43 protein-coding genes, 1 rRNA gene and 1 riboswitch (1 of these 45 running past the window's edge) are annotated in these 57,671 nt (G+C 56.2%); of the genes, 26 read left to right on the top strand and 18 right to left on the bottom strand.

Annotation, left to right across the window (positions count from 1 at the left end; genetic code table 11):
- Both M2407_RS13105 and M2407_RS13100 read left to right on the top strand, forming a co-directional pair.
- Positions 1-174: the final stretch of a LacI family DNA-binding transcriptional regulator gene (locus M2407_RS13105; RefSeq protein ID WP_122080339.1), read on the top strand. Its footprint begins 828 nt before the window's first position; only the last 174 of its 1,002 coding nucleotides appear in the window; the start codon falls outside the window, past its left edge; its stop codon occupies positions 172-174.
- Positions 175-196: 22 nt separating this feature from the next.
- Entirely contained in the window at positions 197-1,180 is a 984-nt protein-coding gene (locus tag M2407_RS13100) for a nucleoside hydrolase (RefSeq protein WP_048759951.1), read from the top strand.
- Between the two features lie 55 nt (positions 1,181-1,235).
- Here the strand turns inward: M2407_RS13100 and malM are convergent, their stop codons facing one another.
- The 4 genes from malM to M2407_RS26255 form a co-directional block, all read right to left on the bottom strand.
- Complete coding sequence (gene malM / locus M2407_RS13095) at positions 1,236-2,138, bottom strand: maltose operon protein MalM (protein WP_116691095.1); 903 nt, start codon at positions 2,136-2,138, stop codon at positions 1,236-1,238.
- Positions 2,139-2,233: 95 nt separating this feature from the next.
- Entirely contained in the window at positions 2,234-3,526 is a 1,293-nt protein-coding gene (locus M2407_RS13090; RefSeq protein ID WP_046372520.1) for a maltoporin, read from the bottom strand.
- Positions 3,527-3,558: 32 nt separating this feature from the next.
- On the bottom strand, positions 3,559-4,668 hold the full coding sequence (gene malK / locus M2407_RS13085) for a maltose/maltodextrin ABC transporter ATP-binding protein MalK (RefSeq protein ID WP_128864496.1): 1,110 nt from the start codon (positions 4,666-4,668) through the stop codon (positions 3,559-3,561).
- The gene (locus M2407_RS26255; protein WP_128864495.1) at positions 4,661-5,632 is read right to left on the bottom strand and encodes an alpha-amylase family glycosyl hydrolase; all 972 of its coding nucleotides are present in this window, start codon (positions 5,630-5,632) and stop codon (positions 4,661-4,663) included. Before M2407_RS26255 ends, malK begins: the two co-directional genes overlap by 8 nt.
- A gap of 358 nt (positions 5,633-5,990) precedes the next feature.
- Here M2407_RS26255 and malE point away from each other — a divergent pair, with 358 nt between their 5' ends.
- The 3 genes from malE to malG all read left to right on the top strand — a co-directional run bounded on the left by malE (position 5,991) and on the right by malG (position 9,850).
- Positions 5,991-7,184 (top strand): maltose/maltodextrin ABC transporter substrate-binding protein MalE, encoded by a 1,194-nt coding sequence (gene malE / locus M2407_RS13070; protein WP_128864494.1) that lies wholly within the window; start codon positions 5,991-5,993, stop codon positions 7,182-7,184.
- Between the two features lie 186 nt (positions 7,185-7,370).
- The gene (gene malF / locus M2407_RS13065) at positions 7,371-8,948 is read left to right on the top strand and encodes a maltose ABC transporter permease MalF (RefSeq protein ID WP_128864493.1); all 1,578 of its coding nucleotides are present in this window, start codon (positions 7,371-7,373) and stop codon (positions 8,946-8,948) included.
- A gap of 11 nt (positions 8,949-8,959) precedes the next feature.
- Complete coding sequence (malG, locus tag M2407_RS13060) at positions 8,960-9,850, top strand: maltose ABC transporter permease MalG (protein WP_020837182.1); 891 nt, start codon at positions 8,960-8,962, stop codon at positions 9,848-9,850.
- A 114-nt stretch (positions 9,851-9,964) separates the two neighbouring features.
- On the opposite strand, the gene psiE is transcribed toward malG, so the two are convergent.
- Entirely contained in the window at positions 9,965-10,372 is a 408-nt protein-coding gene (gene psiE / locus M2407_RS13055) for a phosphate-starvation-inducible protein PsiE (protein WP_020837183.1), read from the bottom strand.
- Positions 10,373-10,593: 221 nt separating this feature from the next.
- Between psiE and M2407_RS13050 the strand changes: the two genes are divergently transcribed.
- Positions 10,594-12,030: a capsule assembly Wzi family protein gene (locus tag M2407_RS13050; RefSeq protein WP_128864492.1), complete on the top strand. Its 1,437-nt coding sequence runs from the start codon at positions 10,594-10,596 to the stop codon at positions 12,028-12,030.
- Between the two features lie 62 nt (positions 12,031-12,092).
- Here the strand turns inward: M2407_RS13050 and pgi are convergent, their stop codons facing one another.
- Positions 12,093-13,739, bottom strand: coding sequence for a glucose-6-phosphate isomerase (gene pgi, locus M2407_RS13045; RefSeq protein WP_122080346.1), 1,647 nt, complete (start codon positions 13,737-13,739; stop codon positions 12,093-12,095).
- A 273-nt stretch (positions 13,740-14,012) separates the two neighbouring features.
- Between pgi and M2407_RS13040 the strand changes: the two genes are divergently transcribed.
- The 5 genes from M2407_RS13040 (at position 14,013) to M2407_RS13020 (ending at position 25,589) form a co-directional block, all read left to right on the top strand.
- The gene (locus tag M2407_RS13040; RefSeq protein ID WP_020837186.1) at positions 14,013-15,821 is read left to right on the top strand and encodes a sodium:proton antiporter; all 1,809 of its coding nucleotides are present in this window, start codon (positions 14,013-14,015) and stop codon (positions 15,819-15,821) included.
- Between the two features lie 52 nt (positions 15,822-15,873).
- Positions 15,874-16,066, top strand: a riboswitch (Lysine riboswitch).
- Positions 16,067-16,174: 108 nt separating this feature from the next.
- A complete protein-coding gene (gene lysC / locus M2407_RS13035; protein ID WP_020837187.1) occupies positions 16,175-17,542 on the top strand; it encodes a lysine-sensitive aspartokinase 3 in 1,368 nt (455 codons plus the stop codon).
- 143 nt (positions 17,543-17,685) lie between these two features.
- On the top strand, positions 17,686-18,603 hold the full coding sequence (gene panS / locus M2407_RS13030) for a ketopantoate/pantoate/pantothenate transporter PanS (protein WP_259218383.1): 918 nt from the start codon (positions 17,686-17,688) through the stop codon (positions 18,601-18,603).
- A gap of 416 nt (positions 18,604-19,019) precedes the next feature.
- Positions 19,020-20,696 (top strand): ShlB/FhaC/HecB family hemolysin secretion/activation protein, encoded by a 1,677-nt coding sequence (locus M2407_RS13025; protein WP_259218382.1) that lies wholly within the window; start codon positions 19,020-19,022, stop codon positions 20,694-20,696.
- 45 nt (positions 20,697-20,741) lie between these two features.
- Entirely contained in the window at positions 20,742-25,589 is a 4,848-nt protein-coding gene (locus tag M2407_RS13020; protein WP_259218381.1) for a hemagglutinin repeat-containing protein, read from the top strand.
- A 36-nt stretch (positions 25,590-25,625) separates the two neighbouring features.
- On the opposite strand, the gene M2407_RS13015 is transcribed toward M2407_RS13020, so the two are convergent.
- The 6 genes from M2407_RS13015 to M2407_RS12990 form a co-directional block, all read right to left on the bottom strand.
- On the bottom strand, positions 25,626-27,275 hold the full coding sequence (locus M2407_RS13015) for a Na/Pi cotransporter family protein (protein ID WP_041415041.1): 1,650 nt from the start codon (positions 27,273-27,275) through the stop codon (positions 25,626-25,628).
- A 161-nt stretch (positions 27,276-27,436) separates the two neighbouring features.
- Positions 27,437-28,429, bottom strand: coding sequence for an ABC transporter ATP-binding protein (locus M2407_RS13010; RefSeq protein WP_020837192.1), 993 nt, complete (start codon positions 28,427-28,429; stop codon positions 27,437-27,439).
- A gap of 4 nt (positions 28,430-28,433) precedes the next feature.
- Positions 28,434-29,219 carry an ABC transporter permease gene (locus M2407_RS13005; protein WP_020837193.1) on the bottom strand — a complete coding sequence of 262 codons (786 nt, stop codon included), beginning with the start codon at positions 29,217-29,219 and terminating at the stop codon, positions 28,434-28,436.
- A gap of 17 nt (positions 29,220-29,236) precedes the next feature.
- The gene (locus tag M2407_RS13000) at positions 29,237-30,076 is read right to left on the bottom strand and encodes an ABC transporter permease subunit (RefSeq protein ID WP_020837194.1); all 840 of its coding nucleotides are present in this window, start codon (positions 30,074-30,076) and stop codon (positions 29,237-29,239) included.
- Positions 30,077-30,085: 9 nt separating this feature from the next.
- A complete protein-coding gene (locus M2407_RS12995; protein WP_044553841.1) occupies positions 30,086-30,883 on the bottom strand; it encodes an alkaline phosphatase family protein in 798 nt (265 codons plus the stop codon).
- Between the two features lie 11 nt (positions 30,884-30,894).
- The gene (locus M2407_RS12990; protein ID WP_020837196.1) at positions 30,895-31,956 is read right to left on the bottom strand and encodes an ABC transporter substrate-binding protein; all 1,062 of its coding nucleotides are present in this window, start codon (positions 31,954-31,956) and stop codon (positions 30,895-30,897) included.
- Positions 31,957-32,149: 193 nt separating this feature from the next.
- Here M2407_RS12990 and M2407_RS12985 point away from each other — a divergent pair, with 193 nt between their 5' ends.
- Complete coding sequence (locus tag M2407_RS12985) at positions 32,150-32,860, top strand: UTRA domain-containing protein (RefSeq protein WP_259218380.1); 711 nt, start codon at positions 32,150-32,152, stop codon at positions 32,858-32,860.
- 36 nt (positions 32,861-32,896) lie between these two features.
- Here the strand turns inward: M2407_RS12985 and metH are convergent, their stop codons facing one another.
- Positions 32,897-36,577 (bottom strand): methionine synthase, encoded by a 3,681-nt coding sequence (gene metH / locus M2407_RS12980; protein WP_130015876.1) that lies wholly within the window; start codon positions 36,575-36,577, stop codon positions 32,897-32,899.
- 363 nt (positions 36,578-36,940) lie between these two features.
- Between metH and iclR the strand changes: the two genes are divergently transcribed.
- The 14 genes from iclR to M2407_RS12910 all read left to right on the top strand — a co-directional run bounded on the left by iclR (position 36,941) and on the right by M2407_RS12910 (position 51,074).
- Complete coding sequence (gene iclR, locus M2407_RS12975) at positions 36,941-37,771, top strand: glyoxylate bypass operon transcriptional repressor IclR (RefSeq protein ID WP_020837199.1); 831 nt, start codon at positions 36,941-36,943, stop codon at positions 37,769-37,771.
- A 75-nt stretch (positions 37,772-37,846) separates the two neighbouring features.
- A complete protein-coding gene (yhfZ, locus tag M2407_RS12970) occupies positions 37,847-38,746 on the top strand; it encodes a GntR family transcriptional regulator YhfZ (protein WP_142816277.1) in 900 nt (299 codons plus the stop codon).
- A gap of 160 nt (positions 38,747-38,906) precedes the next feature.
- On the top strand, positions 38,907-39,791 hold the full coding sequence (locus tag M2407_RS12965) for a hypothetical protein (RefSeq protein WP_259218379.1): 885 nt from the start codon (positions 38,907-38,909) through the stop codon (positions 39,789-39,791).
- A gap of 144 nt (positions 39,792-39,935) precedes the next feature.
- The gene (locus tag M2407_RS12960) at positions 39,936-40,286 is read left to right on the top strand and encodes a hypothetical protein (protein WP_020837202.1); all 351 of its coding nucleotides are present in this window, start codon (positions 39,936-39,938) and stop codon (positions 40,284-40,286) included.
- An 80-nt stretch (positions 40,287-40,366) separates the two neighbouring features.
- Complete coding sequence (locus M2407_RS12955) at positions 40,367-41,542, top strand: YhfX family PLP-dependent enzyme (RefSeq protein ID WP_130015878.1); 1,176 nt, start codon at positions 40,367-40,369, stop codon at positions 41,540-41,542.
- Positions 41,539-42,768, top strand: coding sequence for a phosphopentomutase (locus M2407_RS12950; RefSeq protein WP_020837204.1), 1,230 nt, complete (start codon positions 41,539-41,541; stop codon positions 42,766-42,768). The genes M2407_RS12955 and M2407_RS12950 overlap by 4 nt, the downstream gene beginning before the upstream one ends.
- The gene (locus M2407_RS12945) at positions 42,765-43,664 is read left to right on the top strand and encodes a phosphotriesterase-related protein (protein WP_259218377.1); all 900 of its coding nucleotides are present in this window, start codon (positions 42,765-42,767) and stop codon (positions 43,662-43,664) included. The genes M2407_RS12950 and M2407_RS12945 overlap by 4 nt, the downstream gene beginning before the upstream one ends.
- Positions 43,664-44,017: a DUF2620 domain-containing protein gene (locus M2407_RS12940; RefSeq protein WP_020837206.1), complete on the top strand. Its 354-nt coding sequence runs from the start codon at positions 43,664-43,666 to the stop codon at positions 44,015-44,017. Before M2407_RS12945 ends, M2407_RS12940 begins: the two co-directional genes overlap by 1 nt.
- A 10-nt stretch (positions 44,018-44,027) precedes the next feature.
- The gene (locus M2407_RS12935; protein WP_020837207.1) at positions 44,028-45,329 is read left to right on the top strand and encodes a YhfT family protein; all 1,302 of its coding nucleotides are present in this window, start codon (positions 44,028-44,030) and stop codon (positions 45,327-45,329) included.
- Positions 45,330-45,388: 59 nt separating this feature from the next.
- The gene (locus M2407_RS12930) at positions 45,389-46,261 is read left to right on the top strand and encodes a phosphatase PAP2 family protein (RefSeq protein WP_020837208.1); all 873 of its coding nucleotides are present in this window, start codon (positions 45,389-45,391) and stop codon (positions 46,259-46,261) included.
- 315 nt (positions 46,262-46,576) lie between these two features.
- Complete coding sequence (gene gntK / locus M2407_RS12925) at positions 46,577-47,116, top strand: gluconokinase (protein ID WP_020837209.1); 540 nt, start codon at positions 46,577-46,579, stop codon at positions 47,114-47,116.
- Positions 47,113-48,450, top strand: coding sequence for a gluconate transporter (gntU, locus tag M2407_RS12920; protein WP_020837210.1), 1,338 nt, complete (start codon positions 47,113-47,115; stop codon positions 48,448-48,450). The genes gntK and gntU overlap by 4 nt, the downstream gene beginning before the upstream one ends.
- A 111-nt stretch (positions 48,451-48,561) precedes the next feature.
- Positions 48,562-50,376, top strand: a complete 1,815-nt coding sequence (edd, locus tag M2407_RS12915; RefSeq protein ID WP_259218375.1) for a phosphogluconate dehydratase — start codon at positions 48,562-48,564, stop codon at positions 50,374-50,376.
- Positions 50,377-50,432: 56 nt separating this feature from the next.
- Entirely contained in the window at positions 50,433-51,074 is a 642-nt protein-coding gene (locus M2407_RS12910) for a bifunctional 4-hydroxy-2-oxoglutarate aldolase/2-dehydro-3-deoxy-phosphogluconate aldolase (RefSeq protein WP_259218374.1), read from the top strand.
- A 27-nt stretch (positions 51,075-51,101) separates the two neighbouring features.
- Here the strand turns inward: M2407_RS12910 and aceK are convergent, their stop codons facing one another.
- The 5 genes from aceK to rrf all read right to left on the bottom strand — a co-directional run.
- Entirely contained in the window at positions 51,102-52,856 is a 1,755-nt protein-coding gene (gene aceK / locus M2407_RS12905; RefSeq protein WP_259218373.1) for a bifunctional isocitrate dehydrogenase kinase/phosphatase, read from the bottom strand.
- A 70-nt stretch (positions 52,857-52,926) separates the two neighbouring features.
- The gene (gene aceA, locus M2407_RS12900; protein WP_020837214.1) at positions 52,927-54,234 is read right to left on the bottom strand and encodes an isocitrate lyase; all 1,308 of its coding nucleotides are present in this window, start codon (positions 54,232-54,234) and stop codon (positions 52,927-52,929) included.
- A 47-nt stretch (positions 54,235-54,281) separates the two neighbouring features.
- Positions 54,282-55,880 carry a malate synthase A gene (gene aceB, locus M2407_RS12895; RefSeq protein WP_259218371.1) on the bottom strand — a complete coding sequence of 533 codons (1,599 nt, stop codon included), beginning with the start codon at positions 55,878-55,880 and terminating at the stop codon, positions 54,282-54,284.
- A gap of 387 nt (positions 55,881-56,267) precedes the next feature.
- Positions 56,268-57,197, bottom strand: a complete 930-nt coding sequence (metA, locus tag M2407_RS12890; RefSeq protein ID WP_041415044.1) for a homoserine O-succinyltransferase — start codon at positions 57,195-57,197, stop codon at positions 56,268-56,270.
- A 376-nt stretch (positions 57,198-57,573) separates the two neighbouring features.
- Positions 57,574-57,671: ribosomal RNA gene (gene rrf / locus M2407_RS12885) — 5S ribosomal RNA — on the bottom strand; the annotation flags it as partial.

Below are 57,671 nucleotides of genomic sequence, written 5' to 3'. Positions count from 1 at the left end.
TGTTTTAACGGCACCCAGCAGTCCGAGTTCAGCGTGCCACCGCTCAGTGCGGTCGAACAACCTATTGACGCCATGGCCAAGCGAGCCATCGCCATGCTGGCTGCCGGTGCTGCACAGCCAGAGCTGCACGAATTCGCTTTCCAACTGCATATCCGCCGATCGTGCGGCTGTTAGTTTATTGATTCAGGTAACCGCTATGCGTTTGATTATTGATTGCGATCCCGGCAACGGCATTCCCGGCGCCAACGTCGATGACGGGCTGGCGCTGGCATTGGCACTGGCGGCCCGCCCGCGACTCTCACTGGAGTTGATCAGCATTGTTGCGGGCAATACGCCACGTGACGTTGGCTTTGCCGTGGCACAACATTTGCTGCAACAAACCGGCTATCAGGTGCCGATTGCCGTCGGCGCGGCGCGCGCGCTGAGCGAACCGCCAGAACCCTGGCGCGCCCACCTCGACCGAGCGATTGCCGATCCGGATCTGGCGGCACTGTGGCGCAATACGCCTTACCCACAGGCCGCAACCACGCCAACGCCGAACGCCGCCGTGGCGATCGGCGAGCTGATTTGCAATAACCCCGGCGAGATCACCCTGGCGGCAATCGGCCCCCTGACCAACGTCGCCCATGCTCTGCAGCTGTACCCGCAGATGGCACAGGCGGTGAAGGAAATTGTTATCATGGGCGGAGTCTTCAACCTGGAAGGCTACATCAAGGACACCAATTTTGGTCTGGATCCGGAAGCCGCACGGCTGGTGCTGACCAGCGGTGCCAATATTACGCTCGCCCCACTGGACGTTACTACGCAAACCATGTTGACTCAGGAAAGCCTGGCGCAGATGACCCAACCGGACACGCCGCTGTGTCGCTATCTGCGAACCACCACTCAACCCTGGATCGACTATTCCCGCCATACCCGCCATCTGCCGGGTTGCTGGATCCACGATGCGCTGGTGATTGCCTGGTTGCTTGAGCCACAGTTGGTGACCACGGAGGAATATTATGTGGATGTCGCACTGGAAGGCGCTATGACGCGCGGCAGTTCTCGACGCTGGCGTCCCGGAGGCCTGCGTCTGACGGTCGGCATGCCGGAGCCCGAAGGCAAGCCGTTGCGGGTGATGCAGCAGGTGGATAATGCCCGCCTGCTGGCGTTGATCGGCACCACCCTGGCCCGCGGATGAAAAAAGGTGCGCCGGGGCGCACCAATCATCGAGCCAGCATCGACAGCGTCGGGTACTACCCCTTGCCTTTCACGCTACCAATAAAGGTTTCACGTGCTGTGGTGGAACCCAGTTTTTCAGCCTCATTCATCAGTTTCAGCGCTTTATCGATATCGCCCGCCTTCACCGCCTGTTTGATGCCGTTGTTAAAGTAAGCTTCGGTGTCATTCAACATGGGTTCCGCCGGTTGAGTCGGCGCCGGAGCCGGTGCTGCTGCGACGGCGGCCGTTGATCCCACCACCACTGGTGTCGCCGCCGGTGCCGGCTGCAGCATGCCGATCATGATATTGCCGCTGCCCTGCTCTGCCGTGACCTTCAGTTTGATAGTGCCGCTGGTGCTATGCCGGGCGATCGGATCCGGAATATCCGGCACCGCGTTGCCCACGCCCTGCGCATAAGCCTTGGCCGGGTTGGTCAGTTGCGTGGTTTTCGCCAGATCCTGACGGGTGGTGTACACCAGCAGATAAATTTGTTTCTGACCCAGCGCCGGGGTCAGTTTCAGCGTGCCCTCCAGCCGATCGGATGACATCGCACCCGGTGGTTGATACGGGAAGTAGCTGCTCGGGTAATAGGCCGCAGGGCGCAGGTGCTCATCCAGCACCAACACGCTCGGCGCGTAAAGTGAGTTGTTCTTGCTGATGCTGCTCAGCGTGACTTCCAGCGAACCGCGATCGGCTGGCAGCGTATAAGCGGCGATAGCCCCCTGAATGTCACCCTGGTTGATTTGCGGGCTGACATTATCCAGTTTGATGTCCTGGCTGACCGGCGGCATCAGCGGTTGCCACGGCAGGCTTTGTAGCGTGCTGGCGCTAATGGCCGGCGCGATGGAAACATTGGCCGGCGTATCGGCATTGGCCACCAGCGGGGCGCCAAGGGTCAGAGCCAGTGACAGGCAAAGTGACAGCAGATTCTTTTTCATTGTTATACCCCATGATATCCGGCGCGGCTCAGGCAAGAGAGACGACGCCGGCGAATACAGGCTGGGGAGAGCACCTGGCCCTCCCCGTTATCTCATTACCACCAGATTTCCATCTGGGCGCCGAAGGTGACTTCGTCGTCATTGCCGCGGCTGAAGGTATGTAAGCTGGTGTCGTTGTACGCGGTGCCCGAGGTGTAACCGGCGCCGGAGTCGTTATTGGCGTAGCCCCACTTCTCATCCCACTTGGCGTAGGTCGCGAATACGCGGATAGCCGGACGTGACCAGATGCTGTTGCCCGCTTGCCACTGTTGCGCCAGGGTCACTTTGTACTGACCGTTGCGATCGCCAGTGCGCTGGGATTTCACGTTGTCGTAACCGGCTTCCAGCAGGGTGCTCATGATTGGCGTCCATTTGTACATTGGACGCACGCCCACGGTGTACCAGGTGGTGCCGTTATTGTTGTCACGATCGACATCCTGGAACATACCGACGTACATCAGCGCCCATTGATCGTTGAAGTCGATGGCACCATGGTCCAGCACGCGGATCATCTTGCCGTTGTTGTCGATGGTTGAGCCCTGGTTGCGGCCGTTGTTCTGCGAAGTCATGGAGTCGGTGGCGTACTGCACCACAAACTTGTTGTAGCCGGTCAGGATGCTCTGGGTATGTTCCGCGGTGAACATCCAGCCGTCTTTGCTGGCGCCGTCAGCTAAATGGTATCCGTCCTGAGTATTGGCGCGACCGTAGTCCACACCCAACTCCAGGGTACCGCCCGGGTTCAGCTCCAGGCCGGCCAAACGCACGTCGAAGGTGTCGTTGACGGTAGGACGTTGATCCCACTCGTTATCCAGGTAACCGTAAGAGCCGCCGGATTCTGAGTTGCGGGTCACGGCAGCAGACAACTTGCCGAAGCCCAGATCGATATTTTCCAGACCGGCGCCCGGACCGGAGATATCCCAGTAGTAGAAGTCAATCATGTGAACATCATGACGCTGATAGAAACGCTTACCGGCCCACATGTTGGCACCCGGCAACCATTCAATCAGGTTTTTACCCTGCACATTCACTTCACGGAAGCCTGGCGTCACGTCTTCCCAGTCGGAACGTTGTGAAACGGAATAAGCCAGGTTGGTATCGAAGTAGAAGCTTTTATCGCCTTCTTTCCACACTTCCTGTCCCAGTTTCAGCTCGGCGTAGGTCTCGCATTCGTTGCCGAGACGGTACTTGCTGCCGGCACCGGTAGCCTGGAAGCACTGTTGCTCGCCACCACTGCCGGTCCAGCCGATGCCGGAACGGGCGTAGCCTTTAAAATCAACGGCCATCGCCTGAGTGGTAAGCACACCAGCGGCGATTGCCAGTGCCAGAGGAAGTTTGCGCAGAGTAGTCATCATTATTCTCCTGTTATACAGACTGTGATGCTTTAAACGCCCGGCTCCTGGTGCAGCCGTTTACATGCCGTACCGTCCTCACGGAACAGATGGCAACGGTGAGGCGGCAAGCCTATGGCGAATGTTGCACCTTCTTCTACCAGCACCACGTCGTTCTGGCGGTAAACCAGGTTTTGACGAATTGCCGGGATTTGGATGTGGATTTGCGTCTCGTTACCGAGTTGCTCCACCACCTGTACGTCACCCGTAAGCAGTACTTCAGAGGCATCACTGGGCAGCAGATGCTCCGGGCGAATGCCCAGAGACATGTTGGTACCGGGCTGAACGTCGGAGCCTTCCACCGGCAACCACACCAACTGGCGGTTAGGCAGCTCGACCTGGACCTGTTGCGGCTCTGCGGCGGTCACTTTGACCGGCAGGAAGTTCATTTTCGGCGAGCCGATAAAGCCGGCGACAAAGCGGTTGGCCGGATAGTGATACAGCTCCAGCGGCTTGCCGACCTGGGCGACACGCCCGGCGTCCAACACCACGATCTTGTCGGCCAGCGTCATCGCTTCCACCTGATCGTGCGTCACGTAAATCATGGTGCGCTGCAGGCGCTTGTGCAGACGCGAAATCTCAATGCGCATCTGCACCCGCAGCGCGGCGTCGAGGTTCGACAACGGCTCGTCGAGCAAGAACACGTCCGGTTCCGCCACCAGCGTACGGCCGATCGCCACCCGCTGACGCTGCCCGCCGGACAGCGCTTTTGGCCGCCTGTCGAGCAGGTGAGCCAGTTGCAGCACTTCCGACACCTGATTGACCCGCTGGCTGATTTCCGCTTTCTTGGCACCGGCCAGCTTCAGGCCGAACGACATGTTGTCGGCCACCGACAGGTGCGGATACAGCGCATAGGACTGAAACACCATGCCAATGCCGCGCTCGGAAGGCGGCACCTCATTCATGCGTTTATCGCCGATCATCAGGTCGCCAGAGGTGATGTCCTCCAGCCCGGCAATCATGCGCAGCAGTGTCGATTTGCCGCAGCCCGACGGCCCGACAAACACCACAAACTCACCGTCATCTATCGTCAGATTGACGTCTTTGGAAATCACAGCTTCGCCGAAGGCCTTATAAACGCTGCGCAATATGACGCTAGCCATGCGTTACTCCCCTGCTTTCGCAGTTAACATTTCGTGTAAAAATGGCGGACGCAAAACCCGCCAAAACCCATTGATGACCCTCTTGCTGCGCACCGTGCTGCCATGCCAATGGCAAGGTCGCCTCAGACGGCGCGGCCGCCTGAGTATAAGGCTGCAGGTTAATCAGCGCTTCAAGGCATTGATCCTGATGGGTAATAAGTAAACGAACCACGCCGTTATGCTGGCTGACCACGCTCAGTTCGCCCTGCTGGATCACCGGCAAGCGGCGCAGCGCCAACAGAGATTGGCAGTAACGCAAAGTGGATTGGTTGTCCTGCTGCTGGCGGCTGATGGCCAGCGCGCGATGTTCGATGGCCACCTGTTGGTACCAGTGGATCTCACCGTTGGTCACCTGTTCCGGCGCTTCATGCCAGGGCATCGGCGTTTGCGCACCCAGCGGATCCTGCAGGCCGGCGGCGTGTGGCAGACCCAATTCTTCGCCCTGATACAGGCAGATGGGCGCAGGCAACATCGCCAGCAGCGTCAAAAAGGCATCAGCCGAACGCAGATTACCCTGGCCCCAATGGCTAACGACTCGCGGCTGATCCGCATCACCGGTGCTCCACAGGCTGTCTGCCAGAGTGGTGCGGCGAGCATTCAACACCTCAATCAGTTTCTCTACGCTGAAGGGCACGACCTCCAGCGCCAATGGGCTACGAAGGTACTGCTGCGACGCGGCGGCGCGACGAATGTGATGCGGCCCGTCGCAATACCACAGCGCCAGACCCTGCGCGGCGACCGCCGCCCCCTCTTGCTCCGCCAATGGCTGCGGCAGGACCAGGCCGTCTATCGACAGCTGGTTCAGGTAGGGCAGCGCCGCAATCATGCCGTGAGCATCACCCACGCCATCCCCGTTTCCATCACGGAAACTGACCGGGTGGATCCGGTACAGGGTTGGCTGAGTGACGGTAGGCATTGGCGACATAAATCCGGTTCCCTGCTGCACGTGGCGATAAAATCAATGTGGCCGATAGTGCGGTAAACCCCACAAAGGGTAATCATCCGTAACAGGATTTTTCATGGGGGAGGAGATGGGAGGATGAGAGAACGACCGCGGGGACGAGAAGTTCCACGCTTAAGACAAATCTGTGATCTGCCTGGCAAAAATCGTCCCCCTATTTTGTGTCTGACACCACAGAATAGGGAGCAATGTTAACTGGATCACACTACGCAGGCGTGGGGCGTAGAGGGGGGGAGGATGAGAATGTGTCGCTTTGTGACCCACTATTACCGCGAAACCTCTCTCCTTGACTTACGTGCCCACAAAAAAGAAGGATTGGATTATGACTCGCAGCTATACCACCGCCCGCACACTGGTGCTTTCGGCTCTGACCACCCTGGTGCTTTCCTCTTCCGCCTTCGCCAAGATCGAGGAAGGGAAACTGGTTATCTGGATCAACGGCGATAAAGGCTATAACGGCCTGGCCGAGGTCGGCAAAAAGTTTGAGAAAGACACCGGCATCAAAGTGACCATCGAACACCCGGACAAGCTGGAAGAGAAGTACCCGCAGGTTGCCGCCACCGGCGACGGCCCGGACATCATCTTCTGGGCCCATGACCGCTTTGGCGGCTACGCGCAGTCCGGCCTGCTGGCGGAAATCCATCCTTCCAAAGCCTTCCAGGACAAGCTGTTCCCGTTCACCTGGGACGCTGTGCGCTACGACGGCAAGCTGATCGGCTACCCGATCGCCGTGGAAGCGCTGTCGCTGATTTACAACAAAGACCTGATCAAACAGGCGCCAAAAACCTGGGAAGAGATCCCGGCGCTGGACAAAGAACTGCGCGCCAAAGGCAAAAGCGCCATCATGTGGAACCTGCAAGAACCCTACTTCACCTGGCCGATTATCGCCGCCGATGGCGGTTATGCCTTCAAGTATGAAAATGGCAAATACAACATCAAGGACGTTGGCGTCGCCAACGCCGGTTCGCAGGCCGGTCTGCAGTTCATCGTCGATCTGGTGAAAAACAAGCAGATCAACGCCGATACCGATTACTCCATTGCCGAAGCCGCCTTCAATAAGGGCCAAACCGCCATGACCATCAACGGTCCATGGGCCTGGTCAAACATCGAGCAAAGCAAAATCAACTACGGCGTAACCCTGCTGCCGACCTTTAAAGGCAAGCCGTCCAAACCTTTCGTTGGCGTACTGACCGCCGGGATCAACGCCGCCAGCCCGAACAAAGAGCTGGCTACAGAATTCCTGGAAAACTATCTGTTGACCAACGAAGGCCTGGCCGACGTCAACAAGGACAAACCGCTCGGTGCGGTGGCCCTGAAGTCCTACCAGGAGCAACTGGCGAAGGATCCGAAAATCGCCGCCACCATGGAAAACTCACAAAACGGCGAAATCATGCCTAATATCCCGCAGATGAGCGCCTTCTGGTACGCCGAACGCAGCGCGGTAATCAACGCCGTCAGCGGCCGCCAGACGGTGAAAGCCGCGTTGGATGATGTACAGACCCGTATCACCAAGTAACACACAACGTTGTGCGGGATTAGCATCCCCAAAATAATTGGAGTTACACCGCGACGGTAAGTACGCACATCCCTGGGAGCATAGACAGCTATGTGACCGGGGTGAGCGGACGCAGCCAACAAAGGTGTCGCTTCAAGTATGAAGGGGAGAAGCGCCCCGCTGTGGCTTCACAGAAAGGAACGCCCTATGCAATTAGTTCACGCCGGGTCGCCTGCGCGCAAAAAGTCGAAGTGGTGGCAGAGTGACGTACTGAAATGGCTGGTCATCGGCCTGTTCAGCCTGGTTACCTGCTATCTGATTGTGTTGATGTATGCACAGGGTGAATACCTGTTTGCCATTCTGACGCTGATACTGGTCAGCGCCGGGCTTTACGTCTTCGCCAATCGCCGGGCTTACGCCTGGCGCTACGTTTATCCGGGCATCGCCGGCATGGGGCTGTTTGTCCTGTTTCCGCTGATTTGCACCATTGCCATCGCCTTTACCAACTACAGCAGCACCAACCAGCTCACCTTTGAACGCGCTCAGTCGGTGCTGATGCAGCGCCAGTTCCAAACCGGCAAAACCTTCACCTTCGGGCTGTATCCGGCAGAAAATCAACGTTGGCGCCTGCAGTTAACCCACCCTGACAGTGACCAAAAACTGATTTCCGAACCGTTCAGCTTTGACGCCAGTGCGCCGCAAACGCTGAAACTGACGGAGGAAAGCGCAGAACCGGCCGGCGAACGCGCCACGCTGCGAGTGATCACGCAAAATCGTCAGGCGCTGAGCCAACTGGTGGCATTACTTCCGGACGGCGGCGAGCTGCGCATGAGTTCCCTGCGCCAATTTTCCGGCACCACCCCGCTCTACGCGCTGGACAAGGACAGCAATACGCTGACCGACCAACAGACCCATACTCAATACCGCCCAAACCCTGACATTGGCTTCTATCAGGCGGTGAATGCCGAGGGCAACTGGGCCAAAGAGACCCTGAGCCCAGGCTATACCGTCACCATCGGATGGAAAAACTTCCTGCGCGTGCTGCAGGACGAAGGCATCAAGAAGCCGTTCGTGTCGATCTTTATCTGGACCATCGTGTTCTCGGTCATGACCGTGATCCTCACCGTGGCGGTGGGTATGGTGCTGGCCTGCGTGGTGCAGTGGGAAGCGCTGAAAGGCAAAGCGGTTTATCGCGTGATGCTGATACTGCCCTACGCGGTACCGTCGTTTATTTCGATACTGATTTTCAAAGGGTTGTTCAACCAAAGCTTCGGTGAAATCAACATGATGCTTAGCCATCTGTTTGGCATCAAACCGGCCTGGTTCAGCGACCCTATCACCGCCAAAAGCATGATTTTGATCGTCAACACCTGGTTGGGTTATCCCTACATGATGATCCTGTGCATGGGGCTGCTGAAGGCAATACCCGACGATCTGTACGAGGCCTCGGCAATGGACGGCGCCACCCCGATGCAGAACTTCTTCCGCATCACGCTGCCGCTGCTGATCAAACCGCTGACGCCGTTGATGATCGCCAGTTTCGCCTTCAACTTTAATAACTTTGTCCTGATTCAACTGCTGACCAACGGCGGGCCGGACATGATTGGCACCACCACGCCGGCCGGTTATACCGACCTGCTGGTCAGCTATACCTACCGCATCGCCTTCGAGGGCGGCGGCGGGCAGGACTTCGGACTGGCAGCCGCCATTGCCACGCTGATCTTCCTGCTGGTAGGCGCTCTGGCGATCCTGAATCTGAAAGCCAGCAAGATGAACTTCGACTAGGGAGAAAAATAATGGCCATGGTCCAACCCAAGTCCCAGCGCCTGCGCCTGTGGATGACCCATATTCTGATGCTGTGCTTTATCGCCCTGATCATGTTCCCGCTGCTGATGGTGGTGACCATCTCGCTGCGTTCCGGCAACTTCGCCACCGGCAGCCTGATACCGGAACAGATTTCCTGGGACCACTGGCGGTTGGCGCTCGGCATGAGCGTGACCCACGCCGACGGCAGCGTTACCCCGCCGCCGTTCCCGGTGCTGCTGTGGCTGTGGAACTCAATCAAGATCGCGGTGATCACGGCGATCGGCATCGTCACGCTGTCCACCACCTGCGCCTACGCCTTTGCCCGTATGCGTTTTCGCGGCAAGAGCACGCTGCTGAAAAGCATGCTGATTTTCCAGATGTTCCCGGCGGTGCTGTCGCTGGTGGCGTTGTACGCCTTGTTCGATCGTCTGGGCCAATACATTCCGTTTATCGGCCTGAACACCCACGGCGGCGTGATCTTCGCTTACATGGGCGGGATCGCACTGCACGTCTGGACGATCAAAGGCTATTTCGAAACCATCGATAACTCGCTGGAGGAGGCGGCTGCGTTGGACGGTGCCAGCCCTTGGCAGGCGTTCCGCCTGGTGCTGTTACCGCTGTCGGTACCGATCCTGGCGGTAGTGTTTATTCTGTCGTTTATCGCGGCCATCACCGAAGTGCCGGTCGCCTCGCTATTGCTGCGTGACGTTAACAGCTACACGTTGGCAGTGGGTATGCAGCAATATCTGAATCCGCAAAACTACTTATGGGGCGACTTTGCCGCTGCGGCTGTGCTGTCGGCGATCCCGATTACCGCCGTATTCTTGCTGGCGCAGCGCTGGCTGGTAGGAGGCCTGACGGCTGGAGGGGTGAAAGGTTAGGTTTTCTCGGGCTTCACTCACGGGTGGGGCCCTACTGCGCTTGATGTACTTCAGTTATTTCCGATCGATACCTGTGTCTTCGGCGGCCCTATCGGGCCGCCATTTTTATTTCTGCTATTCGCGTTTTAAACGGTCGGTATTGGCCAGGTAGAGCGTCACCACCAGTAACAATATCGCGGCGGAATAAATTAGCGTATCGATTGGGTTTTCATGATCCACAATGATCAAACGGATAATTGCGGTGATGCCGATATAAATAAAGTAGCGCAGCGGAAAGTGATAGCCAGATTCAAAATACTTAACAATCAACGCGATAAACTCAAAGTAGAGAAAGTAAATCACAATCCCTTCAATCAAGAGATAAGACGTGGATTCCTCGTTGTTGACAAATAAAACTTTCGCCAAATGAATGGTTTCTTTCACCAAAAAAACGATCAGGATCGCTGCCAACAGCAACAGCCCAACGTTCAGCACCCGTTGCAGCCCTTTGGCCACCATCACGGAGCGGGAGGTTTTTGCCATAGTTATTCCCCATAAAACTTATTGAAATTATCCGCGCATCCTAACATAGGCATTATCTTAAAAATTAACATCTGCACAAAACAGAGAAAAAATAAATATTATTCAATTAGTTATATTAAAATGTTTCATGTGGATATATTTGTAGCAAATTGAAATGTCAACTATGATGGGTCATAGATCTTTACATAAAACAAACAACTCGAATTAACAAGGGAATATTTATGCGCGCTAAGCTTAACGGACTGGTCGCCGCAGGCCTGTTTACCTGTGCATTAACCGGCCATGCCAGCGGATTGGTAACCCCTGATAATGACCTGCGCAACGACCTTGCCTGGTTGTCGGATCGCGGCGTCATCAACGTCAGCCTGTCCACCTGGCCACTGAGCCAGGAAGAGATCAGCTCGGTCATTTCTCAGGCCAAACCGGTAACCAATACCGAGAAAAATGTCATCGACCGCGTTCAACGCCGCGTCGGCGAACTGAAAGCCAATATCCGCGTCAGCGGTTACGCCGCCACCGACAAGCCGGGTACTCCTCAGGGATTCGGTCAAAGCCAATATGCTGACCAAAGCCTGACCGTTGGCGCCGGTGCCAACGGCGAATTCTGGGACGTGCGTCTCCAGGGTTCAGTCGAAGGCGATCAACGCGTCAGCGACGGTTCCAAATTCAACCTCAACGGCTCCTATGGTGCAGTGAAAATCTGGAACCAGTGGCTGTCCTTCGGTGAGGTATCCCAGTGGTGGGGCCCTGGTTACGACGGCAGCCTGATCCGTTCCGACGCCGCACGCCCGGTTGCCGGCTTTATGCTGCAGCGCGCCGACCAATCGCCGTTTGAAACCCCTTGGCTGTCCTGGATTGGCCGTTGGCAGTACCAACTGACGGCAGGTCAGCTGTCGCAATACTCTTCCGTACCTGATACCAAGTTGATCGGCGGCCGTCTGACCATGATGCCGACCAACTTCCTCGAGTTGGGTGCTTCGCGCATCATGCAGTGGGGCGGCAGCGGCCGACCACAGTCCTTTAGCTCCTTCTGGGACGCCTTCACCGGCAAGGACAACGATGACTCAGGACAGGGCAACGATCCCGGCAACCAGCTCGCCGGTTTCGACTTCAAGCTGAAAATGCAGCCGTTGATTGGTCTGCCTGTCAGCCTGTACGGTCAGTTAGTGGGTGAAGATGAAGCGGGCTTCCTGCCATCGCAAAATACCTACCTGCTGGGGCTGGAAGGCCATCCTGAATGGGGCCCAACCACTATCAACTGGTCTATTGAAGGGGCAGATACCCGCTCCGATATGAGCCGTAAAAACTATGTTTACACCCACTACACCTATAAAGGTGGCTACTACCAGCAAGGCTACCCACTGGGCCACGCCATGGGTGGCGACGGGCAAATGCTGTCCGGCCGCGTAGAGATGGTGTTGGACGATGGCCAACGCTGGAGCACCCGCTTGGTATACGCCAAAGTGAACCCGAACAGCCAGTCGATAAACCATGCGTTCCCGAAATCCGATACGCTGAAAGGCATTCAACTGGGCTGGGGTTACAACTTCGACTCTCAGGTCAAGTTTGATACCAGCTTGTGGTACACCGATAACAACGCCAGCACCGCCGATGACGTAGGCGCAGGCATCAGTTTCGAAGTGCCTATCAATCTGTAATCCTTCCGATGTAAAAAAACCCGCCAAGGCGGGTTTTTTATTGGCATTCATTCAGACGTTAATTAACGCCATGCTTTGAAGCGATTGATCAGTGCATTGGTTGAGCTGTCGTGGCTGCTGACCGCTTCATCACCCGCCAGTTCCGGCAGGATACGGTTAGCCAGCTGTTTGCCCAGCTCCACGCCCCACTGGTCGAAGGTGAAGATGTTGAGGATCGCGCCCTGGGTGAAGATCTTGTGTTCATACAGAGCAATCAGGCTGCCCAGGCTGAACGGCGTAATCTCACGCAGCAGGATGGAGTTGGTTGGACGGTTGCCTTCAAATACCTTGAACGGCGCTACGTGCTTAACCTCGTCCGGCGTTTTGCCCTGGGCGGCGAATTCTTCTTCTACCACTTCCAGTGATTTACCGAACGCCAGCGCTTCGGTCTGTGCGAAGAAGTTCGACAGCAGTTTGGCATGGTGGTCGCTCAGCGGATTATGGCTGATGGCCGGCGCGATAAAGTCACAAGGCACCAGCTTGGTCCCCTGGTGGATCAGTTGGTAAAACGCGTGCTGCCCGTTGGTGCCCGGCTCGCCCCAGATGATTGGGCCGGTCTGGTAGTCCACCGGATTGCCGTTGCGATCGACATATTTACCGTTGGATTCCATGTTGCCCTGCTGGAAGTAAGCGGCAAAACGGTGCATGTACTGGTCGTACGGCAGGATAGCTTCGGTTTCTGCACCGAAGAAGTTGTTGTACCAGATACCGATCAACGCCAGCAGCACCGGCAGGTTTTGCTCTGCCGGCGTTTGCGCGAAGTGTTTGTCCATCGCGTGCGCGCCGCTCAGCAACTGTTCAAAATTCTCGTAACCCACTGACAGGGCGATAGACAGGCCAATCGCCGACCACAGGGAATAACGGCCGCCAACCCAGTCCCAAAACTCGAACATGTTAGCGGTGTCGATGCCGAACTCGCCGACGGCCTTGCCGTTGGTGGACAGCGCCGCGAAGTGTTTCGCCACGTGTTTTTGATCACCGGCGGTGCTCAGGAACCAGTCGCGCGCGCTGTGGGCGTTGGTCATGGTTTCCTGGGTGGTGAAGGTTTTGGACGCCACCAGGAACAGAGTGGTTTCCGGGTTCAGCGGTTTGAGCGTTTCGGCGATATGGGTGCCGTCAACGTTGGAGACGAAGTGCATGTTCAGGTGATTTTTGTACGGGCGCAGTGCCTCGGTAGCCATATAAGGGCCGAGATCTGAACCGCCAATACCGATATTTACCACGTCAGTAATCGCTTTGCCGGTGTAGCCTTTCCAGTCACCGCCAATCACGCGGTCACAGAACTGTTTCATTTTGGCCAGCACCGCATTCACTTCCGGCATCACATCTTTGCCATCAACGATGATTGGGCTGTTGCTGCGGTTACGCAGGGCAATATGCAGCACCGCACGGTCTTCAGTACGGTTGATTTTCTCGCCGGCGAACATGGATTTGATCGCGCTTTGCAGATCGGTTTCTTTCGCCAGTGCCTGCAGCTTCTCCAGGGTTTCCGCGGTGATGCGGTTTTTAGAGTAGTCCACCAGCATCTGATCGTTGAAGGTGGCGGAAAACTTGGAGAAACGCTCTTTGTCCTGAGCAAACAGATCGCTGATCTGTACGTCTTTCATCTGTTCAAAATGTTGCTGCAGGGCTTGCCAAGCAGCGGTTTGACTAGGATTGATATTTTTCATAGCAACACTCTTAGGCTTGAGAATAAATGTGACGTGGTTGACCGATTGTAGCCTGTTCGACCGTGATTATGATCTCTTTTCTTGCGATAGGCGCTAACTGTCAATTGCCGCCGCATCGTTTCAGCACTTCCCCTATACTTTTGGATAACAGCCTGTTATCAGGGTTGCTTAACTGTCACTAAACTGTGTCAGGTTATCACCACGTCAATGACGTAATTAGGCTAAGGATGCGCGGCCAGCCAGGCTGCGGTGTGAACGACGAAGGACATGACTATGGAATTATCTGCCCCATTGATGTTGGTGGTTATTGGCTTGAGCTCATTGCTGGCGCAGTGGCTAGCCTGGGTGTTACGCCTGCCGGCCATTCTGCCGTTGCTGGTATTTGGCATCGTGCTGGGGCCTGTGGTGCATTGGGTTCAGCCGGACGCGTTGTTCGGCGATTTGCTGTTCCCGCTAGTGTCGCTGTCGGTCGCCATTATTCTGTTTGAAGGGGCGCTAACGCTACGGGTCGAGGAAATACGCGGCCTCGGCGGCGTGGTACGTAACCTGGTAACCATTGGCATGCTGATGACCTTCCTGGTGATCGGCGTGGCCTGCTGGTGGTTGCTGGACTTTCCACCGGAGTTGGCGGCACTGATCGGCGCGGTCACGGTGGTCACCGGCCCAACGGTGATCGCCCCGTTGATGCGCGTGGTGCGACCGAATGCCAATATCAACCAGGTACTGCGCTGGGAAGGCATCGTCATCGATCCGGTCGGCGCCATTTTTACCCTGCTGGTGTTCGAATTTATCGTACTGAAACAGCATTCAGAATCTTACACCCATCTGTTCTGGACGCTGGGCATTACCGCCGCCGTCGGCCTGGTGGCTGGCGCGCTGTTCGGCTATTTGCTGGGCCTGGCGCTGCGCCGCGTCTGGCTGCCGCGCTACCTGCAAAACCTGGCGGTACTGGCGATCATGCTCACCGCCTTTGGCGTGTCCAACGCCATTGCCGATGAATCCGGCCTGCTGACCGTTACCGTAATGGGCATTTGGCTGGCCAATATGCGCGATGTGGATACCAGCGACATTCTGGCGTTCAAGGAAGAGCTGTCGGCGATCCTGATTTCAGCGCTGTTTATCATTTTGGCGGCGCGGCTCGACATTCAGGCCTTGTGGAACATGGGCTGGCCATTATTGGGCCTGTTGCTGGTGGTGCAGTTCGTCGCCCGCCCGCTGTGTATTGCGGTATCAACCTGGCGCTCTTCCCTGCACTGGCGCGATCGCCTGCTGCTATGCTGGATCGCTCCGCGTGGCATCGTCGCCGCGGCGGTCAGTTCGCTGTTTGCCCTGACGCTGCAGCGCAGCGGTTATCCGGGAGCCGATCGGCTGGTGACCGTGGTGTTCGCCGTGATCATCGGCACCGTGGTACTGCAAAGCCTGACCAGCGGCATGATGGCGCGTTGGCTGCGGGTACAGCAGCAAAAACCGCGTGGGGTGCTGATTGTCGGCGCCAATAGCGTCGCACGTATGCTGGCACAGGCGCTGATGAAGTTGAATATTCCGGTGCTCGTCACCGACAGCAGTTGGGAATATTATCGCCAGGCGCGTATGGACGGCATCCCCGCCTATTATGGCCATGCTTACTCTGAGCATGCCGAAAACTATCTCGATCTCAGCGACACCGCACAAGTACTGGCGCTCTCTCCCAACCGCCACCAAAATGCGTTGGCGGTCTATCACTTCGGCCATATTTTTGGCGAAGGACAGGTGTTCGCCATCCGCTCCGGCGCCCCGCTGAAAGGCCGCGGCAACAGTGCGGAAAGTTCGCGCTTCCGCCGGCATGAGATCCTGTTCAATCAAGAGGCCACCTACGGTCGGCTAAGCAGCCTGATTGCCCAGGGCGCCACCATCAAAGCCACCAAGCTGAACGAGAACTTTGGCTGGTTGGAATATATAGAGAAAAATCATGGTGTTATTCCGCTTTTCAGCCAGCGGGAAGACGGCACGCTGCAGCCGATCGGCGCCGGTTTTGTCCCGGCAATGCCCTGTACGCTGATTGCACTGGTACAAGATGAAAATCCCTCAACTTCCGGACGTTGACAGCGGCACGATATCGGGCTATTCCTAACAGCCTACTTGCGCACCCGGTGTGCAAGCCAGAAGAGGCGCGTCGCCCAGGTAGAGTGTCAGAGGAGCCGTTTTCCAATGACGACGCTTGAGGGGGAGCGACGCCGAGGTAAGGTGATGCGCGGCATTCATCGTATCGACTACAGGGGCTGAATCCCCTGGGTTGTCACCAGAATTGTCCGTAAGGGCAATCAACAAGGTGGGGCGCTTCTGGGTGTATCGTAGCTTTCACTTCTACGTCTGCTCCCGTTTATCGCTCCCCCCTTGTGCCAAGGCTATGAAAAAAGTGCTCTCTGAAGAGGGCCACCCTGACACGAGGTTTTTACATGAACCAAGCAGCACCCCAGAATGCCACCGTTGTCGCCAAATTCGGCGGCACCAGCGTTGCCGACTATGAAGCCATGAACCGCAGCGCCGACGTCGTTCTCGCCAATCCGAACGTACGTCTGGTGGTATTGTCCGCTTCTGCGGGCGTCACCAACCTGCTGGTGGCTCTGGCCGAAGGCAGCGACGCCGACAAGCGTCACTATCAGCTCGACGAAATCCGCCGCATTCAATACGCCATTCTCGATCGCCTCGATAATCCGGCGGTAGTGCGCGACGAAATCGACCGCATGCTGGAAAATATTGCCATGCTGTCCGAAGCAGCCTCCTTGGCCACCTCCACGGCGCTGACCGACGAACTGGTCAGCCACGGCGAACTGATGTCTACCCTGCTGTTCGTTGAGATCCTGCGCAGTCGTGATGTGCAGGCGGAGTGGTTTGACGTACGTAAAGTGATGCACACCGACGATCATTTCGGTCGCGCAACGCCGGACAGCGTAGCGCTGAACCAACTGGCCCAGTCGCTGCTCAAGCCACGCCTGCAGGAAGCCCTGGTAGTTACCCAGGGCTTTATCGGCAGCGAGCCGAAAGGCCGCACCACCACGCTGGGTCGCGGCGGCAGCGATTACACCGCCGCCCTGCTGGGTGAAGCGCTGAGCGTCAGCCGGGTCGATATCTGGACCGACGTGCCGGGCATCTACACCACCGACCCACGCGTGGTTCCGGCGGCAAAACGCATCGATAAAATCGCCTTCGAAGAAGCCGCTGAAATGGCCACCTTTGGCGCAAAAGTCTTGCACCCGGCCACCCTGTTACCGGCCGTTCGCAGCGATATCCCGGTGTTCGTCGGCTCCAGCAAAGATCCGTCCGCCGGTGGTACTCTGGTGTGCAACACCACCGAGAACCCACCGCTATTCCGTGCGCTGGCGCTGCGCCGCAAACAAACCCTGCTGACGCTGCACAGCCTCAACATGCTGCACGCACGCGGTTTCCTGGCCGAGGTGTTCAGCATTTTGGCGCGCCACAATATCTCGGTGGACTTGATCACGACCTCCGAAGTTAGCGTAGCGCTGACCATGGATACCACGGGTTCAACCTCCACCGGCGGCAGCCTGCTGACCACTTCATTGCTGACCGAACTGTCGTCACTGTGCCGGGTAGAAGTGGAAGAAAACCTGGCGTTGGTCGCCTTGATCGGCAACAAGCTTTCCCAGGCCTGCGGCGTGGGCAAAGAAGTGTTCGGCGTGCTCGACCCGTTCAATATCCGCATGATCTGTTACGGCGCCAGCAGCTACAACCTGTGCTTCCTGGTACCGGGCGATGACGCCGAACAAGTCGTTCGCACCCTGCACCACAACCTGTTCGAATAAGCTACCGTCACCTTTGCAGGCGCGGCACGCCGCGCCTCTACCTCTAATAAAGCAGTCCATAACCGTAGGGGTTCAGTTCACCGAACCCGCAAAAAACACAACACCACCCCATCGTTGTTATTTGGCTAAGGAAAACCTCACTCATGCTGGCAAAATTTACCCGATTATTCCCTCTGTGGGCGGTACTGCTCGCCGTCGCCGCCTACAGCACGCCCACCACCTTTACCGGGATCGGCCCCTACGTCAGCCCGCTGCTGATGCTGATCATGTTCGCCATGGGCGTCACGCTGCGGCTCGATGACTTTAAACGCGTACTGTCCCGCCCTGGCCCGGTTGCCGCAGGGATCTTTTTGCATTACCTGATCATGCCGCTGGCGGCCTGGCTGCTGGCAATGCTGTTCCATATGCCCCCGGATCTTTCCGCCGGCATGGTGCTGGTTGGCAGCGTTGCCAGCGGTACCGCGTCCAACGTCATGATCTATCTGGCCAAAGGGGATGTGGCGCTGTCAGTGACCATTTCGGCAGTCTCCACGCTGGTGGGCGTCTTCGCGACGCCGCTGCTGACCCGCCTGTACGTCGATACCGAGATCAGCGTCGACGTCATGGGGATGTTGCTGAGCATTCTGCAGATCGTGGTGATCCCTATTGGTCTGGGTTTGATCGTCCATCACACCTTTACCAAAACCGTCAAACGCATTGAGCCGATCCTGCCGGCGTTGTCGATGATCTGCATTTTGGCGATCATCAGCGCCGTGGTTGCCGGCAGCCAGAGCCATATCGCCTCGGTCGGGCTGGTGGTGATCGTGGCGGTGATCCTGCACAACGGCATCGGGTTGCTGAGTGGTTACTGGGGCGGCAAGCTGTTCGCCTTCGACGAATCGACCTGCCGTACGCTGGCAATTGAAGTCGGCATGCAGAACTCCGGGCTGGCCGCGACGCTGGGTAAAATCTACTTCTCACCGCTGGCCGCGTTGCCGGGCGCCCTGTTCTCGGTGTGGCATAACCTGTCCGGATCCCTGTTGGCGGGCTACTGGTCCGGCCGACCAATCACTAAAAAATAATTTCACCTCGGGGTGCAGTTCACATTTGCGCCCCGGACTCTCCTACGAAATTTCGTATTTCCCACTGGTCGGATTGTCAGAATTATCCCCATCCTCTATTATCCCCGCACAAAATAAAAATTCAGATTTTTCCCAGAGCTGCCGATAACCGCCTATAACGACGAGAGCGGAAAAGTCCAATTAATTTACTTTTTTAATTACCTCATTATGAGTAATTGAAGGGTAATAATTAAAAATATAAACAAGCAGCCTAATTATTATTTAGAAAAATAAAACCCACCTTCTTATTTTCCACTGGCGAATAAGAACCCCGCAATGTGATTGTCGCTCGCGATTCCGGGCCGGCCGTTGGCCGTCCGTTTATTGACCTCATGGATTGAGCAGGCCGCCCCAGCGGCTTCTCATAATGGATTACAATGATCAGAAAAACCGCCGCCCTGGCGCTGCTGTTTAGCACCGCACTCCCCGCCGCCACCCTGCCGGAAATGGGGGGGTTCTCACCGATGAGCGAATCGCGTCGCGCTTTGCAAGACGGTACGCGTGAAGTGAATCAACAAATAGAGCAGCGGCGCTACCAGCAGCTTAAACAGCAACAGTTGCTGGAAGACCCCGAACCCGCTGCACCGGCACTGCCACTTTCGGCTCAATGCCTGCCGATCGGCGGCGTGTATCTACAGGGGATAACGCTGCTGTCGGCGAAAGATTTGGCAACGCTGAGTGCACTGCCAGAGCACTGCATCAGCAGCAACGACATCAATCGCCTGACGCGTGAATTGACCCGCTTATACCTGGATAAAGGTTATATCACCGCACGCGTGCAATTTATTCGCCCCAATGCCGAGGGTGAATTAGGCCTGCGTGTCACAGAAGGATTTATCGAAAAAATAGAGGGGGGCGATCGTTGGGTTAACAGCCAATTATTATTCCCTGGATTGGAAGGTCAGCCATTAAAATTAACCCAGCTCGATCAGGGATTAGATCAGGCCAATCGTTTGCAATCGAATAAAACCCGATTGGATATATTGCCGGGCAGCAAAGTGGGCGCCTCCATTATTCGGCTGCATAATCAACATACTAAACCCTGGTTGCTGTCCGCCACTGTGGATAATTACGGCCAGAAGAATACCGGCCAGTGGCTGGCACGCAGCACAGCAACGCTGGACAGCCCTTTCGGCCTGTCGGACTTCGCCAGCCTGAACGTTGCCGGCACGCTGGACAACCCGGCGCAACGCTATAATCGCGCCTATACCCTGCTCTATTCCCTGCCCTACGGCGCTTTCACCTTCAGCGGCTTTGCCAGCTACTCGCAATACCTGAACCACCAGCAGTTGGTGTTCAACAGCTACAAACTGCACGGCCAGACCCAACAGTACGGTCTGCGCGGCGACTATGTGTTTTATCGCGATCGCGACCAGATCAATACCCTGAACGGGCAACTGACCCATAAGCGCATCACTAACTATTTCGAAACCGTACGTATTGGCCTCGGCAGCCCAACGCTCAGCTTGTTTGAGCTGGGCGTTAACCATCTGCAGATCCTGCCTACCGGGCTGATCAGCGCCAACCTCAGCGTAGAGCAAGGGTTGCCCTGGTTTGGCGCCGACCGTCAAGGGGGGGCCGGGCTGCCCGATCCCCAATTCACCAAGGGCAAGCTGTTCGCCAATCTCAACCAACGCCTCCAGCTTGCCGGTGCCACTTACCAGTTGAGCAACTTGCTGTACGGGCAATATAGCCGCGATCGCCTGCCTGGCGTGGAATGGCTCAGCTTGACGGACCGCAGCGCGATCCGGGGTTTCAGCCGCAGCACGCTGTCCGGTGATAACGGCTGGTATCTGCAAAACACCCTTTCCCGCAGCTTCACCCTGGGCCAGAGCAGCCTCACTCCACGTATCGGCGGCGACGTCGGCCGGGTGCTGCCTCGCGATAACCGACCTTCCGGTTGGCAAAGCAGCGCGGGGTTGAGCGCCGGTGTCACCCTGCGTTACCAACGCGCCATGTTCGACGTTGAAGCCAGCCGCGGTTGGCTACTGTCCAGCCACTCAATGCCCGACGATCCGATACAGGTACTGGCACGCTTTTCGTACACCTTTTAGTTTGCGTTTTTATGCACTACCACAGCGATATATGGAGATACATGGATGAAAAATAATAACTTCAGGCTCTCGGGAGCGGGCAAGTTAGCCGCTTCACTGGCGATCATTCTCGCCTCCCTCGGCAGCGCGTACGCCGGCGAGATCGTAGCGGCCAACGGCGCTAACGGGCCCGGTGTTTCAACTGCCGGTAACGGCGCACAGGTGGTCAATATCGTGACGCCTAACGACCACGGGCTGTCACATAACCAGTATCAGGATTTCAACGTCAACCAACCCGGCGCGGTGCTGAATAACTCGCTCGATGCCGGGCGGTCTCAGTTGGCCGGCCAACTGGCTGCCAACCCGAACCTGAACAACCAGGCGGCCAGCGTGATCCTCAATGAAGTGATCAGCCGCAACCCGTCGCTGTTGCACGGACAGCAAGAAATCTTCGGCATGGCGGCCGACTACGTGTTGGCTAACCCGAACGGCATCAGTTGCGACGGCTGCGGCTTTATCAATACCAGCCGCTCGTCGCTGGTGGTGGGTAACCCCCTGGTGGAAAACGGCATGCTGCAGGGCTACAGCACGTTGGGCAATCGCAACACCCTGAGCCTTGATGGCCGGCTGAACGCCAGCGGCGTGCTGGATTTGATCGCGCCGAGAATCAACAGCCGCGGCGAGGTCATCGTCGCACCGCTGTACGATAAAAAAAGCGATAAAATGATCTCGGCGATCAACGCCATCAGCGGCAACAATCGCGTATCGCGCGATGCACAGGTGCTCAGCAGCGAACAACCTGAGCTCACAGTCTGGGACCAGTTATTAGGCACCACGGACAGCTACTATCTTGGCAGCATGCAGGCAGGGCGCATTAATATCATCCATACCGTCACCGGCAGCGGCGTAAAGCTGGCGGGCAAGCTGGATGGCAGCGACGAAATCCGGGTGAAAGCTTACAACATCCGCACCGACAGCCAGGTCAACGACAGCAGCAGCAACCGCAATAGCGGCGAGAATTACCAAAACTACCGCGGCGGGATCTACATCAACGACCGCAGCACCGGTCAGCAACTGGCCCGCACCGAACTGAAAGGCAAAAATATCAGCCTGGTGGCCGATAACAGCAACCACCTGACCGCCACCGACGTTCGTGGCGAAGAGATCACGCTGCAAGGCGCCAGCCTGACGCTCGACGGTCGGCAACTGAAGCAGACTCAGGGCCACACCGATGAGCAGTGGTTCTACAGTTGGAAATACAACGTCACCCGTGAGAATGAGCAGCTTCAACAGGCCACCAGCAACATTGAGGCCACGAAAAATGCCACGCTGACCGCCACCGAGCAGGATGTGACGCTGCGTGGCGCCAAGGTTTCGGCGGGCAATACATTGAACATCGACGCCAAGCGCGACGTGCAGCTCAGCGGATTGATCGAGCGAGAAAAAACCAGCGAGCGCGGTAATCAGCGCAACCATACCTCCAGCCTGCGTACCGGCAGCTGGAGCAACAGCAATGAAACCGAAATCCTGAAGTCCAGCAGCGTCTTCTCCGGCGGTGATTTGGCGATAAAAGCCGGTAATCGCGTCGTAGGCCAGGGAACCAAAGTGTACGCGTCAGGCGATCTCAAGGTGGATGCCAACGACCAAATCAATATCGGCGTACAAAAAACCGCCAATGAGAAAACCGTTCGCGACAATAAAACCTCATGGGGCGGTATCGGCGGCGGCAACAACCAGGACAACAGCAACCGTCGCGAAGTCAGCAACGCTTCTCAGGTGACGGCCGACGGCACCCTGTGGCTGAACGGCAAACAGGGCGTGACCATTACCGGCAGCACCGTGAAGGGCGCCAAAGGCGGTTTTGTCGCCGCCACCGACGGCGGTCTGCGGATCGATAACGCCCTCAGCACCACGGTTGACAAGGTGGATGCCCGTACCGGCACCGTCTTCAATATCACCAGCAGCTCGCAAAAGTCCAATAACAGCCACCAACAGTCCACCGCCAGCGAATTGGTTTCCGATACCAACCTGCAGTTGGTCAGCAAAAAGGATACCGACGTGGTGGGCAGCAAGGTGACCAGCACCGGTAAGCTGGAAGTCAATGCCGGCGGTAATATCAATGTCAGCAGCGGAGAACAGCAGCAGCACATTGATGAGCAAAAAACTGCCCTTGCCATCAACGGCTATGCCAACGAGAAAAGCGACAAGCAATACCGTGCCGGTTTACGTATTGAGCATACCAGCGACAGCGAGAAAACCACCCGCAGCGAACAACAGTCATCAACGCTGAGCGGCGGCAGCGTCGCGCTGAAAGCAGACAAGGACGTGACCTTCAGCGGATCCAAACTGGTGACCACCCAGGGTGACGCCAGCATCAGCGGCGACAACGTGGCCTTCCTGGCAGCCGACAACAAGACCACCAGCGATACCGAAAAAACCAAAATCGGCGGCGGAGTCTACTACACCGGCGGCATAGATAAAGTTGGCTCCGGCATTGAAGGCGGTTACGAGAACAGCAAGACGCACTCACAAAGCAGCAAGGCGGTGACTTCCGGCAGCGATATCGCGGGCAATCTGACGATTAATGCCAAAGACAAACTGACCCAGCAAGGTGCGCAGCACCAGGTTGGCGGCAAATATCAGGAGAATGCCAACAGCGTTGATCACCTGGCCGCCGTCAACAGCGAAAGCAGCAACACCACTAAAACCGACGTCGGCGTAGACATCGGTGCCAACGTCGATTACAGCGCCGTCACCCGCCCGGTAGAACGTGCGGTAGGGAAAGTCGCCAAGCTGGACGCCAACGGCGTGATTAACGAGATCGGCGGCATCGGCGCACCGAATATCGGGCTGGATATTGGCGCCAATGGCGGCAGCAGCGAAAAGAGCAATAGCAGCTCCCAAGCCGTAGTCAGCAAGATTACCGCCGGATCCATCGACGTAAAAGCCAGCGGAAAATTGCAGGATACTGGAACACAGTATCAGGCGACTCAAGGGAGCGTAGCGCTGACAGCCGATAGCCACCACAGTGAAGCGGCGAAAAACAGCCAGCAGGAAAGCAGCAGCGAAACCCGCGGCGGCGCCAGCGTGCGCGTTTATACCACCACCGGCAGCGATCTGACCGTCGATGCCAAAGGCGAAGGCGGCAATAAGCACAGCGAAAGCACCGGCAGCCAGGCCGTGACCGGTAGCATCACCGCCGCCAATGGCATCGACATCAAGGTCAAGCAAGACGCGGTGTATCAGGGTACTTCGTTGGAGGCCGGCGACGGCAAGGCGAAGGTAAAAGCGGAAGACGGCAACATCCGTTTCGACCAGGCCACCGATACCAGCCATGAAAGCCACAACGGCTTCAATGTCAAAGTGTCGGCCAAAGGCGGCACCACACCGGAAACCAAAAGCTTCGGCCTTGGGCTGGGTGGCGGCTACAGCAACGGGAAGAGTGACGGCAGCAGCGCGCAAGTCAGCAACATCGGCGGCAAACAGGGCGTAGAACTGGATGCCGGCCGTGGGCTGACACTGCAAGGCAGTAATGTCACCAGCCAGGGCGACGTTTCGCTGAAAGCGGGAGACAAGGTCGCGCTTCAGGCAGCCCAATCGCAGCAGACCCGCAAGGACGATACGCTCTCCGGCAATATCGATATCGGCGGCAACAGCACCGATAACGACAAAAAGAGCGCGGGCGGCCTTTCTCTCGGCGGCGCGTTTGACATTGCCAAGGTAGATGAGACCTCGACGACCCAGCAAGGTGGCAAAATCACCAGCGGCGGCGCGGTAACCATTACCGCCAAAGGCAACGATGCGCATGCCCTGCATCTGCAGGGAACCGAGGTCAAGGGCAGCAGCGTTGGCCTGAACGCCGAGAACGGCGGCGTGGTGCTGGAGTCGGTGCAAAACCAGGAGCAGAAAAACAACTGGAACCTGGGGCTGAAGGCTAACGCCAAAGGCGGCCAATCCTTCAATAAGGACGCCAACGGCAAGGTGGATACCACCAGCGGCAGCGACACCCATACCCTGGGCGCCGGTGTGAAAGTCGGTGTGGATAACCTGCAAAAAACCACTCAGGGCAACAGCCTGATTAGCGCAGGAGAAGTCACGATCAACAGTGGTAAAGACACCCAGTTGGCCGGCGCCCGAATCGATGCCGACAGCGTGCAAGGCAACATCGGTGGCGATCTGCGCGTCGAAAGTCGCAAAGACAGCGAAAGCAGCGTGAAGGTCGATGTGGATGTCGGTCTGAGCCACACCAACGACCCGGCCAGCAGCATAACCAGCAAACTGTCGAAAGTGGGTACCCCGCACTACGCGGGTAAGGTGAAGGAGAAGCTGGAGGGCGGCATCAACAAGGTCGCTGACGCCACCACCGACAAGTACAACAGCGTAGCTCGTCGCCTCGATCCGAAGCAGGACACCACCGGCGCGGTCAGCTTCAGCAAGGCCGAGGGTAAGGTCACTCTGCCGGAAACGCTTGCCGGCGAAAAAGAAAAGGGGCCACTGTGGGATCGCGGCGCTCGCTTCCTGGGCAACAAATCCAAAGAGAGCCTGACCGGTCCTGCCGGGCTGCAAGGCCAGTTCAAGGTCAAGGCCGACGTAGTCAATAACGATGCGGTAGGCGTGCAGTCGGCCATCAATGGGAAAAATGACGTTGCGCTCAACGTTCAGGGCACCACTCGTCTCACTGGCGGCGAGATCCGCAGCCAGCAAGGTGAAGTGACGCTGGGTAACGGTAAACTGGAACAGCAGGACGTGGCCGGCAACCGCTATCAGGGTGGCGGTCATCTTGATGCCGCTGCCTCGGCAGGCGCACTGCTGGGCATCGCCGGTAAAAGCGTGGTGAACCTGGAGACACCGGTAGGCGGTTATATCAATAACCAGGCCGCCGATGCCAAAGCGGGGGTCTTTTCGGGTAAATAATTGAGGTACTGCCCCCGGCCACGCCGGGGGCATGACTTACAGCGTGCTGGGCGTATCCTCCCACTCACGCTCATCATCCTTTTCATCTTGATCCAGCACGTTATATGCCACCGCACAGAACAGTGAGTTCAGGCGTTTCATATCCCCCAACAGCCCCAGGTGCAGCGAGCTGGTTTCAATACTTTGAACGTTCTGCTGATGCAAGCGATCAACGTGCGCATGGGCGTAACGACGATCCAAAATCCGGAACCGATGCTTGGAGCGCCGCAGCCGTTTGGCGCTGGTAAGGTCACCGGACAAGAACACCGACAGTCCCAGACGCAGATTGCCTATCAGCCGCTCATGCAACGCATCCAGTTCGGCCAGCCCTTCGGTGGAGAATGCTCGCCGCGCCGCGTGTGATTTCGCCCCCACGTCCCCGGCCATGCGCTCGATAATGTCACCCGCCTGTTCCAGATTCAGCGCCATCTCGATGATTTCCGCCCAGCGCCGAGAGTCTTCCTCGCCTAAATCCTCTTTCTGGATCTGCGCCAGATACAGCTTGATGGCGGTATAAAGCACGTCGACGTCATCATCCAGCCGGCGAACCTCTTTATCCTGCCCCTGCTTACCGTGCAGCACTTCGCGCTGCAGAATCATCATGTGCTCCACCACGTCGCCCATACGTAGGGTTTCACGTGCCGCGTTGGCCAATGCCAGCGTCGGGGTATCCAGTGCACTGGCATCAAGGTGCCGCGGTCGCAATCGGGGATCGTCCGCCGCCACGTCGGCAATCAGCGTTTCACACAGGCGCGCCATCGGCCCGGCCAACGGGATCAGCACCAGGCAACGGATCAGGTTGTAGAACACGTGGAAGTAGATAACCAACTCTTCGTTACCGCCAGGCAACCGAGTCATCACGTCCGCCAGATAAGAGACAAACGGCAGCACCAGCACACAGCCCATCAGCTTGAACAACAGGCTGCCGAGCGCCACCCGACGACCGGCGGCATTCTGGCCGCTGGTGTTGATCATCGCCAACAGACCGCTGCCAAGATTGGCACCGATCACCAGGCACAGCGCCACCTTCAGCGAGATCACCCCGGAGGCGGTCAGAGTGGCAGTCAACAGTACGGCCGCCAGGCTGGAATAGCTGACAATGGCGAACAGCGCACCGGTCAGGGCATCCAGCATCACATCACCGGTCAGTGACGAGAACAACACTTTCACACCCGCCGCCTGGGTGATTGGCGTCGCGGCGGCAACAATCAGCTCCAGCGCCAGTACGATCAGCCCGAGGCCGATACACACGCGCCCCATTTGCCCTACACGGGTTTGCTTGCGGCTGAGAAACAGGAAGACGCCGACCAGGATCAGCAGCGGTGACAGCCAGGAGAGGTCAAAGGTCAGTATTCGCGCCATCAGCGCGGTACCGACATCGGCGCCGAGCATGATCACCAGTGCGGGCGTCAGTCCCACCAGCCCTTGCGCGACGAAAGAGGTCACCAGCAACGCCGTGGCATTACTGCTTTGCACCAGCGCGGTCACGCCGATACCGGAGACGAACGCCAGCGGTTTTTTCTCTACGCTGTCGCTCAATACCCGGCGCAAATTAGCGCCGTAAACCCGCATAATTCCGGTGCGCACGATGTGGGTACCCCACACCAAAAGGGCAACGGAAGAAAGCAGGTGAAGAAGGGTCAACACGGAAGGAACGCTCCCTTCACGCCCGGCAAGACACAGCAGGCTATCCTGCCTGCCAGGCGTGCATAAAGGCAGGACAGCGGCAACAGGCTGCAGACCGCTATTGGAGGGTTAACGCAACGGCAGGAATTACCCTGGAGTTATCATTGAATGCCGCAGCGATGTCATGCAACTTCCCGTAATGTAACAGTTTCTAAGTGTAGTCCAATTTCACTGCCGTCGGGCCGCAAATCTTCGACCGAACGGTTGAGCACGTCGACCAGCAGCTCCACACCGCGGGCCAGTACCCGATAGCGCACCACGTTGCCCAACAGGCTGTGGTTAAGGATCACCGCGGCAATCCCCTGCCCGGTAGGCACCAGGGTAATGGACTCTGGTCGAACAGCTACCTTACCGTGGTAAGGGCTGCCGGTCAAAGTCGTCGCCTGTTCCGCACTCAACAGGTTGTAGTTGCCGATGAACCCGGCTGCGAAGACGTCGGCCGGCTGGGTATACAGAGTTTCCGCGTCACCGCTTTGTACGATTTGTCCTTTGTTCATCAAGACGATGCGGTCCGACAGCGTCAGCGCTTCTTCCTGATCGTGGGTAACGAAGATGGCCGTCAGGTTCAGTTCACGCTGGATCCGACGGATCTGTTCGCGCAGGTGCTTACGGATACGCGCGTCCAGTGCCGAAAGGGGCTCGTCGAGCAACAGCAGCCGCGGACGGGTCACCAGCGAACGTGCCAGCGCCACCCGTTGGCACTGTCCACCGGACAGCTGATGCGGATAGCGCTTCGCCAGCTCAGTCAGCTCCACCAACGCCAGCACCTCTTGCACCCGCTGCTGGATCTGACCGGCCGCCAGCTTTTGCATTTTCAGCCCGAACGCGACGTTGCCCTCAACGGTCATGTTCGGGAATAACGCATAGCTCTGGAACACCATGCCGATACCGCGCTTTTGCGGGGGGAGCGGTACCAGATCCTGGCCCTGCAGCAGGATCTGTCCGCTGTCGACCGGGGTAAGCCCCGCCAGACAGCGCAGCAACGTCGATTTACCGCAGCCGCTTGGCCCGAGCAGCGTGACAAACTCGCCCTCCTCGGCGGTGAAGTCGATATTCTGAAACACCTGGGTCTGGCCATAGTGTTTATTGAGGCGGGTGACATTGAGGTAAGCCATGCAGTTAGCCCTTATTTTTATTCAGCAAATTCGCCAACCAGGTGACAATCAGCACCACGGCGAAATAAGAAATGACCAGTGCGCTGGTGAAATGGCCGCTGCCGTTACGCATGTTGTAGAGGTAAACCTGCAGCGTTTCGTATTGGCTGCCCACCAACAGGTTGGCGAAGACGAATTCGCCAATCAGGAAAGAGAACGACAGCAGTACCGCAATCATCCCGCCCTTACGCAGGTTCGGCAGCACCACCAGCAGCGCCGCCTGCCAGGTACTGGCGCCCAGCAGATGTGCGGCGTCCATCAGATCGCGCAGGTTGATCGCCTGCATGTTGTTGCTGATGGCACGGTAAATAAACGGCAGCGTAATGGAAAAATAGCAGCCGATCAGGATCCACGGCGTGCCCAGCAGCGGCAGCGGATCGGCGGCGAACAGCTGCATCAACCCGACCGCCGACACTACCGGCGGCACGGCAAATGGCAGCAGGATCAGCACGTTCATTACCGCATCCAGTTTGGGAAAATAGTAAGCAATCACAAACATCGTTGGCAAAATCACCACCACCGCCAGCACCAGGGTGCCAAAGCAGATCAGCAGCGAGTGCCACAGCGCCAGCAGGAAGCGGGGATCGCTCCATAAGGCCACCAACCATTTCAGGGTAAAGCCGTCCGGCAGAATAGTCGCGCCCCACTGGGTGGCCAGCGCATAAATCAGCGTCGCCGCCAGCGGCAACAGCAGGATCAGCAACAACAGCCCACTTACTACGCGGTGATAACCGGTTTCAAAGCGCGACATGGCCGCCCTCCGCAACATTATGAGCGCGCATTGAGGTAGCTCCTGCGCAACAGCCATTGATGGATCAGAGTAATAAACGCCATCATCACCACCAGCAGCATAGCCAGCGCGCTGGCCAGGTTAGGGTCGAGGGAGATATCCCCCGCGACCAGCGCCGATATGCGGATCGGTATCACGTTGAAATTGCCGGTGGTCAACGCATACACCGTGGCATAAGCCCCCAGTGCGTTGGCCAGCAGGATGACAAAGGTGCCCATCAACGCCGGCGCCAGCACCGGCAAGCCAATATGCCGCCAGTAGCGCCACGGACTGGCGCCAAGCAGCGATGCCGATTCGCGCCAGTCCTCGCGCAGCGCGTCAAACGCCGGGTACAGCAGCAGCACGCCCAGCGGGATCTGGAAGTAGGTATAAAGTACGATCAGTCCGGTTTTGGAATACAGGTTGAAGCTTTCCATCAGGCCATATTTGCGCAGCAGCAGCGTCAGGCAGCCGTTCAATCCCAGCAGAATGACAAAGGCAAACGCCAAGGGGACCCCGGCGAAATTGCTGGTCATGTTGGTAAACGACATCACAAAATCATGAAACCGCGTCTGACCGAGTCTGCGCAGTGAGTAACTGCCCACTAACGCAATCAGCAGCCCATAAACGCTCGACCAAAGAGAGATCTCCAGCGAGAACTGAAACGCCTGCAAATAGAATGGCGAGGTCAGTACGTCAACATAGTTGCCCAGCCCCCAGCCGCTGGTCTGGCTGAAAAAGCTGCTGACGGCAATCCACACCAGCGGCGCAATTTGAAACGCGCCGAACAGCAGGATAAACGGCAGCAGGCACAGCGCGGCAATCCACTTAGCTTTCATGGCTCACCCTTAGGCCAACAGCGCACGGCAACGCGGCTTGTCGTGCGGTATCTGCAGCACTTCGCACAGGGTGCCACACAGGTCGGTTTGCTGCGGATTAGCGTCGCTCTGGCTGAAGGCGTCACCGAAGACAAACAGCGGCACCTGTCGCTCTTCCGGCAACACGCCGCCGTGGCTGCGATCGTCATTCATGCCGTGATCGGCGGTGACCATCACCTGATAACCCGCATTCAGCCAGTCGGCCAAATAGCGCGACAGTACGCCGTCGGCGTTGCGCGCCGCATTGCGGTACTGCGGCGATGACAGGCCAAAGCGGTGCCCGGTGTCGTCAATGTTCATCGGGTGGATCAGCAAGAAATCGGGTTGATGACGGCGGCGCAAGCTTTCCGCATCGTCAAACAGGTGAGAATCCGGGTAACGGTCGTCGTAATAAAAATGGCCGTGCTGGATCGGCAGCTCGGCATCGTCGGTATGGCGATCGCGCGCGGCGTCGAACGGGGTACGATTGTACAGCTCACTGAACCAATGATAGGCCGCTGCCGCGGTAGTCAAGCCCGCGGCGCGAGCGTAGTGAAACACGCTTTGCTGATGCGAGAGGCGTGACACCTGATTATGCACCACGCCACTCTCCACCGGCGGCACACCGGTGAGGATGCATTCGTACAGCGGTCTGGAGAGCGAGGGCAACTCGCTCTCCAACTGATACAACCGTCCGCGCCCTGCCGCACATTCGGCCTGCAGATAGCCCATGGCGTCGTGTGCCACCTGATAATTCAGACCGTCCAGCAGCACGAGGATAGTTTTCATGATGGTTTAACTCACTGCTGCATAAACATAATGACGTTTTCCTGCCACTGGCGCGGCAGCGTTTTGGCACTTTGCTCCCAGGCCGCCGGATCGGCGATCGGGTGAGCATTCTTATACTGTTCTGCCGGCAGCAGCTTGGCTTTGACATCGTCTGGCAACGTCAGGTGTTCCGCTCGGATTGGACGCGCATAGCCGCGCGCCAGGTTGATTTGGCCTGCGTCTGAGAAAATGTATTCGCGTGCCAGCTTGGCGGCATTTGGGTGTTTGGCGTATTTGTTGATAATGGTGGTGTAACCGGAAGTGATAGATCCGTCAGAGGGGATCAGCACTTCAAAGCGGGTTTTGTCGATCTGATCGCGGTAGTTCAAACCGTTAAAGTCCCAAACCACCCCCACCTGCACTTCGCCCTTTTCAAGCGAAGCGATCACCGGGTTGCTCAGGCTCAGGCGCCCGGCCTTGGCCAGCTTGCCGAAGAATTCCAGACCCGGCTTCAGGTTCTTTTCGTTCCCGCCCATCGCGTAGGTTGCCGCCAGCACGCCGCTGGCCGCCTGCGAAGCGGTGCCGACGTCACCAATAGTCACCTGATAAGTGCCCTTCAACAGATCTGCCCAGCTGTGGGGGATCTCTTTCACCTGTTTTTTATTGATAATGAAGGCGATGGTGCCGGTATAGGCCAGTGCCCAGTGGCCGTCCTTGTCTTTGGCCCAGTCAGGTACCTGTTCCCAGGTGGAAGGTTTATACGGCTGGGTCACCCCTTTTTGTACCGCGATAGGGCCGAATGCCGCGCCCACGTCACCAATATCCGCCGTAGCATTGCTCTTTTCCGCATCAAACTTGGCAATTTCCTGCGCCGAACTCATGTCGGTATCGACATGCTTCAGGCCGTACTTGCTCAGCAGATCCTGCCAGGTATCTTTCCAGTTAGCCCAGCTGTCCGGCATGCCGACGCTGTTGACTTCCCCTTCCTTCTTGGCAGCCTGTTCCAGCGCCGCCAGATCGGAATCGGCTGCCCAGCTCATTTGACTGGTCAGGACAATGGCACTGGTTAACACAGAAGCGCACAAACGTTTCATAACTGATGCTCCGGGTGGTAGTGTGGGAGTGGCTGGACTAGTCCAGCAAGAACCAAGCCAATCTAACGGACGAATGTGATAATTATATGTCAGTCTAAAAAAGCAGCGGTTTTATCGCATTTGGCGTGTTCGTCAGCCCTTCGCTGGTCTACCTTTAGCGGGGATAAACGCACTAAAATGGGGCATCTGTTGCATGAGTGAAGTATCGACAACCGTGGCGGCCATCTGCCAGACGCTGAACGCCCGGATCGCCGTGGGGGAGTTCAGCGCCGACGGCAAATTGCCTTCGGAACGTGTTCTGAGCGAACAGTTTTCCACCACCCGTATTACGCTGCAGGAAGCGCTCGGTCAGTTGGAGGCGCAGGGTGTGATCTACCGTCAGGTGAGGCGCGGCTGGTTTATCTCGCCGCCGCGGTTGATCTACAACCCTCTGCAGCGCAGCCACTTCCACGCCATGGCGCAACAGCAAGGGCGTGATGCCCATACCGAAGTGATCGACAGCGCCACCGTGCCGCTGCGCGAAGATCTGAGCCAAAAACTGGCTTTACCGTCCGGTAGCGAGGTCTATCGCATTCGTCGGTTGCGCTACATCGATGGCCGCGCGGTGCTGTATTGCGAGCACTACCTCAACCCGGCCTACTTTGCCGGCATTCTGGAGGAAGATTTAACCCAGTCGCTGACCGGGCTGTATGCCGAACGCTACGGCATTCGCTACGGGCGGGTACGTTTCGATATGCTGCCAACCCTGCTGTCGCAGGAAGCGGCAGCCATGCTGAAGGTCACCTACGGCAGCCCGGCATTGTTCATTACTCGGGTTAACCGCGATCAGCACGATCGGGTGATTGACTGCGATTTGGAATACTGGCGATACGACGCGCTGCACATTGACGTCGAAGCGTTGTAATGACATGGGCGCATTGCTGCGCCCATCAAGAGAGGATCAGTCGGCGTCGTAACCAAGGTTAGGCGCTAACCAGCGCTCAACCTCGCCGACGCTCATGCCTTTGCGCGCCGCATAATCTTCAACCTGATCGCGCTGGATCTGCGCCACCGCGAAATATTTGCTTTGCGGGTGGCTGAAGTACCAACCAGATACCGCCGCCCCCGGCCACATGGCGAAGGACTCAGTCAATTCCATGCCGGTATGACGGTTAACGTCCAGCAGTCGCCAGATCTCCGCTTTCTCGGTGTGCTCCGGACAGGCCGGATACCCCGGCGCCGGACGAATGCCCTGGTAATTTTCGCGGATCAGCTCTTCGTTACTCAGGTTCTCGTCGCTGGCAAAGCCCCAGTGCACCTTGCGCACCTGTTCATGCAGGTACTCGGCGAAAGCCTCCGCCAAACGGTCGGACAGCGCCTTCACCATGATTTTATTGTAATCATCGTGCTGCGCGTCATAGGCCGCCGCCAGTTCATCCTCTTCCAACCCACCGGTCACTGCGAAAGCCCCGAAGTAGTCGGCCTTGCCGCTGCTTTTCGGCGCGACGAAGTCGGCCAGGCAGTAGTTCGGGAAGTCGGTTTTTTCGGTCTGCTGGCGCAGATGGCGGCTGACCACCAGCACCTCATCGCGATTTTCGTCGCGATAAACTTCGACATCGTCACCGACCCGGTTAGCCGGGAACAGGCCATAAACGCCGCGCGGGTTGAGGCTGCCGTTAGCGGCCAGCATATCCAGCATCTGGTTGGCGTCAGCAAACAGCCGCTTGGCTTCTTCCCCCACCACTTCATCTTCCAGAATGCGCGGGTATTTGCCCGCCAGCGACCAGGTCATAAAGAACGGCGTCCAGTCGATGTAATGCCGCAGCGTCTCGATACTGGCTTCGACCGGGTAAACGCCCAGTTGCTTCGGTACCGGTGGCTGATAATTTTCCCAGTCCAGCACCATGGCATTCGCGCGCGCTTTCTGCAGGTCAACCGGCGGAGTTCGCGGTTTCTTGCGTGCGTGCTGAATGCGGACGGTTTCGTATTCTTTACGGGTTCGCGCCACAAAATCGTCGCGCTGAGCGCTGGAAAGCAATGCCGACACCACGCCCACGGTACGCGAGGCATTTTGTACGTAGGTGGTTGAGCCGCTGTAATTCTGCTCAATCTTCACCGCAGTATGGGCCTTGGAGGTGGTAGCGCCGCCGATCAGCAGCGGCAGGGTAAAGCCCTGACGCTCCATCTCTTTCGCCACGTTGACCATCTCGTCCAACGACGGGGTGATCAGTCCGGACAGGCCGATAATATCCACATTTTGCTCGCGCGCGGTTTTCAGGATTTTCTCCGTCGGCACCATCACGCCCAGATCGACAATTTCATAGTTGTTGCACTGCAGCACCACGCCAACGATATTCTTGCCAATGTCGTGCACGTCGCCCTTCACCGTCGCCAGCAGGATTTTGCCTGCCGTTGAGCCCTTTTGCTTGCTAGCCTCAATGTACGGCTCCAGATAGGCCACCGCCTGTTTCATCACGCGGGCGGATTTCACCACCTGCGGCAGGAACATCTTGCCTTCGCCGAACAGATCGCCGACGACGTTCATGCCCGCCATCAGTGGCCCTTCGATCACTTCGATCGGGCGATCCGCCCTCTGTCGGGCCTCTTCGGTATCGAGCTCGATAAACTCGGTTATGCCTTTTACCAGCGAGTATTCCAGCCGTTTTTCGACCGGCCAGCCGCGCCATTCCGCCTGCTGCACTGCTACTTCATTGTCTTTGCTGCCGCGGTATTTCTCCGCCAGTTCCAGCAGCCGTTCGGTCCCGTCGTCACGACGGTTGAGGATCACGTCTTCCACCGCATCGCGCAGCTCAGCCGTCAGATCGTCGTAGATCGCCAACTGCCCGGCGTTAACGATCCCCATGTCCATGCCGTTGCGGATCGCGTGATACAGGAACACCGCGTGGATCGCTTCGCGTACAGGATCGTTGCCGCGGAATGAAAACGACACGTTGGACACGCCGCCGGAAATCATCGCGTGCGGCAGGTGAGTTTTGATGTCGGCACAGGCTTCGATAAAGTCGACGGCGTAGTTGTTATGCTCTTCAATACCGGTAGCAACGGCGAAAATATTCGGGTCGAAAATAATGTCTTCCGGCGGGAAGCCGACGCGCTCGGTCAGAATTTTATAGGCACGGCGGCAAATCTCGAATTTGCGCTCGCGCGTATCGGCCTGGCCCACTTCGTCAAACGCCATCACCACCACCGCGGCACCGTAACGACGCACCAGCTTGGCATGGTGAATAAAGGCCTCTTCGCCCTCTTTCATCGAGATGGAGTTAACGATGCCTTTGCCCTGAATGCACTTCAGGCCTTTTTCGATCACCGACCATTTGGAGGAGTCGATCATGATCGGCACCCGGGCGATATCCGGCTCACCGGCGATCAGGTTGAGAAAACGCACCATCGCCGCTTCCGCGTCGAGCATCCCCTCATCCATGTTGATGTCGATAATCTGGGCGCCGCTTTCCACCTGCTGGCGAGCAACCGCCAACGCTTCGCTGTATTTCTCTTCTTTGATCAGCCGCTTAAAGCGTGCCGAGCCGGTCACGTTGGTACGCTCACCCACGTTGACGAACAACGTTTTGGCATCGATGTTTAGCGGCTCCAGCCCCGCCAGACGGCAGGCCACCGGGATCTCCGGCAGTTTGCGCGGTGGCACGCCCGCCACGGCCTTGGCCATGGCAGCAATGTGCTCCGGCGTGGTACCGCAGCAGCCACCGATGATATTCAGGAAGCCGGCTTGCGCCCACTCCCCAACCTGCCTCGCCATCTCTTGCGCATCCAGATCGTATTCACCGAACGCATTAGGTAAACCGGCATTGGGGTGTGCAGTGACGTAGCTTTCCGATATACGCGACAGTTCGGCAACGTATTGACGCAGTTCATCCGGCCCCAGCGCACAGTTCAGGCCAAAGCTCAGCGGTTTGACGTGGCGCATCGAGTTATAGAAGGCTTCGGTGGTTTGACCGGACAGGGTTCGGCCGGAAGCATCGGTGATGGTGCCGGAAATCATGATCGGCAGCGAAACGCCCAAGGCTTCGAATTCGGTTTCCACCGCGAAGGCGGCGGCCTTGGCGTTCAGGGTATCGAAGATGGTTTCGATCATGATCAGATCGACACCGCCCTCCACCAGCGCACGCGTCGACTCGCGGTAGGCTTCCACCAGTTCGTCGAAAGAAACGTTACGAAAAGCCGGATCGTTGACGTTCGGCGAAATAGAGGCGGTGCGGTTGGTCGGCCCCAGCACCCCGGCCACATAGCGCGGCTGCTCTGGGGTACGCGCAGTCCATTCGTCTGCGCAGGCACGTGCCAGGCAGGCGGCCTGATAGTTAATCTCGGCGGACAGCGACTCCATATGGTAGTCGGCCATGGCGATGGAGGTGGAGTTGAAGGTATTGGTTTCGAGGATGTCGGCTCCCGCTTCCAGATAGCCGTAGTGAATGGCGGTAATGACCTCGGGCTTGGTCAGCACCAGCAGGTCGTTATTGCCTTTCAGATCGCTTTGCCAGTCGGCAAAACGCTCACCGCGAAAGTCGCTCTCTTCCAGACGGTAGCTTTGGATCATGGTGCCCATGCCGCCGTCCAACACTAAAATTCGCTGCGCTAACTGCCGGCGCAGTTGTTCTACTCGATTCACCACCCCTTATCCCCTTTATCTTTCAAGCCACTGCTATATTGACCCCTATGTAAAATTATCGGGTCACTATGTCACCATCACCCATACCCTAGGGATTTCAAGTTGCGGCTAGGCGCCCAGCCTGTTCATCCTCAGGAGCTTACTAAGGTAAGTGACTGGGGTGAACACGTGCAGGCAACAACGCTGCGGCTTGAAAGACGACGGGTATCGGTCATCCTAGCACAGGTTGTGCCGCTAAAGGGGCGAGCGGTTATTGAGAGTTTTTCAGGTTGTCTGGCAACACATCCGATGAGCTGATTGACGGCTTGCATTTCACACGTAAAAAACGAAAATGAATTCCATCATACGGAAAAAGGAATGTGAATCATGGTCACCCCCGTTCCCGCCAAACGTGGCAAGAAGCCCCGCGCTGCATCTCCAAGCGCCAGTGCGGCAACCGGTCAGGTACAGTCGCTGACCCGTGGCCTGAAATTATTGGAATACATTGCCGAAGCCCAGGGCAACGTGGCGCTGACCGATCTGGCCCAACAGGCGGGGTTACCGAACTCCACCACTCACCGTCTGCTTTCCACCATGCAACAGCAAGGGTTCGTGCGTCAGGTCGGCGATCTGGGTCTGTGGACTATAGGTTCACACGCCTTTGTGGTGGGCAGCAGTTTTCTGCAAAGCCGTAATCTGCTGGCGATGGTGCACCCCACGCTGCGTCGCCTGATGGAAGAGTCTGGCGAAACGGTTAACCTGGCGGTGCTGGATACCAGCGAGTACCAGGCGATAATTATCGACCAGGTGCAATGCACCGCGCTGATGCGCATGTCTGCGCCCATCGGCGGCAAACTGCCGATGCACGCCTCCGGTGCCGGCAAAGCCTTTCTGTCCACCCTGCCGGACGATCAGGTCACCAAATTGCTGCATAAAAAAGGCATGCAAACCTATACCCAGCATACGCTGACGCCGCACAACCTGAAGGAAGGGCTGGCGCAGATCCGCAAGCAGGGTTTCTCGTTTGACGATGAAGAGCATGCGCTGGGTCTGCGCTGCGTGGCGGCCTGCATTTTTGACGAGCACCGCGAAGCCTTCGCTGCCATTTCGATTTCCGGCCCCGTATCGCGCATCACCGACAACCGCGTGATTGAGCTGGGCGCCTTGGTGATCCATGCTGCAAAAGAGATCAGCCTGGAATACGGTGGCGTACGTTAAAGTGGAGCAATGCCGTTGCATTAAACCTTCAAATAATCGAATATTAGACGTTTTATCGCCCCCAACGAGCCGCCAATGAGAGATAAATTCATTAAGAAAGAAGGTATTGCGCTTATCCAACTCGCCAGATATTTGCTGGATGAGAAGCCGATGAACCGGTTACGCACTATCGATGAACTCTCTGAAAGTTTTGGCCTTTCCGTCGGCATTGTGCAAAACGCACTTAAATCGCTGGAAAGCAGTGGCTGCATTCAGTTGGAACGGCGCGGCCGCAACGGGACGCAATTAAAACAGTTAAACTATCAGGCGCTCCTTACCCAGGCCGATATTGGCAATATTGTTTGTGCGATGCCACTGCCCTACACCAAACTTTATGAGGGCTTAGCCAGCGGTCTGAAAATACAGTTTGGGCAAATACCGCTTTACTACGCGCATATGCGCGGAGCCAGCGTACGTATCGAATGCCTGCTGGATGGTATCTACGATATGGCCGTCGTATCCCATCTGGCCGCCAGACAGGTCTTACAGGAGGGCAAAGCCCGTATTGCGCTGGAGTTAGGCGCGGGATCCTATGTTTCAGGCCACCAGATGGTTTACCGCCGTGGCGAAGAAAACAGCATCCGTCGTGTGGGCCTGGATCCTCGCTCGCCAGATCAACGTCAATTGTCCGAACTCTATTTCCAGGGGCAAGAGATCGAATATGTCGATACGCCTTATCACGACTGTTTAAACCAAATAGAAAAAGGCAATATTGATTCAGCTATCTGGAACCTGGTGCAGAACTTTGCCAGTGACACCCTGGGCGCGATCCCCTTGCAAGGTCACCCTTCCTATATTCAAGCCTCTGAAGCCGTGCTGCTTATTCGCAGCGATGACGCTCTCATTCAGCGTCTTGTGGCACGTCAGGTTGACAAGAAGCAACTGCTGCAACACCAGAAAAATGTCGTTTCGGGAAAGGAAGAACCTTTTTACTGATTAGGCTTTGTATATAATTAATGCCAGCCGTTATTTACAGCTTTCCGATAATAAAACCCTTCATGCCATATTAATACCTTTAAAGAGGTATAAAATAACCGCGTTAGTTTGTTCCGGAATCATATCCAATGTGTCAGGAATAGAGATAAGGAATGTGAAAATGAAACGCGAAGATAAATATAATCACGGTGACTACACTGATTTTCTAACGGCAATAAGAACCTTTGAATGCTCTATTGATCCTAAAGATGCCGACTATTATGACAAGCATTATGAAGATGACAAAGCAGTAACCTATCAACAAGTTGAGTATCCAGGTCGCGTAATTCGCGATAAAAATGGCGTTCCCCTACACAGCACCACGTCAATAAAAGGCTATTTCATTAAGCTTGGCATTGATAAACTCTATACGCGTGGCTCCAGCGATCCTGAGATGTTTCGCCAGATGCAGTATGCTGTGATGAATTATCTGGGTTTTGTCGGTTATCAATTCAGTGAGCATGACCTTTGGGATCTTGGTTATTACTCCCATTATGATAATGAACAGCTCCCCATGTACTATTCAGATGTCGACGTCAGCAATTGGTCCAATGGAGTGCGAGAAAAAATAATGGATCTTCCGGACGGGAAAATCCATGTTACCGACGTGAATACCTGGAAGGGGACATTTACCGGCAAACATGGCATCAATTCTTTCACCGATGTTATCGATCCGGATAAGCAAGAATTTATTGCCCTCGACCATTTCGACAATAAATACCAAAATATTGTTTTGCAGTTAGCCGACCATGGCAAAACCCTGAATGATTATCTGGGGAGTACGCTATGCTGGAGTGAATGCCAGCCCAAATTAGCCCCACCCGGTGGCCGTCCTGATGAGGTAACCCTCACTTTATCCGGCTTACTGGCCGGCGCTCATTTACGTGGGGCGGAAGGCGTTATCGCCCTGTTGGTCAAGCATGAAAATCATGCTGATGAGAACAAAACGGCCATATTGCAGTATGTCTATGATTTTGGCGGCTACAGTACGCCTTATGACCAGTAAATCTGGTATGAGTTTGGCAGGCGTCGGGTATGGCGCCTCATTATAATTTGTGATCTTGTTCAAGTAATAATCGCTTCCCCGTTGTCGTCCGTTATGCGCTCACTTACCATTTCATTTATATATTCAAAAAAATGAGGATATAAAATGATACACCAGGGCCTGAACACGCTGCGACAAGCCAAAGTGATTGATGAAGACATTTATCAGGGAATGCTGGCCGTCGTCGAACAACTGCAACAGCATTGCCAATGCCCCTTACCCGCAGAGCAAGGCTGGTTGGCGATCGCACACATGGCCAATGCACTAATGCGTTGCCGGCAGCAGCAAACCGTCTCACCGTTGGACAACGAAATATTGGCGGAAATAGCGGAAGCAGGGAAATTGGAAGTGTTGCGCGAGCTCAATAATGCCCTGATGAAAAACTTTACCCTCGAACTCCACCCCGATGAAGAAGGCTACCTGCTGGTCAATTGGTACAGCTTGAGCAAAGCATAATCGCCATGAATAATTTCTCTTAAATATTCAAATAAATGAATATTTTCCACAAGGATGACAAACCAGGAGTAAAGGGAACGATGTTTATTACTGCATTACAACGTCAGAATCCTGCGCTGATCGGCACTGCCGTATCACTGTGGCAACAGAGAATCCTTCGCCCGGATAGCTACGTGATCGATGTTGATACCGTAGAGGAAAACGCCCGACACATATTGCAAATCGCTCAGCAGCATCACCTGACGCCTTATGTCATGAGCAAACAATTTGGCCGTAACCCTTGGTTATGCCAACGCATTATCAATCAGGGTTTTCCGGGCGCCGCCGCTGTCGATTTCAAAGAAGCGCAGCAGCTAATGCAGCATCGCGTTCCCTTGTGCCACGCAGGGCATCTTGTCCAGATCCCTGACGGTGAGATCGCCGCCATTCTGAAGCAGCGGCCAGAAGCGATCACCGTCTTTTCGGTTGAAAAAGCCCGCAGCGTCGCTGAACAGGCAAAAAAAATAGGCATCACGCAATCTTTATTGCTGAAAGTCTATCAGGAAGGCGACCTCCTCTACCCTGGGCAAGAGGGCGGCTTTCTGCTTGATGATGTCGTGGCCGCCGCCAGACAAATAGCACAGCTGGGGCATGTACAGGTGGTCGGCGTCACCCATTTCCCTTGCCTGCTTAGCCACAAGGCCGGCGATACCCCACAGACAACCCCCAACTTTGCCACCCTGATTGAAGCTGTGGCTCGCCTGCGTCAGGCCGGCTTCCAGATATGCCAAATCAATGCCCCCTCCGCCAATAGCTGCTCGTCGTTGCCGATGCTCGCACAGCTTGGCGTGACCCACATTGAGCCGGGGCACGCATTCACAGGAACCTTCCCGGCGAACGTTTTTGGTACTGAGCCAGAACGCCTGGCAATGCTATATCTGACTGAAATATCTCATCATTATAAAGAGCTCAGTTTTTGTTATGGCGGCGGGCACTATCGCCGCAGCCACGTCCAACACGCGCTGGTGTTCACCCCTGATGGTCAGATGAGCCAAACCGAAGTGGTGCCGCCGGAGGACCACAGTATTGATTATTACCTGGGGCTACGCGGGACCTTCCCTATTGGTAGCGTAGTCATCATGTGTTTTCGCACACAAATTTTCGTTACCCGCAGCGACGTCGCCATGGTGTGCGGTATTTCGCGGGGTGCCCCGCAGCTTGCCGGGGTATACGACAGCCAAGGTAACAGACTCAGCCATTCAGGAGATGCCCGGTGAAAAAATTTGTGGTTATTGTTTTAGATGGCTTCGGTATCGGCGCCATGGACGATGTCGCCCACCAGCGCCCTCTTGATATTGGGGCCAATACCTGCGGCCACATCTTGCAAAAATACGGCCTGCTACGGCTGCCGACATTAGAGAAGCTGGGCCTGATTAACGCTTTGGGATATCAGCCAGACAATGTCATGCACCCCAATCCGGCGGCAAACTACGGCAACGCAAATTTGCAGCATCAGGGGGCCGACTCCTTTATGGGGCATCAGGAAATCATGGGCACTCGCCCTGACATCCCGTTATTGATGCCCTTTTCTCAGGTCAGGGAACAGGTGGCTTCGGCGCTCAATAAGGCCGGGTACCAGGTTGAACGTGTCGCGGTCGAGGATGGTTTATGCTACCTGCGAATTAACGGATGCGTCGCCATCGGCGATAACCTCGAGACCGATCCCGGCCAGGTTTATAATGTGACTGCCAATTTGGATGCCATTGATTTCGCCACCGTTCGCACCATTGGTGACATCGTTCGCAGCCAGGTTCACGTCGGCCGGGTGATTGTCTTTGGCGGCAACATTGGCAGTAATGCCGCTTTGCACAATGCCGCCGAAACCCGCGCAAAGCGCTATGTCGGGATCAATGCCCCCAAGTCAGGCGTCTATGGCCATGGCTTTACCGTTGTCCATCTCGGTTATGGCGTCGATGCAAGCCAGCAAACCGCCGCCAGTTTGCACTCATCAGGCGTGCCCACGGTGTTAATCGGCAAAGTCGCAGATATCGTCATCAATCCTCACGGAACAAATTATCAGGGCATTTCAGATTCGGAAGAGATCATGCAATTGACCTTGCAGGCGGTCGAACTGCCGGGACAGGCCTTTATCTGCACCAATATCCAGGAAACAGATCTGGCCGGCCATGCCGAAAACAGCGATCGCTACGCTGAGCGATTACAAGTCGTTGACGGTTACCTGGCGCAATTACTGGCTCGACTCGGTCAAGATGACGCCCTGGTGGTGATGGCCGACCATGGAAATGACCCGACGATTGGTCACTCGCGCCATACCCGAGAAAAAGTGCCATTACTCTTCTGGCGCCCCGGCGTTCAAGGCGTCTATTTGGGCGAACGCTCAACCCTGGCTGATGTCGGGGCTACGGTCTGCGACGCATTTGGCGCTCCGGCACCTCAAAACGGCCATTCGTTCTTCCCGCAAATGAATAAGGGACAACCATGAATCCTTCATCGCAATTTGATCGACGTGGCTATACCTATGCGCACGAACATCTGCATATTGATCTGTCGCCGTTCAAACAGAATATTGATTGCCGATTGGATTGTTACGCACTCCTCGTGGATGAAATGAAAACGCTGGTCAATAAAGGCGTATTGAACCTGGTTGAGGTCACGAACCGCTATATGGGGCGTAATCCTCAATTTATGCTGGATTTGATGCAAGAAACCGGCATAAACATCCTGGCATCAACCGGTTACTACCAACAGGATTTCTATCCGCCACATGTTGCTCAGCGCAGCGCGCAGCAGTTGGCGCAAGCAATGATCGACGAGATTGAGCACGGCATTGACGGCACAACGCTTCGCGCCAGCGTAATTGCAGAAATTGGCAGCAGCGAAGGCACCATTACCCCAACGGAAGAGAAAGTATTCCATGCTGCTGCCCTGGCACATTTAGCCACCGGAAAACCCATCTCTACGCATACCAGTTTCAGCACCATGGGATTGGAGCAGTTGCAGCTATTAATGCGCCATGGTGTATCCGCCGAACGTATTGTTATTGGCCACTGCGATTTACGCGATCAGTTGGACACCTTGCTGAGGATTACTGAAACCGGCGCTTTTATTCAATTCGACACTATCGGCAAAAACGATTACTACCCGGACGAAAAGCGCGTGGCGACATTGCTGGCACTTTCTCAACGCGGACTATTGAGCCAGGTAATGCTTTCCATGGATATCACCCGACGTTCCCACCTGGCCGCAAATGGCGGTCTGGGATTCAGTTATCTCATTGATAGATTCGTCCCCATGCTGCTGCAAGCTGGGATACCACAACAAGATATTGACCATATGCTGTGCACCAATCCAAACACTTTCTTCAGAGGACAAGAATAATGAAAAAGATCGGTATTGCAGGTTTACAACGCGAGCAAATTAAACAAGCTATCGAATCAGCCGCCCCCGGTAAATTTGAGTGCTTTATTCAAAATGACATGGAAGCGGCCAGTAAAGTCAAAAGTGGCGAACTGGATTACTTTATTGGCGCCTGTAATACCGGCGCCGGTGCAGCGTTATCCATCGCTATTGCGATTATCGGTTATAACCGCTGCTGCACCATTGCCAAACCGGGAATACAGGCAAAAGAAGAACAAATAATAAAATGGGTCAACGAAGGCAAAGTGGCCTTTGGCCTTTCGGTGGAACATGTTGAACATGCCATCCCGATGCTGATGGGTCATTTGAATTAAGGGGGTATCCATGGAGCAGTATTTGCATATTGTTATTGTCGCTTTGCTAACGGGAATGACCTCGCTGCTTTCTCATCGTTCCGTTGCCGTATTTCACGACGGTATTCGTCCGATTCTGCCGCAACTGGTCGAAGGGAATATGAATCGCCGTGAAGCCGGCAGCATTGCATTTGGTTTGAGCATCGGCTTCGTCGCATCCGTCGGGATCTCCTTTACCCTCTCAACCGGGCTGTTGAACAGTTGGTTGCTGTTTTTACCCACCGACATCATCGGCGTACTGGCCTTTAACAGCTACCTGGCTTTCGCTTTGGGCATGGCCTGGGGAGTATTGGTGCTGACCAGTTTGGTGCCGATCAATACCCTGCTGACCGCGCTTCCCGTGGATATCCTCGGTTCACTGGGCGAGCTTTCCAGCCCGGTGATTTCGGCCTTCGCGCTGTTCCCACTGGTGGCTATTTTCTATCAATTCGGCTGGCGCCATAGCCTGCTGGCCGCCGTCGCCGTACTGATGTCGCGCGTCATTGTCGTGCGCTTTTATCCTTCACTCTTTCCAGAGTCGATTGAGATATTCGTCGGTATGGTGATGCTGCTGGGGATTGCGATATTTCGTGATATCTCACAGCGCAAGCATCATGAAGTAAACCATGGCACCTCTGTTTTCGAGGAGAGAACCTCTCGCATTATCAAAAATCTGCCGCTGCTCGCCATTACCGGTGCGCTAATCTCGACGGTTGCCAGCCTTAAGCTGTTTGGAGGGTCTGAGGTTTCGATCTATACGCTGGCAAAAGCCTGGGCCCCCGGCGTATCTCCGGAAGAATCCGCTGCGTTGGTCAATCAAGCTGCGCTGGCTGAGTTTATGCGTGGTTTGGGCTTTATTCCGCTCATCGCCACCACCGCGCTAGCCACTGGGGTGTACGCCGTCGCCGGTTTTACCTTCGTCTTTACCGTCGGTTATCTGGCCCCCTCGCCCTGGTTAGCGGCCATTTTAGGTGCCCTGACCATCACGTTGGAAGTGCTGTTGTTGCGGACTATCGGCCGTTGGTTAAGCAACTATCCCTCGGTTCGTAATGCCTCAGACAGTATCCGCAATGCGATGAACATGCTGATGGAATTTGCTTTGCTGATCGGCGCTATTTTCGCCTCTATCAAGATGGCGGGCTATACCGGCTTTAGCATCACCGCTGCCCTGTACTTCCTTAATGAAGCGCTGGGGCGTCCTATATTGAAAATTGCCGCCCCGGTAGTGGCGACCATAATATGCGGTATTTTACTGAACATTTTGTATTTTTTAGGGTTGTTCGTCGTTAATTAACCGAATGTTTTAAACGGAATGTCTGACTAAAGTCGCAATAAAAACACAGGGAAATAATAATGAAAATAGAGAATAATCAAAACACAACCCGCTCAAAGTGCTTTGCAGTATTAGCATTACTGTTGGGTTCTACGGCATTTTTATCGGCGGCCCACGCAAACAACGATACCGCACCCAATAACGATCCTGCTGAAACCTGGCGCACCGATTATAGCGATATCGGTTACCCGAACGTGGGTTTTTCCCCTTATATCAAAGGTTGGATTAATGGTTATCTGACACCGGCAGATTATCCTGACGGCGCAAAAATTCTGCCGCCGCCGCCAAAAGAGCATTCCGCAGCAGCAAAAAGCGATATTGAAACGTTCCATGAATTACGACAACTGCGCGATACGCCACGCGGCCAGTTGGCGATCGAAGATGCCAAGCTCTCCTTCAACCATATTGGCAGCGCATTTTCACCGGCGCTGGGCATCACTATTTCACGTAAAAATACGCCTCATTTGCACCTGCTCCTCAGCCGTGTTTTTACCGATGCAGGTTACGCCTCCAATGACACCAAAAAAGCGTTTAGCCGGATTCGGCCCTACTCGGCATTACGTATCGACAGTTGCACGCCCAAGGAACATAGCGCGTTAAGTAACGACGGCGGCTCTTATCCCTCCGGTCATGCCGTCACCGGGATGATGTGGGCCATGACGTTAACCGCTATGGAGCCACAGCTGGCAACCCCGTTAATGAAAAAAGGCTATGAGTTTGGTCGTAGTCGCCTGATCTGCGGCGTACATTGGGAAAGTGATGTCAACGCGGGTCGTTTCCTTGCTGCCGGCGCTTTCGCTCGCCTCCAGGCCAGCCCCGAATATCAAAAACAATTCCGCGAAGCCAAGCTGGAAGTCGATCGTCTGTTAGCGCAAAAACAAGGCAGTAAATAAACGTCAGCGCTGATTACCCGGCGCATCAGACGAAAATCATCATCGTAAAAATGCCCAGGTTTGCGCAGAGAGTGTCGCTGCGCAAGCCTTTCTCCATGACAATTATCCCCATCGTGACGCATGCGCACTGCTCAACTTCAACGAGGTTTCATGTCTGGATGACAGCCTGAAATAGTTGAAGCCGATCACAAATAATGACTTTGCCAACGGAAGCCGATTGCAACCGGCGAAACTTCCTTCGACAATGTTACCGATAACATGTTACCGGTAACAAATAATGCAAGGTAACGCCACTTGTCGTTTTGGAGCTAAGCCATGACCAATAATCAAAACCGTATTTACGTCATTATGGGCGTTTCCGGCAGCGGCAAGTCCGCCGTGGCCGCCGCAGCGGCCCGCCAACTGTCTGCCGGGTTCCTTGACGGTGACTTTCTGCACCCGCGCAGCAATATCCTGAAAATGGCCGCCGGTGAACCGCTGAACGATGACGATCGCGCCCCATGGCTGGCCGCCCTCAACGATGCTGCCTTTGCGATGCAACGCACCAATACTGTTTCGGTCATTGTCTGTTCGGCGCTGAAAAAGCACTACCGCGATCGCCTGCGCGCCGGTAACGGCAACCTGTCGTTCATCTATCTGCACGGCGATTTTCCGGTGATCGAAGCCCGCCTGGCTGCACGTAACGGCCACTTCTTCAAGCCACAGATGCTGGTAACGCAGTTTGCGGCGCTGGAACAACCAGGCGCGGACGAAAGTGACGTTATGTCCGTAGATATCAACCAGCCGCTGGAAGCCGTCATCGCCGATACCGTGCGACATATTCAGAGTTTCCTGCCACAGGACGTGTGCGCGTGAATACTGTAACGCTGGTCGGTACCGCAGTCGGCTCGGTTCTATTACTGCTGTTTCTGGTGATGAAGGCACGCATGCATGCCTTCGTCGCGTTAATGTTGGTGTCTATCGCTGCCGGTATTTTTTCCGGCATGCCGTTGGACCGCATCGCCGATACCATGCAAAAAGGCATGGGCGATACGCTGGGTTTCCTGGCGATCGTCGTGGCGCTGGGCGCCATGTTCGGCAAGATACTGCATGAGGTCGGCGCACTCGATCAAATTGCGGCACATTTGCTGAAACGTTTCGGCCAAAGTAAAGCCCATTACGCGCTCGGTATCGCCGGGTTGATCTGCGCCCTGCCGCTGTTCTTTGACGTGGCGGTGGTACTGCTGATCGGCATCGTGTTTGCCGTCGCACGTCGCACCGACGGCAATATCGTCAAGCTGGCCATTCCCTTGTTCGCCGGCGTCGCCGCTGCGGCTTCCTTCTTGCTGCCGGGGCCAGTCCCAATGCTGCTGGCGGCGCAAATGAAAGCCGACTTCGGCTGGATGATCGCCATCGGCCTGGTCGCCGCCGTCCTCGGCATGCTGATTGCAGGCCCATTGTACGGCAGCTTTATTAGCCGCTTCGTTAACTGGCCAATGCCGGCAGACGAAAACGAACCGACACTCAACAAAGGCAACCTGCCGTCATTTGGCTTTAGCCTGGCGCTGGTACTCTGCCCACTGGTGCTGGTCGGCATGAAAACCATTGGTGCACGTCTGGTCACGCCAGGTTCTCAGTTGCAGCAGTGGCTGGAGTTTATTGGCCATCCGTTCACCGCCATTTTAATCGCCTGCCTGATCGTGATTTATGGGCTGGCAAAACCGCGCGGCATGACCAACGAACAAACGCTGGCCATCTGTTCGGCTGCAGTGCAGCCCGCCGGGATCATCCTGCTGATGACCGGTGCAGGCGGCGTATTCAAACAAATCCTGGTGGATTCCGGCGTAGGTCCGGCACTGGGTGACGCCATGATTGGCACCGGTTTGCCGATCGCCGTAGCCGCCTTTGCATTATCCGCTATGGTACGCGTGATCCAAGGCTCCGCCACCGTTGCCTGCCTGACCACCGTTGGCCTGGTCCTGCCGGTGACCAGCCAGTTGGGGCTCGGCGGTGGGCAGCTGGCCGCGCTGGCTATCTGTATTGCCGGGGGGTCTATCGTGCTCAGCCACGTCAACGATGCCGGTTTCTGGCTGTTCGGCAAATTTACCGGCGCCAATGAGCTGCAAACGCTAAAAACCTGGACGGTGATGGAAACCATCCTTGGCAGCGTGGGTGGCATCATCGGCATGATCGCTTTCACCCTGTTTTAAATCACGATAACGACATAACACCGCCCCCGGCCTTTGCACATCAGGGCCGCAATATTCCACCGGGGGCACCGCCACAGGCGGCGTCTATAACAATAGCCATGTGAGGAAGGTATGCTTAATCCCACCCTATCCCGTGTCACGCAACGCATCATCGACCGTTCCAAACAGAGCCGCGCCGCCTATCTGGCACGCATTGAAGCGGCGCGTTCCCAAACCGTGCACCGCGCACAGCTGGCCTGCGGTAATCTGGCGCACGGTTTTGCCGCCTGTCAGCCGGACGACAAAACCGCACTGAAAAACATGGTGCGCAGTGATATCGCCATCATCACCGCTTATAACGATATGTTGTCTGCCCACCAGCCCTACGAAAACTATCCCCAGCGGCTGAAACAGGCGCTGCATGCCGTGGGCGCGGTCGGTCAGGTAGCCGGAGGCGTACCGGCGATGTGTGATGGCGTGACCCAGGGGCAGGATGGTATGGAGCTGTCGCTGATGAGCCGCGACGTGATCGCCATGTCCTCAGCCATCGGCCTGTCGCACAATATGTTCGACGGCGCGCTGTTCCTCGGCATCTGCGACAAAATCGTGCCGGGTCTGGTGATGTCCGCCCTGTCCTTTGGCCATTTGCCGTCGCTGTTTGTGCCTGCCGGCCCGATGAGCAGCGGCTTACCGAACAAAGAGAAAGTGCGCGTGCGTCAGCTGTACGCCGAAGGCAAGGCCGATCGACTGGCGCTGTTGGAGGCCGAAGCCGCTTCGTATCACGGCATCGGCACCTGCACCTTCTACGGCACCGCCAACACCAACCAGATGGTAATGGAAGTGATGGGGCTGCATCTGCCGGGATCCTCCTTCGTTCACCCGGACACCCCTTTGCGCGATGCGTTGACCGACGCTGCCGCACGCCAGGTCACTCGCCTGACCGAAACCGCCGGCAACTATCTGCCAATCGGCAAACTGGTGGATGAAAAGGTGGTGGTTAACGGCATCGTTGCGCTGCTGGCCACCGGCGGCTCCACCAATCTGACCATGCATATGGTGGCGATGGCGCGCGCCGCCGGCATCATCATCAACTGGGACGACTTCTCCGAACTGTCGGACGCCGTACCGCTGCTGTGCCGTATCTACCCGAACGGCCCGGCGGACATCAATCAGTTCCAGGCATCTGGCGGCGTCGCCCTGGTGGTGCGCGAACTGCTAAAGCACGGCCTGCTGCACGAAGACGTGCACACCGTGGCCGGTTTTGGCCTGACGCGTTATACCCAGGAGCCGTGGATGGATAACGGTCAGTTGGCCTGGCGCGAGGGCGCGGAAAGCTCGCTCGATACCCAGGTTATCGCCAGCGTGGCGGAGCCTTTCGAACATCACGGCGGCACCAAGGTTTTGGCAGGCAACCTTGGTCGCGCGGTGATGAAAACCTCGGCGGTGCCGGCCGACAATCAGATTATCGAAGCGCCGGCGGTGATATTTGACAGCCAGCATGACATCGTGCCGGCATTTGAAGCCGGCAAGCTGGATCGCGATTGCGTGGTGGTGGTTCGCTTCCAGGGGCCGCAGGCCAATGGCATGCCCGAACTGCATAAGCTGATGCCACCGCTGGGCGTGCTGATGGACCGCGGATTTAAAGTCGCGCTGGTCACCGATGGCCGCCTGTCAGGCGCCTCCGGCAAGGTCCCTTCTGCTATCCACGTGACCCCGGAAGCCTATACCGGCGGCATGCTGGCCAAGGTGCAGGACGGCGATGTGATCCGCGTAAACGGCCGCACCGGTGAATTGGCATTACTGGTCGATGCCGACATTCTGGCCCAGCGAGCGCCTTACCAACCGGACCTGAGCGCCGAACATATCGGCTGCGGCCGTGAACTGTTCGGCGCATTACGCAGCCAGCTTTCCGGTGCCGAACAGGGCGCATGCTGCATTAAATTTTAACCGATAGCATGGCCGGGCAGCCCGAAGGCGACGGCTATAACTGGAGAGAACCCTTAATGAACAATTGGAAAACCAGCGCAGAGCAGATCCTGATGGCCGGCCCGGTAGTCCCGGTGATCGTCATCAACAAATTGGAACACGCGATCCCGCTGGCGAAAGCCCTGGTGGCCGGTGGCGTCCGGGTATTGGAAGTCACCCTGCGCACCGCCTGCGCAATGGACGCGATCCGTGCTATTGCCAAAGAAGTGCCTGATGCCATCATCGGCGCCGGTACCGTCATCAACCCGCAGCAGCTGCAGGAAGTGACCGATGCCGGGGCGCAATTCGCCATCAGCCCGGGCCTGACTGCCGATCTGCTGCAAGCGGCCACGGCCGGTTCAATCCCGTTAATTCCGGGTATCAGCACCGTGTCTGAACTGATGTTGGGCATGGATCATGGGCTGCGTGAGTTTAAATTCTTCCCGGCGGAAGCCAACGGCGGCGTGAAAGCACTGCAGGCGATCGGCGGCCCGTTCCCGCAGGTACGTTTCTGCCCGACCGGCGGTATTTCACCGAGCAACTACCGTGACTATCTGGCGCTGAAAAGCGTGCTGTGCATCGGCGGCTCCTGGTTGGTGCCGGCGGATGCGCTGGAAAGCGGCGACTACGCACGCATCACCGAATTGGCGCGTGCCGCCGTTGCGAGTGCAAAAGCTTAATGCTATCGGGCGCGGCGTGCCGCGCCCTTACGTCGCTGCCGAGGTAGCAGGCAGTGCCACCCCGCTGCGCTGGCTAAAACGCCGTTTCTTGCGGTAAGCGAAGACATCCTCCACATGCCCGTCGCGAATGCGCTGCTGCAACCCGCGCCAGTAATCGGCTTCGAACAGGTCGCTGTGCAACTCTTCAAACACCTGCCGAATGCGCCGATCGCCACACAGAAAATGCCTGAACTCCTCCGGGAATACATCGTTCGCCGACACGCTGTACCACGGCTCGCTGGCCAGTTCATCTTCCGGGTAACGCGGCGGCGGAATATCGCGGAAGTTCACCTCGGTCATATAGCAAATTTCATCGTAATCGTAGAACACCACCCGCCCGTGCCGGGTCACGCCGAAGTTCTTGAATAGCATGTCGCCGGGGAAGATATTGGCGGCAGCCAGTTGTTTGATCGCATTGCCATACTCTTCGATGGCGTCGCGCATCTGCTGCTCATTGGCCTGCTCCAGATACAGGTTCAGCGGTGTCATGCGCCGTTCCATATACAGGTGCTTGATCACGATGCGATCGCCCAGATCCTCCAGCTTGTCCGGCACTTCACGCAGTAATTCAGCCAAAAGCTCCGGGCTGAGGCGCGCCTTGTCGACGACAAAATTCTCGTACTCTTGGGTATCCGCCATGCGCCCCACGCGGTCGTGTTCTTTCACCAACTGGTAACAGGCCATCACCTGCGCCTGCGTCACCTCTTTTTGCGGTGCGAACTCGTCTTTGATCACCTTGAACACCCGATCGAACGACGGCAGGGTAAACACCAGCATCACCATGCCTTTCACCCCCGGCGCGATGATGAACTGCTCCTGCGAGCCAGCCATAAACGTCAGGTATTCACGGTAACATTCCGTTTTACCGTGCTTCTGGCAGCCAATCGCCATATACAGTTCGGCGGTGGTTTTGCCCGGCAGTATTTCTCGCAGCCACTCGACCATCGCTGCCGGAAGCGGTGCGTAAACCATAAAGTAAGAACGTGCGAAACCGAATACGATACTGGCCTCGGCCTTACTGGTCAGGCAGGTATCGATAAACAAGGCACCGGAATCGCTGTGATGGATCGGCAGCAGGAAAGGATAGACCGTATCCGCCACCCGCAACTTACCTACCAGCCAGGCAGCCTTGTTACGGTAAAAGAGCTCATTGGCAATCTGGAACGTCGCCCCAGCCAGCTGCTGCACGCTAAAGCTCTGTTGCAACGCCAGCGTGATGTAATCAATATCACGCGACAAGTTTTCCCAAGGTAGCCGCAGAGGTAAATCCGTCAGCAGGTTGTACAGCACCGCCGATACATCACCGCTAGCAGTGAAATTGCGCGACAGCGGACGCGGGATATCGCGAAAGCGTCCCTCGGGCTGGGAGCTGAAAACAAACAGCTTTTCCGGCGTTAAATCCCGGTGTTTGAACAGGCGGCAGTAAACCGAATTGAAGAAGCTTTCGGCGATCTCAAAGCGTGGATACTCCGGCAACAGGTCGGTGTACACCGCCTTCACCCGGCTGGGGAAATCCGCATCAAAGGACTTTTGCCCCGTGATGCACTTCAGTTGCTCCACCACCAAACCGACGTGATGGTCATACAGGTGAATACGCTTTTTCATCGCCTGTTGCACCGCCGGCCAGTCTGCTCGCTCAAAACGCTGCTGCGCACCGGCAGTCACCTCAAGGAAGCGGCCATATTGCGCATCAAAACCCTGCAGTATCGTCTGTGCGATCAACAGCTCCAGTTTCGCCGCCATCCTTACCTCCCGCCAGAAAATAGAGCCCGCATATGCAGGCTCTGGGTTAGGTTTTTTCAGCGTTGCCGCCTCAGAACTGCTGTTCTTCCGTCGAACCGGTCAGTGCCGTTACCGAAGAAGCACCGCCCTGAATGATGGTAGTGACCTTGTCGAAATAGCCGGTACCCACTTCCTGCTGGTGCGATGCGAAGGTGTAACCGCGTGAAACGGCATCGAATTCCGGTTTCTGTACCTTCTCGACGTAGTGCTTCATGCCCTCGCCCTGTGCATAAGCGTGCGCCAGGTCAAACATGTTGAACCACATGCTGTGGATGCCCGCCAGCGTGATGAACTGGTACTTGTATCCCATCGCCGACAGTTCTTCCTGGAAGCGGGCAATCGTCTGATCGTCCAGGTTCTTTTTCCAGTTGAACGACGGTGAACAGTTGTATGCCAGCAGTTTGCCTGGGAATTTGGCGTGAATGGCATCAGCGAAACGCTTGGCTGCCTGCAGATCCGGCGTGGAGGTTTCGCACCACACCAGGTCGGCGTAAGGGCAATACGCCAGACCACGGCTGATCGCTTGCTCAATGCCGGCATGGGTACGGAAGAAACCTTCCGCTGTACGTTCGCCGGAGACAAACTCGCTGTCGTATGGATCGCAGTCTGACGTCAGCAAATCGGCCGCATCGGCGTCGGTACGTGCGATGACCAGCGTTGGCACACCGAGCACGTCTGCAGCCAAACGGGCGGCTACCAGCTTCTGAATCGCTTCCTGAGTTGGCACCAGCACTTTACCGCCCATATGGCCGCACTTTTTCACCGCCGCCAATTGGTCTTCGAAATGCACCCCGGCAGCGCCGGCCTCAATCATGGCTTTCATCAGCTCAAAGGCATTCAGCACGCCGCCAAAACCGGCTTCGGCATCGGCGACAATTGGCAGGAAGTAGTCGGTGTAACCCTTACTGCCCGGTTCAATTTTATTGGCCCACTGGATCTGATCGGCACGGCGGAAAGTATTGTTGATACGTTTAACCACCGCCGGCACGGAATCAACCGGGTACAGCGACTGGTCCGGATACATGGCAGACGCGGTGTTGGCATCCGCAGCGACCTGCCAGCCAGACAGATAAATCGCCTCAATGCCGGCTTTGGCCTGCTGCAATGCCTGCCCGCCAGTCAGCGCACCCAGGCTGTTGACATAGCCTTTGCGTGATTTACCGTGCAGCAGTTCCCACAGCTTGGCGGCACCGTTTTGTGCCAGCGTGCAGACCGGATTGACCGAGCCGCGCAAATTAATCACGTCTTCAGCGCTGTATGGGCGCGTGATGCCTTCCCAGCGAGCCGATTTCCATTCCTGTTCCAGTTGTTGAATCTGTTGAGCACGAGAGGTAGACATAATTTTTATCCTTTTCAATAATGTAGGGTTAATGGTCAGGAACAGGTTCAGGCCAGAAGCTCATAGCCGGGTAAGGTCAGAAAATCGATTAATTCGTCTTGCGTAGTAATACGTTCCATCAGGCGCGCAGCTTCTTCGAAGCGGCCAGCGTTAAAGCGCGCCTCACCCAATTCTTCACGTACCACCAACATCTCTTCTTTCAGCATCTGGCGGAACAGCGCCTTGGTGACCAACTGGCCATCGCTCAGGCTCTTTTGGTGATGGATCCACTGCCAGATTGAGGTACGGGATATTTCCGCCGTCGCCGCATCTTCCATCAGGCCGTAAATCGGTACGCAGCCATTGCCGGAGATCCAGGCCTCGATGTATTGCACCGCCACGCGAATATTGGCGCGCATGCCGGCTTCGGTCCGTTCGCCATCACAGGGTTCCAGCAGTTGCGCGGCGCTGATCGGCCCATCGTTTTCACGCAGGACTTCCAACTGATTTCGACGTTCGCCGAGCACTTTGCTGAACACTTCCATGACGGTATCCGCCAACCCCGGATGCGCCACCCAGGTGCCGTCATGGCCGTTATTGGCCTCCAGCTCTTTATCCGCCCGTACCTTGTTCAATACCCAGGCATTTTTCTCGGCGTCTTTGCTAGGGATAAACGCGGCCATGCCCCCCATGGCAAAAGCGCCTCGCTTGTGGCAGGTCTTGATCAGCAACCGGGAGTAAGCACTGAGGAACGACTTGTCCATCGTGACCGACTGGCGATCCGGCAGGACCCGGTCAGCGTGGTTTTTCAGCGTTTTGATATAGCTGAAGATGTAATCCCAACGGCCGCAGTTCAACCCGACGATATGATCGCGCAGGTGGTAAAGGATCTCGTCCATCTGGAATACCGCCGGCAACGTTTCGATCAATACCGTGGCCTTGATGGTGCCGCGCGGCAGGGAGAAACGATCCTCGGCAAAGCTGAATACCTCACTCCACCAGGCGGCTTCCTGCCAGGATTGGGTTTTCGGCAGGTAGAAATAAGGGCCGCTGCCTTTTGCCAGCAATTGACGGTAGTTGTGGAAGAAATACAGTGCGAAATCGAACAGACCGCCAGGGATCGCTTCGCCCTGCCACTGCACGTGTTTCTCCGGCAAATGCAGGCCACGTACGCGCGCTATCAATACCGCTGGATTAGGCTTCAACTGATAAATCTTGCCGGCTTCATTGGTGTAAGAAATGGTGCCATTCACTGCATCATGCAGGTTGATTTGCCCATCGATCACTTTGTCCCAGCTCGGCGCCAGTGAATCTTCGAAATCCGCCATAAACACCTTCACATTGGCATTCAAGGCATTGATCACCATTTTGCGTTCAACCGGCCCGGTGATTTCGACCCGACGGTCGCGCAGATCCTCGGGTATGCCGCGGATCTTCCACTCTCCATTTCGAATGGAATCAGTTTCCGAAATAAAGTCTGGGAGTTCGCCCTGATCGATCTTCTGCTGCCAACAGGCACGCGCAGCCAAAAGCTTATTGCGCTGCGGAGTAAAGTTACTCACCAGATCCGCCAGGAATTCGACCGCGTCATCCGTCAACACCTGCCGTTCAGCAGCGGTAAAACCCTGCGTAAACGTTAACTCCGTGCCTGCTATCTGTTGCGTCATTGTCTTGCTCCTTCGCATCATTGCGCACCGCCGCTGCAAGTCAGGCGGGCACATCTTCATCAGAAATCAGTGCGGATCAGGATGAATAAAATGATCCTCAACTGGTCAGATCTCATCTCGCTGGATCTAAGAATACTCAACTAAAAATAAAAATCAAAAACGATTTCCATTTTATTATTAAATATTTTATTAACCTTTTATTATCAATTGGTTATTAAAAATAACAATACCAGAGGGTAAGGAAACCGGTTCCATTTCCTGTCGATGGTTATATCAAGTGTTTGTTAGATAATGAGTTTTAGTAAGAATGGCAGATAAATAAGGAGAAACGCGCTGGGAGAGGAGTGCCGGCGGCCTCGATTCAGCCGCCGGTTAAAGCAAAAAATGTTATTCCAGGGTCGGGTTCATATGACGTAGATCGTAAGGTGTGATCTGGTAAACGTAGTAGTTAAGCCAGTTGGCGAACAACAGGTGGCCATGGCTGCGCCAGGTCGCTTTGGGGGTAAGTTCGGGGTTATCGTCGGGGAAGTAATTGAGCGGCACCACCGGGTTGAGACCTGCTTCGTTATCACGACAGTACTCACCGGCGAGCGTCAGCGCATCATACTCTGGGTGCCCAGTCACGAACGCCAGCCGTTTATCCTTGCTGGCGAACAAATAGGCCCCGGTTTGCTCCGACTCGGCCAGGATATCCAGATCCGTGTACTGCCGAATAATCTCGGTAGGGAAATCCGCATAGCGCGAATGAGGGGCCAGGAAGGTCTCATCAAAACCACGCGTCAGCAAGGCATGCTGCTGCAAGGTTTGGTGCTGGTAAACGCCAGAGAGTTTCACTTCACGCGTCATCTTCGGGATGCCATACAGGATATTCAAAGCGGCCTGCACGGCCCAACAGACAAATAGCGTGGAGGTCACGTGATTCTTGGCCCAATCTATTACGCGTTCAATCTGCGGCCAGTAAGCAACGTCGCAGAAATCAACCAATCCTAGCGGTGCCCCCGTCACGATCAGACCATCAAAGTTCTGATCCTGGATGTCTTCAAAATCACAATAAAAGTTGTTCAGATGCTCCGCCGGCGTGTTCTTCGACTCGCGGCTGTCGATACGCAGCAACTGGATATCGATTTGCAAAGACGAGTTAGAAAGCAGACGTAAAAACTGGTTTTCCGTCTCGATCTTCTTTGGCATCAGGTTAAGGATCAGCACTTTCAACGGCCTGATTTCCTGTGTTTTTGCCCGTGAGGATGTCATCACAAAGACATTCTCATTGCGCAAGAAACTTACTGCAGGTAACTCATCAGGAACACGAATCGGCATTGCTTAATCCCCACACATCCGTTTAAACGTTTAGACTTCTAGATGCCCGAAGATAGCGGTTTTTTACCGTAATGTCGAGTGTTCAACGGAAAGGTGAAAATGTTTCATCGCGGCGATGACGGGAGGTTGAACGTATTTTGGGACGCTAAAAAGCAAAAAGGCCATCCTTGCGGATGGCCTCTTGGCATAATTGATGCCTGGCAGTGTCCTACACGATTCGTCTCATCCTGAGACTCACCCCTTCGGGGCCGCCGTAAGCGGCGTTAAAGCCCGTTCCCGACGGGCTTTTCGCATGCCCATGCTCGAGCAGAACGACATACAGCAGATAAAACAAAAAGCCCTACGCTTTCACGTAGGGCTTGTTGCTTTATTTGATGCTTGGCAGTGTCCTACTCTCGCATGGGGAGACCCCACACTACCATCGGCGCTACGGCGTTTCACTTCTGAGTTCGGCATGGGGTCAGGTGGGACCAC

The sequence above is a fragment of the Serratia sp. BIGb0234 genome (assembly GCF_024809915.1).
Taxonomy (GTDB): Bacteria; Pseudomonadota; Gammaproteobacteria; order Enterobacterales; family Enterobacteriaceae; genus Serratia; species Serratia liquefaciens.
The sequence above is the reverse complement of the archived record's forward strand: the minus strand, read 5'-3'. Positions and strand labels throughout refer to the sequence as shown.

Coding starts and splice junctions, on each gene's coding strand:
- M2407_RS13100 (WP_048759951.1), top strand. CDS start 197: ATGCGTTTGATTATTGATTGCGATCCCGGCAACGGCATTCCCGGCGCC.
- malM (WP_116691095.1), bottom strand. CDS start 2,138: ATGAAAAAGAATCTGCTGTCACTTTGCCTGTCACTGGCTCTGACCCTT.
- M2407_RS13090 (WP_046372520.1), bottom strand. CDS start 3,526: ATGACTACTCTGCGCAAACTTCCTCTGGCACTGGCAATCGCCGCTGGT.
- malK (WP_128864496.1), bottom strand. CDS start 4,668: ATGGCTAGCGTCATATTGCGCAGCGTTTATAAGGCCTTCGGCGAAGCT.
- M2407_RS26255 (WP_128864495.1), bottom strand. CDS start 5,632: ATGTCGCCAATGCCTACCGTCACTCAGCCAACCCTGTACCGGATCCAC.
- malE (WP_128864494.1), top strand. CDS start 5,991: ATGACTCGCAGCTATACCACCGCCCGCACACTGGTGCTTTCGGCTCTG.
- malF (WP_128864493.1), top strand. CDS start 7,371: ATGCAATTAGTTCACGCCGGGTCGCCTGCGCGCAAAAAGTCGAAGTGG.
- malG (WP_020837182.1), top strand. CDS start 8,960: ATGGCCATGGTCCAACCCAAGTCCCAGCGCCTGCGCCTGTGGATGACC.
- psiE (WP_020837183.1), bottom strand. CDS start 10,372: ATGGCAAAAACCTCCCGCTCCGTGATGGTGGCCAAAGGGCTGCAACGG.
- M2407_RS13050 (WP_128864492.1), top strand. CDS start 10,594: ATGCGCGCTAAGCTTAACGGACTGGTCGCCGCAGGCCTGTTTACCTGT.
- pgi (WP_122080346.1), bottom strand. CDS start 13,739: ATGAAAAATATCAATCCTAGTCAAACCGCTGCTTGGCAAGCCCTGCAG.
- M2407_RS13040 (WP_020837186.1), top strand. CDS start 14,013: ATGGAATTATCTGCCCCATTGATGTTGGTGGTTATTGGCTTGAGCTCA.
- lysC (WP_020837187.1), top strand. CDS start 16,175: ATGAACCAAGCAGCACCCCAGAATGCCACCGTTGTCGCCAAATTCGGC.
- panS (WP_259218383.1), top strand. CDS start 17,686: ATGCTGGCAAAATTTACCCGATTATTCCCTCTGTGGGCGGTACTGCTC.
- M2407_RS13025 (WP_259218382.1), top strand. CDS start 19,020: ATGATCAGAAAAACCGCCGCCCTGGCGCTGCTGTTTAGCACCGCACTC.
- M2407_RS13020 (WP_259218381.1), top strand. CDS start 20,742: ATGAAAAATAATAACTTCAGGCTCTCGGGAGCGGGCAAGTTAGCCGCT.
- M2407_RS13010 (WP_020837192.1), bottom strand. CDS start 28,429: ATGGCTTACCTCAATGTCACCCGCCTCAATAAACACTATGGCCAGACC.
- M2407_RS13005 (WP_020837193.1), bottom strand. CDS start 29,219: ATGTCGCGCTTTGAAACCGGTTATCACCGCGTAGTAAGTGGGCTGTTG.
- M2407_RS13000 (WP_020837194.1), bottom strand. CDS start 30,076: ATGAAAGCTAAGTGGATTGCCGCGCTGTGCCTGCTGCCGTTTATCCTG.
- M2407_RS12995 (WP_044553841.1), bottom strand. CDS start 30,883: ATGAAAACTATCCTCGTGCTGCTGGACGGTCTGAATTATCAGGTGGCA.
- M2407_RS12990 (WP_020837196.1), bottom strand. CDS start 31,956: ATGAAACGTTTGTGCGCTTCTGTGTTAACCAGTGCCATTGTCCTGACC.
- M2407_RS12985 (WP_259218380.1), top strand. CDS start 32,150: ATGAGTGAAGTATCGACAACCGTGGCGGCCATCTGCCAGACGCTGAAC.
- iclR (WP_020837199.1), top strand. CDS start 36,941: ATGGTCACCCCCGTTCCCGCCAAACGTGGCAAGAAGCCCCGCGCTGCA.
- yhfZ (WP_142816277.1), top strand. CDS start 37,847: ATGAGAGATAAATTCATTAAGAAAGAAGGTATTGCGCTTATCCAACTC.
- M2407_RS12965 (WP_259218379.1), top strand. CDS start 38,907: ATGAAACGCGAAGATAAATATAATCACGGTGACTACACTGATTTTCTA.
- M2407_RS12960 (WP_020837202.1), top strand. CDS start 39,936: ATGATACACCAGGGCCTGAACACGCTGCGACAAGCCAAAGTGATTGAT.
- M2407_RS12955 (WP_130015878.1), top strand. CDS start 40,367: ATGTTTATTACTGCATTACAACGTCAGAATCCTGCGCTGATCGGCACT.
- M2407_RS12945 (WP_259218377.1), top strand. CDS start 42,765: ATGAATCCTTCATCGCAATTTGATCGACGTGGCTATACCTATGCGCAC.
- M2407_RS12940 (WP_020837206.1), top strand. CDS start 43,664: ATGAAAAAGATCGGTATTGCAGGTTTACAACGCGAGCAAATTAAACAA.
- M2407_RS12935 (WP_020837207.1), top strand. CDS start 44,028: ATGGAGCAGTATTTGCATATTGTTATTGTCGCTTTGCTAACGGGAATG.
- M2407_RS12930 (WP_020837208.1), top strand. CDS start 45,389: ATGAAAATAGAGAATAATCAAAACACAACCCGCTCAAAGTGCTTTGCA.
- gntK (WP_020837209.1), top strand. CDS start 46,577: ATGACCAATAATCAAAACCGTATTTACGTCATTATGGGCGTTTCCGGC.
- edd (WP_259218375.1), top strand. CDS start 48,562: ATGCTTAATCCCACCCTATCCCGTGTCACGCAACGCATCATCGACCGT.
- M2407_RS12910 (WP_259218374.1), top strand. CDS start 50,433: ATGAACAATTGGAAAACCAGCGCAGAGCAGATCCTGATGGCCGGCCCG.
- aceK (WP_259218373.1), bottom strand. CDS start 52,856: ATGGCGGCGAAACTGGAGCTGTTGATCGCACAGACGATACTGCAGGGT.
- aceA (WP_020837214.1), bottom strand. CDS start 54,234: ATGTCTACCTCTCGTGCTCAACAGATTCAACAACTGGAACAGGAATGG.
- aceB (WP_259218371.1), bottom strand. CDS start 55,880: ATGACGCAACAGATAGCAGGCACGGAGTTAACGTTTACGCAGGGTTTT.
- metA (WP_041415044.1), bottom strand. CDS start 57,197: ATGCCGATTCGTGTTCCTGATGAGTTACCTGCAGTAAGTTTCTTGCGC.